54 protein-coding genes and 1 riboswitch (2 of these 55 only partly in view) are annotated in these 56,857 nt (G+C 73.2%); of the genes, 16 read left to right on the forward strand and 38 right to left on the reverse strand.

Features of this window, described 5'->3' with window-relative positions; translation table 11 throughout:
* The 5 genes from TPA0908_RS28565 to TPA0908_RS28585 form a co-directional block, all read right to left on the reverse strand.
* Positions 1–1,484, reverse strand: partial view of a tetratricopeptide repeat protein gene (locus TPA0908_RS28565; protein WP_281943239.1) — the 5' portion only. It extends 220 nt beyond the left edge of the window; only the first 1,484 of its 1,704 coding nucleotides appear in the window; the start codon lies at positions 1,482–1,484; its stop codon lies beyond the left edge, outside the window.
* Positions 1,485–1,733: 249 nt separating this feature from the next.
* Entirely contained in the window at positions 1,734–3,362 is a 1,629-nt protein-coding gene (locus tag TPA0908_RS28570) for an alpha/beta hydrolase (protein ID WP_281943241.1), read from the reverse strand.
* 76 nt (positions 3,363–3,438) lie between these two features.
* On the reverse strand, positions 3,439–4,146 hold the full coding sequence (locus TPA0908_RS28575; RefSeq protein WP_374709267.1) for a response regulator transcription factor: 708 nt from the start codon (positions 4,144–4,146) through the stop codon (positions 3,439–3,441).
* Positions 4,143–5,318 carry a sensor histidine kinase gene (locus TPA0908_RS28580; protein WP_281943242.1) on the reverse strand — a complete coding sequence of 392 codons (1,176 nt, stop codon included), beginning with the start codon at positions 5,316–5,318 and terminating at the stop codon, positions 4,143–4,145. Before TPA0908_RS28580 ends, TPA0908_RS28575 begins: the two co-directional genes overlap by 4 nt.
* 152 nt (positions 5,319–5,470) lie before the next feature.
* Positions 5,471–8,362 (reverse strand): AfsR/SARP family transcriptional regulator, encoded by a 2,892-nt coding sequence (locus tag TPA0908_RS28585; RefSeq protein WP_308447853.1) that lies wholly within the window; start codon positions 8,360–8,362, stop codon positions 5,471–5,473.
* A 212-nt stretch (positions 8,363–8,574) separates the two neighbouring features.
* Between TPA0908_RS28585 and TPA0908_RS28590 the strand changes: the two genes are divergently transcribed.
* Positions 8,575–9,807: a hypothetical protein gene (locus TPA0908_RS28590; protein ID WP_281943244.1), complete on the forward strand. Its 1,233-nt coding sequence runs from the start codon at positions 8,575–8,577 to the stop codon at positions 9,805–9,807.
* Between the two features lie 43 nt (positions 9,808–9,850).
* On the opposite strand, the gene TPA0908_RS28595 is transcribed toward TPA0908_RS28590, so the two are convergent.
* Together TPA0908_RS28595 and TPA0908_RS28600 are read right to left on the reverse strand one after the other, a co-directional pair.
* Positions 9,851–12,229, reverse strand: coding sequence for a tetratricopeptide repeat protein (locus TPA0908_RS28595; RefSeq protein ID WP_281943245.1), 2,379 nt, complete (start codon positions 12,227–12,229; stop codon positions 9,851–9,853).
* Between the two features lie 113 nt (positions 12,230–12,342).
* A complete protein-coding gene (locus TPA0908_RS28600; RefSeq protein ID WP_281943246.1) occupies positions 12,343–12,723 on the reverse strand; it encodes a hypothetical protein in 381 nt (126 codons plus the stop codon).
* Between the two features lie 254 nt (positions 12,724–12,977).
* Between TPA0908_RS28600 and TPA0908_RS28605 the strand changes: the two genes are divergently transcribed.
* Positions 12,978–13,160 carry a hypothetical protein gene (locus TPA0908_RS28605; protein ID WP_281943247.1) on the forward strand — a complete coding sequence of 61 codons (183 nt, stop codon included), beginning with the start codon at positions 12,978–12,980 and terminating at the stop codon, positions 13,158–13,160.
* A gap of 327 nt (positions 13,161–13,487) precedes the next feature.
* Here the strand turns inward: TPA0908_RS28605 and TPA0908_RS28610 are convergent, their stop codons facing one another.
* The 7 genes from TPA0908_RS28610 to TPA0908_RS28640 form a co-directional block, all read right to left on the reverse strand.
* Complete coding sequence (locus tag TPA0908_RS28610) at positions 13,488–13,649, reverse strand: hypothetical protein (protein ID WP_281943249.1); 162 nt, start codon at positions 13,647–13,649, stop codon at positions 13,488–13,490.
* Positions 13,650–13,810: 161 nt separating this feature from the next.
* Positions 13,811–14,107: a helix-turn-helix domain-containing protein gene (locus TPA0908_RS28615; RefSeq protein WP_107154856.1), complete on the reverse strand. Its 297-nt coding sequence runs from the start codon at positions 14,105–14,107 to the stop codon at positions 13,811–13,813.
* 508 nt (positions 14,108–14,615) lie between these two features.
* A complete protein-coding gene (locus tag TPA0908_RS28620; protein WP_281943253.1) occupies positions 14,616–15,857 on the reverse strand; it encodes a hypothetical protein in 1,242 nt (413 codons plus the stop codon).
* On the reverse strand, positions 15,844–16,377 hold the full coding sequence (locus TPA0908_RS28625) for a SigE family RNA polymerase sigma factor (protein WP_281943254.1): 534 nt from the start codon (positions 16,375–16,377) through the stop codon (positions 15,844–15,846). Before TPA0908_RS28625 ends, TPA0908_RS28620 begins: the two co-directional genes overlap by 14 nt.
* Positions 16,378–16,720: 343 nt before the next feature.
* Positions 16,721–18,112: a glycoside hydrolase family 6 protein gene (locus TPA0908_RS28630; protein WP_281943256.1), complete on the reverse strand. Its 1,392-nt coding sequence runs from the start codon at positions 18,110–18,112 to the stop codon at positions 16,721–16,723.
* Between the two features lie 148 nt (positions 18,113–18,260).
* The gene (locus TPA0908_RS28635) at positions 18,261–18,695 is read right to left on the reverse strand and encodes a DUF4913 domain-containing protein (RefSeq protein ID WP_281943257.1); all 435 of its coding nucleotides are present in this window, start codon (positions 18,693–18,695) and stop codon (positions 18,261–18,263) included.
* Positions 18,696–18,721: 26 nt separating this feature from the next.
* Positions 18,722–19,519: a hypothetical protein gene (locus tag TPA0908_RS28640; protein ID WP_281943259.1), complete on the reverse strand. Its 798-nt coding sequence runs from the start codon at positions 19,517–19,519 to the stop codon at positions 18,722–18,724.
* Between the two features lie 156 nt (positions 19,520–19,675).
* Between TPA0908_RS28640 and TPA0908_RS28645 the strand changes: the two genes are divergently transcribed.
* A complete protein-coding gene (locus TPA0908_RS28645; RefSeq protein ID WP_281943260.1) occupies positions 19,676–21,250 on the forward strand; it encodes a mucoidy inhibitor MuiA family protein in 1,575 nt (524 codons plus the stop codon).
* Positions 21,251–21,309: 59 nt separating this feature from the next.
* Here the strand turns inward: TPA0908_RS28645 and TPA0908_RS28650 are convergent, their stop codons facing one another.
* From TPA0908_RS28650 to TPA0908_RS28665, 4 genes are all read right to left on the reverse strand, one after another.
* Positions 21,310–21,579, reverse strand: coding sequence for a GlsB/YeaQ/YmgE family stress response membrane protein (locus TPA0908_RS28650; protein WP_281943262.1), 270 nt, complete (start codon positions 21,577–21,579; stop codon positions 21,310–21,312).
* A 114-nt stretch (positions 21,580–21,693) separates the two neighbouring features.
* A complete protein-coding gene (locus TPA0908_RS28655; protein ID WP_281943264.1) occupies positions 21,694–23,106 on the reverse strand; it encodes a DUF6297 family protein in 1,413 nt (470 codons plus the stop codon).
* A complete protein-coding gene (locus TPA0908_RS28660; protein WP_281943806.1) occupies positions 23,103–23,720 on the reverse strand; it encodes an ABC transporter ATP-binding protein in 618 nt (205 codons plus the stop codon). The genes TPA0908_RS28655 and TPA0908_RS28660 overlap by 4 nt, the downstream gene beginning before the upstream one ends.
* Before the next feature lie 76 nt (positions 23,721–23,796).
* Positions 23,797–24,717, reverse strand: coding sequence for an ion transporter (locus tag TPA0908_RS28665; protein WP_281943266.1), 921 nt, complete (start codon positions 24,715–24,717; stop codon positions 23,797–23,799).
* A 174-nt stretch (positions 24,718–24,891) separates the two neighbouring features.
* Between TPA0908_RS28665 and TPA0908_RS28670 the strand changes: the two genes are divergently transcribed.
* The gene (locus tag TPA0908_RS28670; protein WP_281943268.1) at positions 24,892–26,073 is read left to right on the forward strand and encodes an MFS transporter; all 1,182 of its coding nucleotides are present in this window, start codon (positions 24,892–24,894) and stop codon (positions 26,071–26,073) included.
* Here the strand turns inward: TPA0908_RS28670 and TPA0908_RS28675 are convergent.
* From TPA0908_RS28675 to TPA0908_RS28720, 10 genes are all read right to left on the reverse strand, one after another.
* Positions 26,051–27,169, reverse strand: coding sequence for a magnesium and cobalt transport protein CorA (locus TPA0908_RS28675; protein WP_281943269.1), 1,119 nt, complete (start codon positions 27,167–27,169; stop codon positions 26,051–26,053). The genes TPA0908_RS28670 and TPA0908_RS28675 overlap by 23 nt on opposite strands.
* A gap of 58 nt (positions 27,170–27,227) precedes the next feature.
* Positions 27,228–27,908 (reverse strand): response regulator, encoded by a 681-nt coding sequence (locus tag TPA0908_RS28680; RefSeq protein WP_281943271.1) that lies wholly within the window; start codon positions 27,906–27,908, stop codon positions 27,228–27,230.
* Entirely contained in the window at positions 27,905–30,451 is a 2,547-nt protein-coding gene (locus TPA0908_RS28685; protein WP_281943272.1) for a sensor histidine kinase, read from the reverse strand. The genes TPA0908_RS28680 and TPA0908_RS28685 overlap by 4 nt, the downstream gene beginning before the upstream one ends.
* 80 nt (positions 30,452–30,531) lie before the next feature.
* The gene (locus TPA0908_RS28690) at positions 30,532–31,413 is read right to left on the reverse strand and encodes a potassium-transporting ATPase subunit C (protein WP_281943274.1); all 882 of its coding nucleotides are present in this window, start codon (positions 31,411–31,413) and stop codon (positions 30,532–30,534) included.
* Entirely contained in the window at positions 31,413–33,602 is a 2,190-nt protein-coding gene (gene kdpB, locus TPA0908_RS28695) for a potassium-transporting ATPase subunit KdpB (protein WP_281943276.1), read from the reverse strand. The genes TPA0908_RS28690 and kdpB overlap by 1 nt, the downstream gene beginning before the upstream one ends.
* Before the next feature lie 20 nt (positions 33,603–33,622).
* A complete protein-coding gene (gene kdpA / locus TPA0908_RS28700; protein ID WP_281943278.1) occupies positions 33,623–35,278 on the reverse strand; it encodes a potassium-transporting ATPase subunit KdpA in 1,656 nt (551 codons plus the stop codon).
* Positions 35,278–35,367, reverse strand: coding sequence for a K(+)-transporting ATPase subunit F (gene kdpF, locus TPA0908_RS28705; protein WP_036343797.1), 90 nt, complete (start codon positions 35,365–35,367; stop codon positions 35,278–35,280). Before kdpF ends, kdpA begins: the two co-directional genes overlap by 1 nt.
* A 337-nt stretch (positions 35,368–35,704) precedes the next feature.
* On the reverse strand, positions 35,705–36,934 hold the full coding sequence (locus tag TPA0908_RS28710) for an FUSC family protein (RefSeq protein WP_374709268.1): 1,230 nt from the start codon (positions 36,932–36,934) through the stop codon (positions 35,705–35,707).
* Positions 36,935–37,055: 121 nt separating this feature from the next.
* Complete coding sequence (locus tag TPA0908_RS28715; RefSeq protein WP_281943282.1) at positions 37,056–37,274, reverse strand: hypothetical protein; 219 nt, start codon at positions 37,272–37,274, stop codon at positions 37,056–37,058.
* A gap of 68 nt (positions 37,275–37,342) precedes the next feature.
* Positions 37,343–38,374 (reverse strand): extracellular catalytic domain type 2 short-chain-length polyhydroxyalkanoate depolymerase, encoded by a 1,032-nt coding sequence (locus tag TPA0908_RS28720; RefSeq protein WP_281943284.1) that lies wholly within the window; start codon positions 38,372–38,374, stop codon positions 37,343–37,345.
* 172 nt (positions 38,375–38,546) lie between these two features.
* Between TPA0908_RS28720 and TPA0908_RS28725 the strand changes: the two genes are divergently transcribed.
* Both TPA0908_RS28725 and TPA0908_RS28730 read left to right on the forward strand, forming a co-directional pair.
* Entirely contained in the window at positions 38,547–39,293 is a 747-nt protein-coding gene (locus TPA0908_RS28725; RefSeq protein ID WP_281943287.1) for an SAM-dependent methyltransferase, read from the forward strand.
* Between the two features lie 66 nt (positions 39,294–39,359).
* Positions 39,360–39,785, forward strand: a complete 426-nt coding sequence (locus tag TPA0908_RS28730; RefSeq protein WP_281943289.1) for an ATP-binding protein — start codon at positions 39,360–39,362, stop codon at positions 39,783–39,785.
* 3 nt (positions 39,786–39,788) lie between these two features.
* On the opposite strand, the gene TPA0908_RS28735 is transcribed toward TPA0908_RS28730, so the two are convergent.
* The 5 genes from TPA0908_RS28735 to TPA0908_RS28755 form a co-directional block, all read right to left on the reverse strand.
* Entirely contained in the window at positions 39,789–40,766 is a 978-nt protein-coding gene (locus TPA0908_RS28735; RefSeq protein WP_281943808.1) for an aldo/keto reductase, read from the reverse strand.
* 66 nt (positions 40,767–40,832) lie between these two features.
* On the reverse strand, positions 40,833–41,324 hold the full coding sequence (locus TPA0908_RS28740; protein WP_281943291.1) for a DUF2231 domain-containing protein: 492 nt from the start codon (positions 41,322–41,324) through the stop codon (positions 40,833–40,835).
* A gap of 79 nt (positions 41,325–41,403) precedes the next feature.
* Positions 41,404–42,594 (reverse strand): sensor histidine kinase, encoded by a 1,191-nt coding sequence (locus tag TPA0908_RS28745; protein ID WP_281943293.1) that lies wholly within the window; start codon positions 42,592–42,594, stop codon positions 41,404–41,406.
* A 2-nt stretch (positions 42,595–42,596) separates the two neighbouring features.
* A complete protein-coding gene (locus TPA0908_RS28750) occupies positions 42,597–43,259 on the reverse strand; it encodes a response regulator transcription factor (RefSeq protein ID WP_281943295.1) in 663 nt (220 codons plus the stop codon).
* Between the two features lie 31 nt (positions 43,260–43,290).
* A complete protein-coding gene (locus TPA0908_RS28755) occupies positions 43,291–44,151 on the reverse strand; it encodes a DUF3152 domain-containing protein (RefSeq protein WP_281943296.1) in 861 nt (286 codons plus the stop codon).
* Between the two features lie 140 nt (positions 44,152–44,291).
* Between TPA0908_RS28755 and TPA0908_RS28760 the strand changes: the two genes are divergently transcribed.
* The 5 genes from TPA0908_RS28760 (at position 44,292) to TPA0908_RS28780 (ending at position 48,532) form a co-directional block, all read left to right on the forward strand.
* Positions 44,292–45,491, forward strand: a complete 1,200-nt coding sequence (locus TPA0908_RS28760) for a DUF2786 domain-containing protein (protein WP_281943298.1) — start codon at positions 44,292–44,294, stop codon at positions 45,489–45,491.
* 439 nt (positions 45,492–45,930) lie between these two features.
* Positions 45,931–46,155 (forward strand): GntR family transcriptional regulator, encoded by a 225-nt coding sequence (locus tag TPA0908_RS28765; RefSeq protein WP_281943300.1) that lies wholly within the window; start codon positions 45,931–45,933, stop codon positions 46,153–46,155.
* A gap of 111 nt (positions 46,156–46,266) precedes the next feature.
* Complete coding sequence (locus tag TPA0908_RS28770; RefSeq protein ID WP_281943810.1) at positions 46,267–46,626, forward strand: YciI family protein; 360 nt, start codon at positions 46,267–46,269, stop codon at positions 46,624–46,626.
* On the forward strand, positions 46,623–47,867 hold the full coding sequence (locus TPA0908_RS28775; RefSeq protein ID WP_281943302.1) for an RNA polymerase sigma factor: 1,245 nt from the start codon (positions 46,623–46,625) through the stop codon (positions 47,865–47,867). The genes TPA0908_RS28770 and TPA0908_RS28775 overlap by 4 nt, the downstream gene beginning before the upstream one ends.
* A gap of 29 nt (positions 47,868–47,896) precedes the next feature.
* Positions 47,897–48,532, forward strand: coding sequence for a dihydrofolate reductase family protein (locus tag TPA0908_RS28780; protein ID WP_281943304.1), 636 nt, complete (start codon positions 47,897–47,899; stop codon positions 48,530–48,532).
* An 88-nt stretch (positions 48,533–48,620) separates the two neighbouring features.
* Here TPA0908_RS28780 and TPA0908_RS28785 read toward each other — a convergent pair whose 3' ends face one another.
* The 4 genes from TPA0908_RS28785 to TPA0908_RS28800 all read right to left on the reverse strand — a co-directional run bounded on the left by TPA0908_RS28785 (position 48,621) and on the right by TPA0908_RS28800 (position 52,338).
* Positions 48,621–48,794 (reverse strand): CsbD family protein, encoded by a 174-nt coding sequence (locus TPA0908_RS28785; RefSeq protein WP_281943306.1) that lies wholly within the window; start codon positions 48,792–48,794, stop codon positions 48,621–48,623.
* Positions 48,795–48,874: 80 nt separating this feature from the next.
* A complete protein-coding gene (locus tag TPA0908_RS28790; protein WP_281943307.1) occupies positions 48,875–51,130 on the reverse strand; it encodes a heavy metal translocating P-type ATPase in 2,256 nt (751 codons plus the stop codon).
* Between the two features lie 16 nt (positions 51,131–51,146).
* On the reverse strand, positions 51,147–52,097 hold the full coding sequence (locus TPA0908_RS28795) for a hypothetical protein (RefSeq protein ID WP_281943309.1): 951 nt from the start codon (positions 52,095–52,097) through the stop codon (positions 51,147–51,149).
* Between the two features lie 34 nt (positions 52,098–52,131).
* Positions 52,132–52,338, reverse strand: a complete 207-nt coding sequence (locus TPA0908_RS28800) for a heavy-metal-associated domain-containing protein (protein WP_281943311.1) — start codon at positions 52,336–52,338, stop codon at positions 52,132–52,134.
* A gap of 79 nt (positions 52,339–52,417) precedes the next feature.
* Between TPA0908_RS28800 and TPA0908_RS28805 the strand changes: the two genes are divergently transcribed.
* The 3 genes from TPA0908_RS28805 to TPA0908_RS28815 all read left to right on the forward strand — a co-directional run bounded on the left by TPA0908_RS28805 (position 52,418) and on the right by TPA0908_RS28815 (position 55,566).
* On the forward strand, positions 52,418–52,717 hold the full coding sequence (locus TPA0908_RS28805) for a metal-sensitive transcriptional regulator (protein WP_281943313.1): 300 nt from the start codon (positions 52,418–52,420) through the stop codon (positions 52,715–52,717).
* A 226-nt stretch (positions 52,718–52,943) separates the two neighbouring features.
* Entirely contained in the window at positions 52,944–54,251 is a 1,308-nt protein-coding gene (locus TPA0908_RS28810) for a YibE/F family protein (RefSeq protein WP_281943315.1), read from the forward strand.
* Positions 54,252–54,405: 154 nt separating this feature from the next.
* Positions 54,406–54,536, forward strand: a riboswitch (cyclic di-AMP (ydaO/yuaA leader).
* A 4-nt stretch (positions 54,537–54,540) separates the two neighbouring features.
* On the forward strand, positions 54,541–55,566 hold the full coding sequence (locus TPA0908_RS28815) for a coiled-coil domain-containing protein (protein WP_281943317.1): 1,026 nt from the start codon (positions 54,541–54,543) through the stop codon (positions 55,564–55,566).
* Between the two features lie 56 nt (positions 55,567–55,622).
* Here the strand turns inward: TPA0908_RS28815 and TPA0908_RS28820 are convergent, their stop codons facing one another.
* Complete coding sequence (locus TPA0908_RS28820; protein ID WP_281943319.1) at positions 55,623–56,276, reverse strand: carbonic anhydrase; 654 nt, start codon at positions 56,274–56,276, stop codon at positions 55,623–55,625.
* A 170-nt stretch (positions 56,277–56,446) separates the two neighbouring features.
* On the opposite strand from TPA0908_RS28820, the gene TPA0908_RS28825 reads away from it, so the two are divergent.
* Both TPA0908_RS28825 and mycP read left to right on the forward strand, forming a co-directional pair.
* Positions 56,447–56,791 (forward strand): helix-turn-helix transcriptional regulator, encoded by a 345-nt coding sequence (locus TPA0908_RS28825; RefSeq protein WP_281943321.1) that lies wholly within the window; start codon positions 56,447–56,449, stop codon positions 56,789–56,791.
* A gap of 59 nt (positions 56,792–56,850) precedes the next feature.
* Positions 56,851–56,857, forward strand: the 5' portion of a protein-coding gene (gene mycP / locus TPA0908_RS28830) for a type VII secretion-associated serine protease mycosin (protein ID WP_281943323.1). It continues 1,232 nt past the right edge of the window; the window shows 7 of its 1,239 coding nt (coding positions 1–7); it begins with the start codon at positions 56,851–56,853; the stop codon falls past the right edge of the window.

Raw genomic sequence — 56,857 nt, forward strand, 5'->3', positions numbered from 1 at the left:
CCGCGCTCGAACCGGACGGCGGCCCGGTTCGTCCACGCCTCCACCAGTTCGGGGTCCTTGCCCAGGGCACGGGTCAGCAGTTCGTCGGCCTCGGCGGCTCCGCCACGCTCGGCGCGGACCAGTCCCAGGGTGCACAGCAGTGCGGGCTCCTGCGGAGCGCCGGCCAGCCCGGCACGCGCGCCGGCTTCGGCGGCGTCGAGCGCGCCGCGCTCCACATGCAGGTTGACCAGGGCGATCCGGGCGTCAAGGTGATCCGGGTCGATGGCGAGCACGCGTTCCAGATCGGCGCACGCTCGCCCGGGGCGGCCCCGTTCCTGCTGGAGCATGGCCCGGTTGTAGTACGCCTCAGGCAGGTGCGGTCCCAGTCGGATGGCGGCGTCGTAGTCCTTGATCGCGGCCCGGTTCCGGCCCGCCGCCCGGTACAGGGCAGCGCGGTCCACGTAGTACTCGCAGTTGTCGGGGTCGTGGGCGATCACGGTGTCCAGGTCGGCCAGCGCCCGCGCCGGGTCGCCCAGCGCGAGGTGAACCTGCGCCCGGTTGTGGCGCAGCCGGGCCAGGTCCTGCGGACGCTCGCCGGGGCCGAGCGCGGCCGTCAGCCGGGCCAGCCCGTCGTCGACGCGCAGCAGCGCCTGGTCGGGCCGGCCGGCCCGGCTGTCCAGCAGCGCCAGGCCCTGCTCGTAGAAGACGGTCGACAGCAGCCGCTGGCGGGGGTCGGCCAGCCCGGCGGCGAGGTGCAGCGCCCGTTCCAGCCAGAGTCGGGCCAGCTCCGGGTCCTGGTCGGCCGCCGGCAGGTGCCGGGCGTGCAGCATGGCGGTGGCGTACGCCGCCGACATGGTGATCTTCGGATCGTCGGTGACGGCCCGCGCCTCGTCGTAGAGGTCGAGCGCCTCGGCGGCCCGGTCCAAGGCCGCCAGTGCGGTGGCCAGGCCGGTGGTGAATGCCCACCAGTGCCGCAGGTCTCCGTCCGGGGTGACCGCCGCCCGCCCGCGCCGGGCGACCCGGGCCGCATGGTGGTAGAAGCCGCCGGCCAGGCCGTCACCCAGGGCCCGCCGTAACGCCTGCGGGGTGCGCTCGTCGGGCGCCGGGTCGGGGGCTCCGCCATCGCGTAGGTCGAGGCGCACCGGGGCCGACCCGAGTCGGCGGCCCAGCGCGTCCAGCAGTTCGGCGGTCGTCTCGTCGGCGCTGGCGACGTGATCGAACCGGATGGTCACGGGTCGCCGGAGCGTAGCGGCCCAGGCCTCCACCAGTTCCGCCGCGCCGTAGGCCAGGCAGGCGGTCCGGCGGGCGGGGTGGAACCGGATCGGTTCCTCCTCGGCGGCCGGCCGGGCCGCCGGATCGAGCTGGGGGGCGATCGCGCGCAGTTCGACCGTGTGCCGGGCCGCCAGGCGGGGTCGGTCGGCGGCGACCCGGCCGAGAAAGGCCGAGACCCCGGCGTACGGCCCGTGGTCGCGGTGGCAGTCGTAGCGCTCCGGTCCGCCGGTCACCGCCGTGCCCACCGCCGCAGAGGCGGGCGCCCGGGAGCGCCCGCCTGGCGGTCAGCTACCAGCACCACTCGATCCACAGCCGACGTGCGCCGGACACCAGGCGGAGTGCCGTGGTGCGACGGATGGTCATCTTCTTCATAGGAACCTCCGATGTGATCCATCTCAGGATTGGCCCAGAGCGTAACGCCCGTCGATGAAGATATGAAGAGTCCTCATACTCCGGTCCGAACTGTTCCGCCAGCTCGGCGCCTACCGGGCAGGCGGGCGGGTGGTGGCCGGGGGTACGGCGTCGCAGGTGGTGCCGTCGGCGGGTAGCACTCCGTCGATCAGTGCGGCGTCAATGGCGGCATCGACGCACGGGCCGCTGGTGCGGTAGGAGGTGTGGGCGACGCCCTCGCGGGTGAGGAGGACGGCGTTCTCCAGCCGATCCGCCATGGCCTCCGCCCAGTGGTACGGGGACACGTTGTCCAGCCGGCCACCGACCACCAGGATCGGCGGGGCGCCGGCGCCGGTGAGTTCCCGCGTGAAACGGTCCTCGTTCTCGACGGGCCACAGCGCACAGTTCAACGCGCTGTAGGCGGCCCGGCTGCCGAGCCGTTCCCCGCGTTCGGCGATCTTCTTCGCCGCCGCGTGATGCTCGGACAGCTTGCCCAGCTTCGGCCAGTCGACGCACCGGACGGCGTTGTGCGGCTCCTGGAGGATCGCGAACGGACCGCCGAACGGCGCGACCGTGATCTTTGAGACCAGGAAGTGCAGACCCAGGCCGTTGCCCTGCTGCGCGGCGAGCAGGCCCGCGGTGAGGGTGGGCCAGAGTGTCCGGTTGCCCGCAGCGGCCCGTACGGCTTCCAGGGCCATTGCCCCGTCGAGCGTGCCGCCCGGCGTGAGGCCCTCCACCGGGGGGACCCGCAGCGGCTTCGCCTCCAGCCTGGTGATCAGCGCGTCGAGCGCGGCCTCCGGATCACCGTCGCCGAAGGCGCACACCCGCACGCCTTCGGCACGGCAGGTCGTGAACCAGGCGTCGAGCGTCTCTTCGTTGGAGCGGGCGACGTCGTCCAGCAGCCGCAGCGGGTCGTTCTGCCAGAGGCTGGTGTCGACCGGGGCGTCGATCACCATCTGGCGTACGCGGTCGGGGAAGAGCGTGGCGTACATCGGTCCCACGACCGTGCCGTAGGAGGCGCCGTAGAAGGTGATCTTCTCCTCGCCGAGCGCGGCGCGTACCTGGTCCAGGTCCCGGGCCACGTTGTCGGTGGACAGGCTCGCCAGGAACTCGGGGCTCTGGTGGGCCAGGCAGCCCTTCGTGAAGGTGCGGGCGTCGGTGCGCAGCGTGCCGAACGGCTTCCCGCCGGGGATGGTCGGGTCGCGGTTCTCGGCTGCCTGCTCGGCGCGTTGCTCGTCGGTGAGGCAGCGCACGGCGCCGGACTTCCCGACCCCGCGCGGGTCCATGCCGACGACGTCGAACCGGGCGACGACGTCGGGCGAATAGGGGCCCTTGTCGTTGGCGGCGTCGATGGATGCGACCGTCTCGGTGGCCGGCACCCCCGGACCACCCGGGTTGATGAACAGGCTGCCGACGCGTCGGGCCGGATCGGTGGCACGGTGCCGGGTCACGGCGAGCTTGATCTGCTCGCCGTCGGGGTCCGCGTACTCCAGGGGCACCTCGACGGTGGCGCAGTCGAGTCCCTGCCCGCACTCCTCCCACCGTGCCGACTGCGGGGTCGGCGCGGGCACGGTGGGGCCGGAGGTCTCCGTGGCGCGGTCCGCCGCGGCCGTGCTGACCCCACCGGTGCAACCGGTCAGGGCCAGCACGGCGGCGGCCAGCACCGCGGCGATCCGTGGTGGTCGGGGTGACACGCTGTTATGTCGCTGGGAAAGTGGCATGTCATCGACGCTAGGCGGGCCAACCGGCTCCGTTGTCCGACCAAGGCTCCGGATCCTCGAACCAAAGGAGGAGCGGTCAGTCCGGGGGAACGAGTCCCGCCTCCTGCACGAGCAGTGCCACCTGTACGCGGTTGGTGAGGTCCAGCTTGGTGAGGATCGCCGACACGTGGGTCTTGACCGTGGTCAGGCCGAGATGGTGCCGCGCGGCGATCTCCGCGTTGGTGCGCCCGGCGCCGATCTCGGCTGCCACCGTCCGCTCCCGGTCCGCGAGCACGTCGAGGCGACGTCGGGCGGCCTGCTGCCGGCCGTCCTGCTCCGAATCCGCGACCCGCGCGATGAGCCGACGCATCACCTCGGGCGAGAGCACGGGACGGCCCTGCGCCGCGTGCCGGATCGCCACGACGAGTTCGTCGGGCGGGGTGTCCTTCAGAAGGAACCCGGCCGCGCCCGCCCGCAGGGCACGCAGCACACGGGCGTCCGCGTCGAAGGTGGTGAACACGATGACCTGCGGAGCGGATGATCCGCCGCGCAGCGTTTCCGTGGCGGTGAGCCCGTCGGTGCCGGGCATCCGGATGTCCATCAGCACCACGTCGGGCCGGTGGCGCCGGGCCAACTCCACCGCCTCCGCGCCGTCGCTCGCCTCAGCCACCACCCGCAGGTCGGGCGCCCCGCTCAGCATCATCTTCAGCCCGAACCGGACCACCGGGTCGTCGTCGGCCACCAGCACGTCGATGACCGGCCCGTCGCCGGCAGGCGTGCCGTCGGCCGGCGGGAGATGAGTCACGACGGCCAGGGTAACCGCAGCCGGACCCGCCAGCCGCCCGAGTCGGTCGGCCCGTGGTCGAGCTGCCCGCCCACGAGTCGGGCGCGCTCCCCGAGCCCGCGCAGCCCTGTCCCGGAACCATCGGGGCGCGAGGGCGGACCCGTCGGCGGTGCGTTCACCACCTCGGCGGTCACCTGGTCGTCGGGGCGTCCGGTGACCCGGACCACCACCGGCGTACCCGGCGCGTGCTTGCGTACGTTGGTCAGGCCCTCCTGCACGAGGCGGTAGAGCGTGCGACCCTGCGTCTCCGGGAGGTTCCGGTCCTCGGTCGTCACTCCCGCCTCGTCCCGTAACTCGACAGGCGTGCCAGCCTGACGGGCCTCGTCGATCAGCTCCGGGATGTTCTCGACGCCCGGCAGCGGCAGCTCACCCACCGGAGCCCGGAGCACCCCGATCACCTCGCGGAGGTCCTGCAGGGCGCGGTGCGCGTTCTCGCGGACCACCTCGGCGGCCCGCGCCCGGTCCTCGGCCGGCGCGTCGCGCGAATAGGCGAGGGCACCCGCATGGACGCTGAGCAGCGAAAGCCGATGTCCGAGGACGTCGTGCATCTCCCGCGCGAGCGCCTCCCGGGCCTCCCGGGCCGCATGCTCGGTCCGCAGCAGTGCCTCGACCTCGGCCGCCGCCGCCCGCTCTCGCAAGGCCGCGACCAGCGCCCGGCGGCTGCGTACGGACAGCCCCCACGCCACGATGGCGAGGTTCCCCAGCCCGATGATGATGAACACCGTCATCGGCGGTGCCGCCGTCTCGGGCCACTGCAACTGATAACCGGCGAGCGCGGCCAGGCTGATCGCACACACCGCGACCGTCGCCCTGGTCGAGCGATGCACCGCGACGGTGAACAACGCGACGATCGCGGCCGGCGCGACCGTCTCCGAGAACGCACTCGCCACGGCCAGGACAACGCCGAGCACGACCGGGAACCGGCGCCGCCACCACAGCGCCAGAGCGCCGAGCACCCCGGTGGCCCAGTCCGCGTACCGGATCCAGGCGTAGCCCGGCACCGCGTCGTTCACCTGGGAGATCACCGAGATCAGTCCGACCGCACCGGCCAGCCCGATCAGGGTGGCGTCGACCACCCGGTCGTCCACCGCCTCCCGGAGGGTCCGCCGCGGGGGCTCGGTTGTCCGACTCATCGCATCGAGCCTAGGGCTCGCGGAGAATCAGCACCCAGGTTGTCCGTCCGGTTCGGGCCGGCTTCCCGCAGCGTCACGCCCGTCGTCAGGCAGTTGCGTCCGTCTTTGTTGGGCGTCGAGCGCAGGCTCGCACCTCCACGATCTCCAGCCACTCACCCCTGGCAGACGTGGCGCGCGACGATCCGCTCCCGAATGGCCTGCCGCTGTGGGTCGTCGGTGTCGTCGAGCAGGTCGAGGGCTTCCCGGCCCCGGCTGAGAGCGTTGTCGTGGTCGCCGACCGCGCTGAGGACCTCCGCCAGTACGGCGAGAGCGCGCGCCTGGCGCAGCGGGTCGGCCAGCTCGTCGCCGACCACCCGGGCGAGGGTGGCGTCGGCCAGCGCGTCACGGTGCCGCCCCAGGCGGAGTTGGGCCTCGGCCGAGATGGTGAGGGCATCGCAACGGATCGTGTCGTCGGTGACCCGCTCGTGCAGATCGAGGGCGACGCGGCTGAGGTCGAGTGCGGCACCAGGCTGGTCCGTGTCGAGGCTGAGCTCGGCAAGCCGGACGTGGTTGAGGCTCCGGCCCCGCAGCGAACCGATCCGGTCCCAGACGACGAGGGCCCGCTGGTAGAGGAGACGGGCCTGGTCATACCGTCCGAGTTGACGGTAGGCGTCGCCAAGGTGGTAGAGCGTGTACGCCTCACCGGTCGCGTTCTCGGCCACGCGACAGTCGTTCAGGACTTCCTGGAAGGTCTCGATGGCGCTGCTGATCGCCCCGGTCCGCAGGTGCACGGAGGCGAGATTGTGTCGGCAGACCGACTGCAGCTCGGTGACGCCGTTCTCCTCGGCGAGTCGCAGAGCCTCGGTGAACAGGCTGCCTGCCCGGTCGTAGTCGTGGGTGGTGAAGTAGGTGGCGCCAAGGTTGACGAGGGTGCCCACCCGAGCCGGGTGGTGACCGTCGGCAGTCGCGGCGTCGAGGGCGATACGCAACATCTCCCGCATGTCCTCCTGGTTGCCGGAGCGGTCGAAGACTTCGTGGACCGTGTCGACGGTCTGCCAGGCGTGCCGATGGAAGCCTCGGGCCACCGCGCAGCGGACCAGGGCGAGTACGTTGGTCCGTTCCGTCTCGCACCAGCGCAGGGCGGCACCGTCCGAGGTGAAGGTCATCGGTGTCACCGCCCTCGGTTCGGGCAGGTCGGGGACGGGTGCGCGGGTCGGCTCCAGGACGGTGACGGCGTTGACGGCGGTGAGCAGGTACCAGTCCAACAGCCGGTGCAGTGCCGCTCGTCGCTGCTCGGCAGGTTCCTCCGCCCGGGCTCGGTCGGCCGCGTACCGGCGCAGCAGATCGTGCATCCGATACCGCCGGACGGTGTCGTGGTTGACCAGGTGGGCGCGGGCGAGTCGGTCGAGGGCCCGTTCGGCCTCGGCGACGTCAACCGCCAGCATCGCCGCGGCGGCCTCGGCCCCGATGGTGCCGCCCGGAAAGAGACCGAACCCCAGGAATAGCCGGATGGGCATCGGGGCGAGCGCGTTGACCGACCAGGCGAAGACGGTTCGCAGGGTCATCTCGTCGGTGTCGTCGCCCTCGATGTCGAGCAGTCGACCGGTGAGTTCGTCGGCCAGGTCACCGAGACGGGCCTGGGGCCGGGAGACCACGTGCTCGCCGATGACCCGTAGCGCGAGCGGCAGCCCGCCCGACAGCCAGGCCAGCGTCTCCAGTGCCGCAGGCTCCACGGCGGTGCGTTCCGGTCCGATGATCCGGCCGAGCATGTGATGCCGTTCGAGGGGCGACAGTGGCGCGACGGTCAGGCTGCGGATGCCGTGCCGGACACTCAACCCGCGCAGCCGGTTACGACTGATCACCACGGTGAGGCTGGTATCGGAGCGGGGTAGGAGCTGCTGCGCCTGTTCGGAGTCGACGACGTTGTCCAACACGACGAGCATCCTCCGTCCGTCCATGAGGCGGTGGTACAGCTCGGCGCGTCGACGGGCGTCGGCGGGCACCCGATCCGCCGGGACACCGAGTGCCACGAGGAAGCCGTGCAGCGCTTCCTGCGCGCCTACGGGCGGCATCGGGCCGTGCGCCTCCGCGTCGAGGTAGAGCTGCCCGTCGGGATACCACCCCTGCCGGCGATGTCCCCAGTGACCGGCGAGGGTGGTCTTGCCCACGCCGGGCATCCCGGTCAGCACCACCACCTTCGAGCCGCCCTCGCCGGCGGCGAGGGCGTCCAGCTCGTCCAGCAGCCCGGTCTGCCCGGTGTAGTCGGGGACGTCGTTCGGTAGCTGCCGGGGCACCGACGCCGCCGCGTCCACGGCGGCAAGGCGGCTCCTCACGGACGCGGGGGGCAGGAGATCCGCGATGTCCAGTACCGGTTCGGTACGCATCGCACGGCGGTAGCGTCGGCGGTAGGCGGCCAGGAAGTCCCGTGCGTCGTAGGTGCGGCCGGCCGCCTGGAGCGCGGTGATCCACAACCTCGCCAATCCCTCGTCGAGCGGGTTCTCGATCAGCAACGGCTCCAGCCGGGCCAGCACCCGGTCGTGTTGGCCGGTGACCAACTCACTTTCCGCCAGCATTTTCGCTGCGCCGAATTGCTTTTCTCGCATATCCCGCCGGAGGTGTTCGCACCGCGCACCGCGCAGGTCCGCGAGCGGATCGCCCCGCCACAACTCGCCGGCTCGGGTGAGCATGGCGACGCATCGGTCATGCTGATCCCGGCCGGCTGCCTGCCGGGCCTCGGCGGTCAGCCGCAGGAAGCGGTGGTAGTCGACCAGATCAGGATCGACGGTCAGCCGGTAGGCGTCGGTACCGGGCACCCGCACGAGGGCGTCCTGCAGGTCGACCGCCCGCAAGGCGGCACGTAGACGACTGGCCAACGTGTAGAGCAGCGGACGACGAGCGTCCACAGCCGAGTCCGGCCACAGAAACTCCATGATCGTTTCGACCCGTACCGGATTGTCGGCGTGATAGAGAAGGACGGCGAGCAGGCCGCGCTGCTTTGCCGCACCCAGCGGGACCGACCACCCCTCGACGGTGAGCTTCGTGGGACCCAGAATCGCGAACTCCATCAGCTCTGCCCCCGTCTATTCTTGATCGACATTCACCTATTTCATTCTTCTTCCAGCCGCGGGATGCTTCAAACCTTTCTCCACAGAATCAGAAATCAGACATTCCACTTCCCCGCTCATTGCAAGCCCACTGCAAGGCGACCGGCAAGCTGATCCGCAACTAACCCCTCGATGCTGAATCCCCCCGGACATTCAATGCAGGAGGGACACCAATGACGTCACTGGAATGGTCATCCACCCCCATCGGCATCGACGCCGACCGCTGGGCCAGCCGGTCGGGCTGCCGGACGGTCCTCGTCGTGGCGCACACCATCGCGAGCTGCCGACGGCTCCTGGACGTGATCGAGCACGTCGAGAGCGACCCGAGGGTGCAGTTGGTCTTCACCGTGGCGCCGGACGTCTTCAACCTTCAGGTGAGGCCGTTCCTCAACCAGCTCGGCGCGCTTGTCCTCCCCTGGCACCAGGCCGTCCGGGAGCGGTTCGATCTCGGTCTCGCCGCCGCCCACGGCGGACTTCACCAACTGCACGCACCCCTGTTCCTGATGGCCCACGGCGCAGGGCACGGTAAGCGGGTGCGACCCGGGCCGTACGGCGGCCCGGTGCTCGCGGATCAGCCGGTGTACGGCCTCGACGCGCCGCGCCTGACCCATGGCGGGCGGGTCCTTCCCACCGCCCTCGCCCTCGCCCACGACCATGAGCTGGAGGTGCTGCGTCGACAGTGTCCGGAAGCGGTCGAGGCCGCCGTGGTCATCGGTGACCCCTGCGCCGACCGGCTCGTCGCCAGCCTCTCCCGGCGGCAGGACTACCGGCGGGCCCTGGGGCTCGACGAGCGGCAGGAACTCGTGGTGGTCTCCTCCACCTGGGGCCCGGACGGCGTCTTCGGCCGTTGGCCCGACCTGTTTCCGCGTCTGATGACGCAGCTCCCTCCGGGGCGATACCGGATCGCCGCGCTGCTGCACCCCGCGGTCTGGGACGCACACGGACACCGCCAGGTCCGCGCCTGGCTCCGGGACTGCCTCGACGTCGGGCTGTTGCTACCCGACCCGACCGAGGACTGGCGCGGCCCGGTGGTCGCCGCTGATCACGTCATCGGTGACCACGGCTCCGTCACCGCGTACGCCGCCGCCATCGGACGCCCGACGCTGCTGCTACCCGCGCTGCGGTCGATGCCCGCCACCGGCACAGCTCAGCACCTGCTGGCCGAGAGCGCCAACCGCCTGGACCCGCGCCGACCGCTTCCACCCCAGCTCTCGCTGGCCACGGGCATCGACCGACAGGCGGTGATGGCCGCGCTGACCAGCCGCCCTGGCGACGCCGGCGTGTTGCTGCGGCGCACGATGTACCGCCTGCTTCGGCTGACCGAGCCCGGCCGGCACCGACAGACGAGCCCGGTGCCGGTGGCTCACCCCGGCCGTTGGAAGGTCCAGCATGACCTCGCCGGCTGAGCCCGTCGTCGTGGCACTCCCGGCCCGCGGACAGGCGCCCCGCTCAGCCCGGCTGGCCGACATCGTCGTGACCATCGTCGACAGCGGCGAGCCGGCCACGGTCGGCGACAGCCTGCTGATGGCGTATCCCGGACTGGCCCTCGCCGTCGTCGGGACCCGGGCGGGGGATGTCGCCGTCGGGGTGCGCGGTGGCCAGCCGCGTCGCCTCGGCCGGTTGGCCGCTCCCGGCGGACTGACGATCGGGCTGCTCACTGTGGTGGCTCGACTGCTCCACAGCCGGTGGGCCACCGGAACCTTGTACCTCCGGCGCACCAGCGGGGACGTGTTCTCGCCCGGCCACGCCGCCGTCCAACTCGTCGAGCCGGCGGAGCACGTCGGGCAACCGGGGCGCGGCGAGTGCGGCGAAGATGGCGGCAGCCTCCCGATAGTGCTGTCGTGCGGCCTCGTCGTCGCCTCGCCGCTGGGCGATTCGGCCGAGCAGGAACACGGCCTCTGCCCGTTCGCTGTCGGTGCCGAGTTCGGCCATCCGGCGTACCGCCTCGATGGCGGACTCCTCGGCAGCGGCCAGGTCGCCGGCGCCGAGGTACGCGTCGGCCAGGCCGATCAGCACCCGAGCAGCGTTGTAGGGGTCGACCTCGGACAGCTCGGCGAAGATCTGCCCGGCCTCCACCAACAGCGGTAGCGCGTCGGCCGGCCGGCCCGTCCGGGTCCGGAGCATGCCCAGGTTGAGACAGGAGAGGCCGACACTCCGGGCGTTCGGCAGGGTCCGCCGGCCGGCGAGGACCCGGGCGTACGCCTCCGCCGCCTCGTCCTCCCGGCCGGTATCGGCATAGAGGGTGGCCAACCCCTCCTCGGCATCGATGACGCCCTGGATGTCACCCACTTGTCGGTACCGGTCGACCGCCGCCCGACCGTGCCGCTCAGCCGCCTCGTGGGCGCCGACCCGGCTGCACGCCCGACCCAGCCGTTTGAGCATGACCGCCTCGGCCCATATGTTTCCCCAGGCCCGGGCGGCCCGCACACCGCGCTCGTCGATCTCCAGCCGCTCTTTGTAGCCCTTGAAATAGAGAAGGAGCGGCCAGGCTACGTCACTGAGCTGCCAGGTCAGCTCATGGAGGCCCAGGCCGAAGGCGACCCGGCCGGCCTCCAGCAGATTGCTCCGCTCCCGGTCCAACCACCCGAGGGCAGCAGCCCGGTCGGAGAACTCGGGTGGCCCGTCCAATGCCTGTTGGTAGACGTACGGCAGCCGGCGCCGGTAGGGGGTCACCACGCGGTCCGCCCGGCGGGCGGCGGCGAGGTAGAACTCCAGCATCATGCGCACAGCCGCCAGTCGGTCGTCGGGTGGGTCATCCTGCTCCGACATCTCACGCGCGTACAGCCGGAGCAGGTCGTGGTAGCGGAACCGATCCTCGGTCACCTCCTCCACCAGGTTCGCGTCCAGCAACTCCCCCACCACGGTGCCCACCCGCGCCCCGTCGGCCCCGCCCGCTCCGGCCACGACCGAGATCAGATCCATCCCGAACTCCGCCCCCGGGTGCAGAGCCAGCCTTCGGTACAACGCCGACGCCTCGGGCGTCAGGGCCTGGTACGAGAACTGAAAAGTCGTCCTGATCGACAAACCTTCCACCACCGAAAGTCGGGTCAGCCGCTGCGCCTCGTCGGCCAGTTCGTCGACCATCCGACGAACCGTCAACTTGGGACGGGAAGCCAGCCGCGCCGCCGCCACGACGAGCGCGATGGGCAGACCACCGCAGATCCCTGCCAACTCCTCAGCCGGCGCGGCCTCGCGGAGAATCCGCTCCCGGCCGACGGCCCGCCCCAACAACTCCACCGCCTCGGGAGCCGGCAACGGGCCGACCTCGACCAGGCGGGCACCGTCGGGCAGCAACCCGGTCAGTCGTCGGCGGCTGGTCACCACGACCACCGCCGATGTCGACGCCGGCAGCAGTGTCCTGACCTGGGCTGCCGAGTAGGCGTCGTCGAGCATCACCAACAGGGAACTGTTCGCGGTCACCGTGCGGTAGAGGGTCACCTGTTCGGCCAGGTGCGGGGGAATCCGGTCCGGCGCGACCCCCAGGGCCCGGAGGAAGGCGGACAGCACCACGCCCGGGTCCAGGGGCTCGGTGTCGCTGAACCCCCGCAGGTCGGCATAGAGCTGCCCGTCCACGAAACGGTCCAGCCTGCTGTGCGCCCACTGCCTCGCGAGGGCGGACTTCCCCACGCCACCCGGCCCGAACAGAACAGCGACGAGGTTTCCCCGCTCGGCGAGGTGGCCGTCCAAGGCGGAGAGTTCGTTCGTCCTGTTGATGAAGTTCGGCGACGGTGCGGGCAACTGCCGGGGAACCGGTGGACGCTCGACGGGAGCGCCACCGAAGTGCACACCGCCGTGGATGACCCCGGCCTGCACACTCGATCCGGACACGTTCCCGGACTGCTCGTTCGACGTACCGGACGGCACTGCCCGTTCGGTGTCGCAGGAATCCGTTCCCAATCGCCGCGCCCCCACCCGCCCGCCGCACCTCCGACCGGCCTGGCCTAGAAGTTGATGTCGCCCTGCACGTCGCGCGCCTGCACAACCTTTCCGGCCGTGCCGCTGAAGTGGTTCACCACCTGACCCTGAACTGCGACGACACCCGCTCGCGCCAGCCTGCGCCATTCGTCGTCGAGGGCAGCGGTGAAGCTCGGGTCCCGTGCCATCGCGTCCGCCAGAGCTGAGGCGAGCGCCGCATGCCGCCAACGCTCCTGCGGGTGTGCCATCGCGGCGTCGAGTACGGCCGACTCTCGCGTCCCCGCCCCGAATCGGCCACGGACCAGACTCAACAACGAACCGATCGCACTTCGCGCACCGACACCGAGCGCCTCCGCGCCCTTGGTCGCCAGTGCGGTCGCGACGGCCAGGACGATCTGATCCTCCATGTACGGCCTCCCCCGAGCCACCACTCACAGTCACATAGACAATTCGCACCGTCGTTACCGGCGAGCCTAACGCCAAGGGGCAACCGGCAGCGGGTTTCCGCAGTCGACACAGATCGCTAGAATCGCTGCGATGCTTACATGTCATTTATGAGCGTCTAAGTAGTGAGAGTCACCGTCGAAGGCCACATGACGGACACATCCCAGGATGCGAAAATTTCTCGCCGCCATGATCGACATCGGCTACGTTCGGCCGCATGATCCTCATCTGGGGCATCCAGGTCACCGTCGACCTGCTCCACTCACTACCCGCGCACTCCCTGGAGTCACTCGTTCAGTCGGCGCTGACGATGGTCGGCGCCCCCGCGACGGGGTGGGGTGACGCAGCCGTGTGGACTCCCCTCTGGGTCAAGTGGGTGGCCTACCTGACGAACATCTGACGCACGACTCCTTCACCCGTTGCGATGTGCGCCGCCGGCTCCTGCCGGCGGCGCACACGCCTTTCGCACAGGCCACCTCGCCCTGCCTCAGCGAGCACGACGGAAACCGCGGGACATGGACGAGCGCGGCGATCAGCCCGTAGCCACCGTCCTGCCCTGATCAGGGCGTGTGCAGCCGGTCGACCCGAATGCGGAGAAGCACGCGTTGCTCCCGGCCGCCGAACCCGGGTACGGACGGCCGAGGTACTTCCGGGACAGCTCGTCGATGTGCTCACGGGCGCCCTCGATGGTGACGGCCACGACGCTGCCGCGCGGCGCCCAGTACCGCTACGGTGCGGCCGGGTCGGCGATGCCGATCGCGACGCGGGGGTCGCGTCGGACGTTGCGGGTCTCCGGCCGGGGTCGCGCCGGCCGGTAGCTGACCGGCCGGACGGCCCGTGCGACGAGGCCGACCACCAGTGGGGTCATCCGCTCGTGCGCCCGCTGCACCAGCGCGGTGGTTTGGTTGCGGCTGCGGAGCAGTTCCCCAAGCCCTCGGCTCTGCGCCTCGATCTGATCAGCGGGGAGTCCTCACCGGCCAGATCCGGGCGACCTTCCGATCGTTGCGGGTCTCCTGACCGCGCTCACGCCCCACCCGCCGGCCGGTCCCGTCACCGCTTCCCGTTCTGCCGAAGGGCTTCCTCGAGCTGGTCCTCAAGGATGATGATGCGGCAGGCGGCCTCCAGGGCGGTGCCCTGGTCGACCATCTCGCGGGCCCGGGCGGCCAGCCGCAGCTGGTAGCGGGAGTAGCGGCGGTGTCCACCGCCGGAGCGGTGCGGGTTGATCAGTTTTGCCTCGTCCAGCCGGCGCAGGAAGTCCTGCGTGGCGCCGAGCATCTCGGCGGCCTGGCCGATGGTGTAGGCCGGGTAGTTCTCATCGCCGAACATGTCATCGGGCTGCTGCCCCATGTCACCTCCACGTCGAGGGCCCCGGCGCATGTGCGCCGGGGCCCAGGGTTACGGGTCAGAACACCTACTGCCGACAGGAACGTCGGCTTGTCATGTCCGCGCCGGCCGTCGTGGACGGCTTCGGGCGCGAGGATCGCGTATGCGTGACCGGAGACCACCTCTCGTTCGATGGAAACTGCGGTGTCCGCCCGGCCTGACGTGACGGCCGTGGGCGGGCGATCCACTGGTGTACGGCCCTCCCTTTCCTCTGCCTACTTCCGACACGTGCTCTCGTACGGCCCGCCGGTGTCGGAGCCCACGCGACTTCATGGCCCCGACACGTGCGGCGAGCATCAGGTGCAGCCCCGAAAAGAGCCCTGGCTCCACCTGCACTTCGCCGTCCGTCATGACCTCACGGCCGGACGGCCCGTCCACGTCTTGACGGATCTTCTCTCTCGACTTGAAGAAGAGTATGCCATACCTTGAAAGATGTCTAGTCTCGTCAGCCCAGGTTTTCTGGCGTCGACCGTCACGACCGCAGCGCGGTCGCGGCGGGGGTCCAGGTCGACTCGTCCCCGACGTCGGCGACCGTGATCCCCTTGGCGATCTTCTCCAACTCGGTCGAGGGCAACGTGTCGCCGAGGCCGGTGGCAGTGACCTGGAGGACGACGGTGCCGTCGGCGCTCCAGACGTTGCAGAAGTCGCCGATCGCGAGGCCCGCTTCCCGCGCCCGCCGTTTGGGCACCTGCTGACACCTCGTCGTACCGGGCTCCGGCGACTGGTTCGCGCTGGTGCTCGGCAGGACGAAGATGTGGAAGCCGTCCCTGATGCCGCCCTCGACCGCGTCGTACGGCGCGGTCAGCCCCGAGGCGGGCGCGGCCGGCCGGGTGTACGTCGCGCCGCCGTAGTCACCGGCGCGGGCGGTGGCGATGCCGCTGAGGCCGGGCATGGCGTGCGTGCCGGTCTGCAACGGCAGGTAGCCGGCCGGCACGTAGCCCACCGTGAACGGCACCAGGGCCGGCGTCGGCCGGCGGGGCTTCAGCCCGTCGACCAGACCGCCCAGATCCGCGAAGCTCGGCGTGGCCCGGTCACTGGAGATCGACGTGACAGCCGCCCACGCGTTGTCGGCGTACTCCCAGGCGAACAGCTTGTTGCCCGCGTCGATCGGATTCTTCGGGTCCAGGCCGACCGGCAGCGTCGCCTGCACCGCCCGGTGCCCGGCCACGGTGACCTTCCTGCCGTTCCTGATGCCGTCGGGGTCGAAGGCGCCCGGCCGGTAGACGGTCAGGTACGCCCACAGGGACGGTTTCCCTCCGGCGGCCTTCTTCCTGTTCCCGACGGCGTCGCCCTGCGCCTCGGCCTCCGCCGCCGTCATGGGCTTGTCGTTCGAGGTGTGGCGGTCGGAGTAGACGGAGGCGATCTGGTACGCGGTCGACGTGACGATCGGGTCCTGCACGTGCAGCATGCCGGCGTCGTACCCCTGGAACGTGAAGGTGAACGGCGCGGCGGCGGGCCGGACGGCCCCGGCCGGCCGGGACGCCGCCGCGGCGGCCGGGGCCGGCGGGCCGGCGGTGTCCCGCTCGGCGCCCAGGGTCGGCAGCGTGAACGCGCCGGCGACGGCGACCACGACGAGACCGGCCGCGCCGGCCGACGCGAACCCGGCCCGGCGCCGCCGCTCGGCCCGCCGCCCGGCCACGACGATGTCGTCGGCGGTGCGGCGCATCGGCGGCTCGTCGCCCGTCACGGCGTCCACCAGATCATGCAACTGCATTGGTCCACTCCTCCATCGGCTTCCCGGTGAGTTCGATGCGTTCGCCGCCGAGTGACTCGCGCAGCTTCGCCAGGCCACGGGAGACCTGACTCTTGGCCGTGCCCACGGTGCAGCCGAGGACGCCGGCCGTGTCCTCCAGGCTCAGGTCCAGGTAGTGCCGGAGCACGACCGCGGCCCGCTGCCGGGCCGGCACGGCGTCGAGCGCTGCGCGCAGGCGCATCCGCTCGTCGGTCGCGCCGGCCGGATCCCGCAGCGCGACGTCCGGCACGGCGTCGCCGGCCGACCGCTCGCGCCGCCAGGGGCGGCGGGTCTCGTCGACCGCGGCCCGGTAGACCATGGTCTTGACGTAGAGATCGGGCCGGTCCAGCTTCCGCCAGCGGGGGTAGAGCTTGACCAGCGCGTTGGCCACGGCGTCCTCCGCCGCGTGCCAGTCCCCGCAGGTCATGTACGCCAGCTTGCGCAGCGCCGCCATCTGCGACGTCACGAACTCGCGGAACGCTTGCTCGTCTTCGGCTCTCACGTCGACTGCCTCCTCGTGACGGAGGTAGAACGGAGCCACCCACCCGGGACGTTGCACGGTTCGGAGAAGTAGTTGTGCGGATGCCCCGGGAGCACGTGTCAGCGGTCGGCGCGGCACCTGACGAGCAGGCGGGCCACCATGTCCTGGGCGTGCGCGCGCCCGTAGCCCGGGCTGCTGCTCTCCCGCAGCGATGGTGCAATGGCTGAAACCGGTGGGCGACGGTCGTGGGGCGCGACGCGTCGGGCCCGGCAGCACCGGCGCGGTGCGGCGACAGGTGCCGTGGACCTCGCCGGGGCCCGGTGCGGAGAGTCGTCCTCCGCATCGGGCCCCGGCGTCGCGCGGGTCAGGCGGCCGCGCAGGTGGCCGTCGCACCGGGGCCGGTGCCGGTGCCCTGGAAGCCGAAGTTGGTCGACTGCCCGGCGCCGACGTGCCCGTTGTAGCTCACGTTGGTGAACCGGATGGTGCCGCTGGTGCCGCTGGCCTGGGCGCTCCAGACGCCGGTGGTCGCGGCGCCGCCGGGCAGCGTGATGGTCACGGTCCAGCCGTTGAGGTCCGCCGAGCCGGCGGTGACCGTCACGCTCGCGGTGAAGCCGCCGGCCCACTGGTTGAGCGACACCGACGCGGAGCAGCCGTTGCCGTTCGGGGGCGGCGTGGTCGGCGGCGCGGTGGTCGGGGGCGCGGTGGTCGGCGGGGCCGTGGTGGGCGGCGCGGTGGTCGGCGGCGCGGTCGTCGGCGGCGCGGTGGTGGGCGGGTTCGGGGCGCCGTTGGCCAGGCTGAAGGCCAGGTCGGGCTGGAACGAACCGGCCGTGTAGCGGCAGCCGTCCGCCTCACCCGGCGGCTTCACCCAGAGGTACGCGTCGATGTTGGCGTCGTTGGTGGCGGTGGTCGGGTACGTCCCGATGCGCCGGTCGGTGTTGTCGTCGCCGCACCAGTCCCCGCTGGCGCCGCCGTTGCGGCTGGTGTCGATGACCTGGCGCTTGCCGGAGATGCCCATGCCGTTGAGGGCGGAGATGACGCCTCGGCCGAAGTTCGCCTCGCTCGAGGTGGGGTTGAAGTTCGACACGTTGGTGAAGAAGCCGTCGGCGTACTGCACGCCGGCGTTCCGGAGCCGGTTGGCCGTCTCGTTCGCGCTGTTCCAGGTGGAGTGACCGCCGTCGAGGTACACCTTGGCGTTGGGGTTGGCCGACTTGATGGTCCGGGTGGCGGTCGAGATCGCCTGGTTGCGGGCGTTGAGCTCGCCGCTGCTCAGGCACGTCTGGAGCGCCAGCGAGTCGGTCTCCAGGATGATCAGGACGGTCTGGTTGCCCAGCCCACGGGCGAAGTTCGACACCCACGTCTGGTACTGGTTGAGGTCGGGCGCGCCGCCCGCGCTGGCCCCGCCGCAGTCCCGGTTGGTGATCTCGTAGACCGAGAGCACCGGGATCTGCTGCGCGGCGTTGGCCGCGCCGATGAACCCGGAGACCTCGGACTGGATGGTCGACGGGTTGAAGTTGGCGAACCAGCGGGCCTGCGGCTGGCTCGCGATCTTGTCGCGGATGACGGCGGCCCGCGAGTCACCGGGGTTGGCGGCGACCCAGCGGACGACCGCCGAACTCGGGTCGCGGTAGAGCGAGCCGGACACCGTGCCGGCGGACGCGTCGCCGATGGTGAGGCTGACGCCGGCGGCCGTGACGGCCGCCACGGCCGCCACGCCGAGGGCCGCGGATCTGCGGCGCAGCGGGGAGAGGGTAGCCACGACGTGTTTCCTCCTGATCACATAGATGTATCTAAGTTCATGGGAGCGTTCCCATGAAGGTAGCGGAGTGTGGCACCGCTGCCAAGACGGGAAACACGTCGATGGGCGGGCCCGCGACGTTCGCGGACCCGCCCATCGGCCGACTGCCTCACCCGGCGAAGTAGTCCTCCACCTCCGGACTCTCCTTGTCGCGGTGGACCCCGGTCTTGCACCCGGCGAACGGGCCCGCCGGATCCCGCAACGACGACATCACCGGATTGAGGTGGTCACGGTGCCAGGACGCCGGGCCGGACAGCCCGCCCCCCACCCCGGTCAGCTCCTGCCAGGCCAGCCAGAGACCGTGCAGGAGGGCGACCGCCTCGGCGTGTTCCCACCAGCGCGGGCACCACGGTGCCCGCGAGGTGACCTCCCGCCCGTAGATCGGCAGCAGCAGGTGCTCCACCCAGACGGCCAGCCCGGCCAGCGCGGCGTCGTACTCGTCGCCGTCCAGGTGCACGATGAACGGCGACCGGCGGGTCGGCGGGGGCGGAGGCGGCGGGGGCAGCTCCGGCGCGCGGTCGACGTCGACGACTGCTTCGGTCATGTGGTCCCTTTCCGATTCGACGGCGGCTACTTGGTCGGTGCCGGTCCCTTCGACTTCGCCTCGGTGTTGGTGAAGGCCGACGTCCGGGTGGAGGTGGCCGAATCGACCGGACCGATCCGGGCCACCTCGCCGCCGGTCACGCGCCGGGCGGACGCCTCGTTGTAGATCGCCCGGACCTGGTTGTTGACCGGCCCCTGGAGACCTGCGCTGTTCAGCGTGCCGATCATCTCGGCGGCCACGCTCTCGTTGTGCTGGTTCGGCGACGAGTGGACGTACTCGACCCGCCTTTCGACGTACTCCGGCCAGCCGGGATTGTTCTGGATGCTCGCGTCACGGGTGGACGCCGAGCGCACCTCGTCCCAGTTGGCGGAGATGGTGTCCGCCTGCCGGGAGTAGGAGTCGCGGAGCTCCGGCGCCTCGGCGTCGGTGCCGGGCAGGTGGAAGTTGGCCCCGTAGAGGTCGCGGTCGACCGGGTGCTGGTAGACGTTGTTCGCGTCCTCGTGGTGCAGCTCGTGGTCGAGCGTCGCCTGCGCGGTGTACCCGGGCGTGCCCGACTGCGGGTAGTAGGGGTAGGTGGGGTCGTAGGTGATCGTGCTCGGCCCGGACTGGCTCGCCCCCCACCGGGCCGACTGGCCGTCGTCCTGCTGCTGGAACTGGACCCCGCCGACGTTCTGCGCGGCGGTGTCGCGGATGCGTGACGTCTCCGAGTCGGAACTGGACGGGTCCGACGGTGCCCGGCCCCCGCTCACCTCCCGCCGCCGCTGCTCGTACTTCAGCCGGCTCATCTTGATGCTCTCGCTGTGCTGCTTGTCCTTCTTCCCCATCGCACCGTTCCTCTCATCCGCTCGGGTCCGGCCCGCCTTGCCCGGTGCCGGACGATCGACGCACCCCATGACGCGGCGATCCCGGCTCCGGTTCACCGACGCCGCCGGAAAACCGGGCCCGAGCGGCGCGGGCGCCGCTGAACTACCCTCGCCGCCGTGGACACCGCAGAGATCGAGGCACCCGTCGTCGGCGTCACCGTCTATCCGGACCGGGCCCGGGTCACCCGCCGCGGCAGCATCCGGCTGCCCGCCGGCGACCATCGGGTACGCGTCGCGCCACTCCCGCTCGGCCTGCGACGCGACTCGGTTCGGGTCGGCGGCTTGGGCGCGGCCACCGTGCTCGGCGTCGACGTGACCACGTGGCGGCAGGCCCGCAGCACCGACGCGCAGGTGGCCGGTCTGGAGCAGCGACGCCGCGACCTGGCCGAGGAGCTGGCCGGGACCGAGGACGCGGACGGCATCGAGGAGCAGCGCGAGCAGTTCCTCACCCGGCTGGCCGAGCGCGCCGGCGGCACGTACGCCCGGGCGCTGGCCGCCGGCGACGCCGTGCCGGCCGACGTGGCGGCCTTCACCGACTCGCTCGCCGGTCAGCTCGCCGAGTCCCGGGCCCGACGTCGCGGACTGAACCGGCGTCGGACCGAGCTGGCCGAGGAGCTGGCCGCGGTCGAGCGCGACCTGACCGCCGCGCAGGACAAGCGGGCACCGGACCGGCTGGCCGCCGAGGTGACCGTCGCGGTGACGGCCGACGACGCCGAGGTCGAGCTGGAACTGAGCTACCTGGTGGACGGCGCGCGCTGGACGCCCTCCTACGATCTGCGGCTGCTCGACGACACCATGACCGTCACCTGGTTCGGGCTGGTCAGCCAGAGCACCGGGGAGGACTGGCCGGAGTGCGAGGTGCGGCTCTCCACCGCCCGGCCGGCGGCGTCTGCCGGCGTACCCGAGCTTTCGCCCTGGTATCTCGACCGGTTCCGGCCGGCGACACCGCGCGCGATGTCGGCGGACATGCCGGCGCCGCCGGCTCCCGGCGCGGCGCCGGTCGGCGGCGGTCCGGCCCGGTCCGCGGCGCCCAAGCCGCGCCTGCGGGAGAGCGTCGCGGAGGTCGAGCAGGGGGTCAGCGCGGCCACCTACCGGCCGGCCCGGCCGCTGGCGGTGCCGGCCGACGGCAGCGCGCACCGGGCCACCATCGCGGTGCTGGAGCTGCCGGCCCGGCTGGACCACGTGACCGTGCCGGTCCGCGCCGCCGAGGCCCACCTGCGGGCGACGGTACGCAACACGTCGGCGCACACGCTGCTCCCCGGCCCGGCGGCGGTGTTCCACGGCGCCGACTTCGTCGCGGCGACCCGGCTGCCGACGTGGGCACCGGGCGAGGAGACCGAACTGGCGCTCGGGGTGGACGACCGGCTGCGGGTGGAGCGGAAGCTGCACCGGCGCACCGAGACGAAGGCGACGCTCGGGTCGACCCGGCGGCGGGAGGTGGAGTACCGGATCACCGTCGCCAACCACACGCCGCGACCGGCGACGGTCGAGGTACGCGACCAACTGCCGGTCTCCCGCGACGAGACGGTGGTGGTACGCGAGACGTCGGTGGCGCCGCAGCCGGCGGAGCGTACCGAGCTGGGGGAGCTGACCTGGCGGTTGTCGCTGGCACCGGGCGACCGCGGGGAGATCACGCTGGGCTTCCGGGTGGAGCTCGCCAAGGTTGTCGAGTTGACCGGCTGGCGGGAGTAGCCGTTAGGCGGGGCCCCTTGTTATGCAGAATGCGTTAACAAGGGGCCCCGCCTTTCACGTCAGTGGCGGCGGCGTCCGTACGCCCCGGCGGCGATGTACACGCCGGCCGCGGCGAAGAGCACCTGGAGCAGCAGTTCGATCCAGTCGATGCCGGGCGTGTCGGCCACGCCGAACAGGCCGGCCACGAGGGTGCCCAGGATCGCGGCGACCACACCGATGAGCAGGGTGAGCCAGATCGGGATGTTCTGCTTGCCCGGCACCACCAGGCGGCCCAGCGCGCCGATGATGAGGCCAATGATGATCGCGGTGAGGAAACCGGTGACTTCCACGGGAGCCGTCCTGTTCTTCCGATGGGCTGACGTCTCGTTCGGTGCCCCGCCCGACCCGCCGCCGAAACGCGAGTCGCGTTTTTTCACACAACTGTCATGGCGGGCCGGCCCAGGTCAGGGCCAGAGAAGCTGCGCCACGACCAACGCGCCGACCACGTCCGGTCCCCGGACCACCTGCCGAATGAGATCGACCGGGATCATGCCAACGGGGGTGTCCACGGCGACGCCGCCGTACTTCATCGGCGGCCGGGTGGCGGCCCGGTAGGCAGCGGCCACGGTGCCGAGCACCAGCACCCCGTCGAGCACGCCGACGCTGGCGCGCACCATCGGCAGAGAGACCGCGTACCAGATCAGCACGGACACCGCCGGCACCACCAGGTGCGCCAGGTTGAGCACGGTGTCCCCGCCGCCCAGCGAGCGGCGCAGGCCGGCGGAACGCCCGACGGCACGCAGGCCACCGGTCAACCGGCCGACCGCCAGGAACCCGAGGACCACCTGCGCCGGGCCGGCCAGCGTCGGCAGCGCCACCGCGACCGCGTACAGGGTGAGCAGCAGGGCCACCCAGACCACGAGCGCGCTGGGGTGGCGGACCGGACGCCACAGCTCGGCCTGCACCAGCACGCCGAACCGGCCGAGCGGGCGGAACCGGCGACTCGACACCACGCCGATCGACCGCCAGCGGCGGCTCTCCACCAGACCGGTGAGGAACGACGGGTCGAGCAGCAGCGCGGCGCCGGCCGCCGCGTCCGCCACCTGGGCGCCGCTGACCAGGGACGCCCGGTCCACCGACGGCAGCGCCCGGTACGCCCGGAGGACGGCCACCACGACCGGGGGCGCCGCCGCGAACCCGAGTGCCCAGCCGAGGGACGTCGACGGCGGCGGCACGAAGAACCCGGTCAGGTGACCCACGACCAGCGCCGCCGCCACCACGGCGGCGGCGCCGAACAGCCCTCGGTCGAGGATCCGGGTCCACCCGGCCCGGCGCGGACTGCCCTGGGCGACGACCGCCGACGCCGCGGCCAGCGTGCCGCAGGCGGCCCCGGCCACGGCCGAGCCGGCGAGGTCGGTCGCGCCGCCGGCGCCGGTCGCCACCGCCGCGGCCAGACCGACCAGGCCACCACCGGCGACCGCCGCGCCCAGCAGCATGACGAAGCGGGGCAACAGCCAGCCCCGCCGGTCCACCGGCGAGCTGACCACCCAGGACTGCGCGGCCGGCGACACCACCAGCGGGCCCACCGCCCGCAGGCCCCGCCAGGCGAGCCCGGCGACGGCCAGGGCGGCGGCGACCCCGAGCCAGTACCGGTCCCCCGGATCACCCTGCCGGCCCGACGGTGACCCGAGGTAGTCGCGTACCTCGCTCACCAGCGCCCAGCCGTACATGCCGGCGAAGAGCACGAGGACGTAGGCGTCGGTGAGCACGTCACCGAGCGACACCGCCCGGTGGCGTCGCCGGGTCCGCCGCAGCCGGCCCCGGAGCTGACGCGCGTCGGGCGGGCTGCCCGGCCGGACGCCGAGTTCCGTGCTCACGCACCGCCGCCGATCTCGAGCCGGTCGTCCGCCGTCGACGCCGCCAGCTCGGCGTCGTGCGTCGCCATCAACACGGCCGTGCCCGCCCGCTTCTCGCGCAGCAGCCGGTCGGCCAGCCACGCCCGGCCGCGGGCGTCGAGGCGCTGCTCCGGCTCGTCCAGCACGAGCAGGCGGCGGGGGCGGACGAAACACGAGGCCAACGCCAGCCGCCGCCGCTGCCCGCTGGACAGCGTCGAGGGCAACTGGTCGCGGGCGCGCTCCAGCCCCAGCTCGGCGATCACCTCGGCCACCGTCGCACCGGAGCCCCCATGGGCGTACGCGACGAGTTCGAGGTGCTCCACGACGGACAGGTCCGGAAAGAAGTCGATGTCGTCCAGCGCGGCGGCCAGCAGGGCGCGCGTGCGGGCATCGGTCTCGTAGCAGCGCCGGCCGTCCAGCAGCACCTCGCCCGCGTCGGGGCGGTCCGCGCCCACCACGCACCGCAGCAGCGTGGTCTTCCCGCTGCCGTTCGGCCCGACCACCACGGCGAGCCGGCCGGCGGCCAGGCCGAAGGACACGTCCTCCAGCACGGTCAACTGTCCGAACCGCCGGGTCAGGCCGCGTACCGTGAGCATGTCCACGACTCCACACTGTGGCACAGCGGCGCAGCCGTCCCCCCGTGGCGCAGCGGCGCAGCCGGTCCGGCGCGCCTCAGCGCCGGTGCGCGTCCTCCCGGTCGATCCGCAGTTCCCGCTCCAGTTCGGCGACGACCGTACGCAGGTCGTCCAGGCGCTGGCTGATGGCGATCCGGTCCACCTCGTCCGGCACCCCGTCGCCGTCGGAGTCGTAGTCCGGCGCCAGCCCTTCGGTCATCTCCAGCCGGCGGGCCTCCTCCATCGAGTTGACGATGACGGCGATGAGGATGTTCAGCAGCAGGTTGACCGCGATCATCACGAAGCTGACGTAGTAGAGCAGCGTCCACGGCGACACCTCCAGGCCCTGTTCGAGCAGGTCGGGCAGCGTCTCCAGGGAGAGCAGCACGAAGAGCGTCACAAGCGAGCGGCCGATGTCGCCGTACTGCTCGGGATAGCGGTCACCGAAGATCAGCCAGCCGGCCATGCCGTAGACGTAGAGCGTGACGCCGGCCAGCGCCAGGAACGCCGCCACGCCGGGCAGGCTGCGCCACAGCGCCGTGACGATGGTGCGCAGGCCGGGCGAGAAACGGACCAGCCGCAGCACCCGGGCCACCCGCACGAAGCGCAGCACGGCCGGGTCGCCGTGCAGCCACGGGATGAAGATCGCGACGGTCACCAGCAGGTCGAACACGTTCCAGCCGTGCCGGAGGAAGTCCTGCGGCCGGCGCCCGTACGCGAGCACCCGGACGGCGATCTCCACGACGAAGACCACCCGGAACACCCACTCGATGCCGCGCAGCACCGCCGCCGTGGCATCCGGATGCGGGTACGTCTCGATGCCCAGCACCATGCCGTTGGCCATGATGAGCACGACGATCGCGACCTCGAACGGCCGGGACGCGACGATCCGGGCGCACCCGGCCGCCAGTCCCCGTTCCGCGCCGCCCGGACGGCGCGCCCCCCGCTGGGCCGGCACGTCGGTCCGCCGGTCAACCATTCCGACACCCTATGGGTTAACGTCGGCGGATGATCCCGGCGACCGCCTTCGCGCAGTGGATCACACCGGCCCTCCCGCTCTACGGCGACGATCCCGACCGGGCCGACTTCGCTCCCTGAGGCGCGCGACGCCGCCGACGCCTCCACCCGATCCGCACTCCGGGAGCGATGCCCCATGTCCGTCGACGTCTCCATCCGGGCGGTGCTGCGTGCCCCGCAGGTCGCCCGCGTCCTCCTGGGCAGCCAGCTCGGCCGGCTGCCCACCGCCAGCGGCCCGCTGGCGCTGCTGCTCTTCGCCCGCCAGTCGCTGAGCCTGGCAGTCGCCGGCCTGCTGGTCGCGGCGTACACGGCCGGCATGGCGGTGGGTACCCCGCTGCTGGCCCGGGCGGTGGACCGCTGGCGGCAGCCGCCGGTGCTCTGGGCGGCGGCGGTCGTCTCCGGGCTCGGCTTCGGCGCGGTGGCGCTCACCGGTGGGCACCTGGCCGGCGCGGTCACCGGCGCGGCGGTCGCCGGCCTCGGCACCCCGCCGCTGGAGGCGTGCCTGCGTACGCTCTGGCCGGCGCTGCTGCCACCGGGCACGGTGCCCACCGCGTACACGCTCGACATCGCCGTCCAGGAAGTGATCTTCGTGGTGGGTCCGCTGGTCACGCTGCTCGCGGTGACCGTCGGTGGGCCGTCCGCCGGGCTGTTCGCCGCCGCCGTGGTGCAGCTCGCCGGCACCGCGGTGTACGCGCTGAGTCCCGCCGCCCGGTCCTGGCGCGGGGTGGCCGCGGTGCGGCACTGGGCCGGGCCGCTGCGCGTACCCCGGTTCGCGGTGATGATGCTCGGCGTGGTCGGCGTCGGCGCGGCGGTCGGCAGCATCGCGGTGGCGGTGACCGGCTACGCCGAGGCGGCCGGCGACCGGCGGCTCAGCGGTTGGCTGCTGGCCGCGCAGGCGACCGGCGCGCTGGTCGGCGGCCTGTGCTGGACCCGGGTCCGGCCGGGCGGGCCCGGCCGGCTGCCGCTGCTGGCCGCCGCGCTCACCGTCGGTTTCCTGCCGCTGCTGCTGGCGCCCGGCCCGGTGCCGATGGCCGGCCTGCTCGCGGTCAGCGGGCTGGCGCTGCCGCCGGTGCTGACCGCCGTCTTCCTCACCGCCGAGCGGCTCGCCGAGCCGGGCACGGTGGCCGAGGCGTTCGCCTGGGTGAGCACCGCCTTCGTGGTGGGCAGCGCGGCCGGCTCGGCGCTCGCCGGCGTATCGGCAGGCGTCCGGTACGGGCTGGTGGTCGCGCCCGCCGCCGCGCTGCTCGGCGCCGCGGTGCTGTGGACGGTCGCGCGCCCCGCCCGGTCGGCCGGGCTCACAGCCAGCCGCGGCGCTTGAACAGCAGGTAGAGCGCCGCACAGACGGCGAACATCAGGGCGACCGCGAACAGGTAGCCGTACCGCCAGCCCAGCTCCGGCATGTGGGTGAAGTTCATGCCGTAGACGGTGCCGATCAGGGTGGGCGCGAACAGGATCGCCGCCCAGGCGGAGACGCGCTTGACCTCCTCGTTCTGCTCGAAGCTGGCCGCGGTGAGGCTGCGCATCTCCTCGTTCTGCGCCTGCGAGACCAGCGTCGCGTTGACGGTGAGGATGTTCTGGAGCAGGTGCCGGAACCCGTCCACCCGCTCCACCACCTGGGTCAGGTGGTCGGCCACGTCGCGCAGCAGCCGGCGTAGCTCCTCGTCCGTGCCGTAGCGGTCGAAGCCGCCGGAGAGCGCCTCGACGACCTTGAGCAGCGGTCGCGCCGCCCGCTGGAACTGGATCACCTCGCGGCTGAGCTGGTAGATGCGACGGCTGGCGTTCGGGTCGCCGCCGAACACCTCGGTCTCGATCTCGTCGATGTCGTTCTCTAGGCCGGCGACCACCGGGGCGTAGCCGTCGACCACGCGGTCGAGCACGGCGTAGAGGACCGCCTCGGGACCGAGCGCGAGGACGGTCGGGTCCGCCTCCAGCCGCCGCCGGACGGCCGCCAGGTCGGGCGTGCCGCCGTGCCGGACGGTGATCACGAAGCCGGGGCCGAGGAAGAGGTGCAGCTCGGCGAACTCGACCGCCTCCCGCGCGTCCAGGTACCGGGCGGCGCGCAGCACCACGAACAGGGTGTCGCCGTACCGCTCCAGCTTCGGTCGCTGGTGCGCGTTGATCGCGTCCTCCACGGCCAACTCGGGGAGCTGGAACTCGGCGGCCAGCGAGGCGATCTGCTCCCGGCTCGGCCGGCGCAGCCCGATCCAGGCCATGCCGCCGGCGAGCTGTTGCAGGCAGCGGAACGTGTCGGCGAGACCGACCGGCGACGCACGCCGGACACCGTCGACGTAGACGCCGCTGTCGACCAGCCCTTCGGGCCGTTCCGGCTCGGCCGCGCCGGCGTCGACGGCGTGCTCGTCCAGGCGGCGGCCGAACCCCTCCGGCGGCGGCGTCACGAACCGGTTGTCCGCCATGCCCCTCCCCCGCTGCCCGACCGGCTCGCCGAGTCCCCCGTGCGGGCCGGCGCAAACGTCAGGGCCGGTAGCGGTAGCCCATGCCGGGCTCGGTGATCAGGTGCCGTGGCCGGGCCGGGTCGTCCTCCAGCTTGCGGCGGAGCTGGGCCAGGTACTGCCGGAGGTAGGTGGTCTCCTGCTGGTACTCCGGCCCCCACACGTCGTGCAGGAGCTGCCGCTGGCTGACCAGCTTGCCGGGGTTGCGCAGCAGCTTCTCCAGCACCGCCCACTGGGTGGGGGTCAGTTTGATCTCGGTGCCGTCGTCCCGGGTGACGGTGCGGTCGGCCAGGTCGACGGTGGTCCGGCCGATGCGCAGCGCGGGAACGCCGGGGGTGGCGGGTGCCAGCCGTCGGGTCACCGCGCGGATCCGGGCGAGCAGCTCGTCCACCCCGAACGGCTTGGTGACGTAGTCGTCGGCGCCGGCGTCCAGCGCGGCGACCTTGTCCTCGCTGCCGGCCCGGCCGGACAGCACGATGATCGGCACGGCGGTCCAGCCGCGCAGCCCCCGGATGACCTCGGTGCCGTCCAGGTCGGGCAGGCCGAGGTCGAGCACCACCAGGTCCGGCGGGTGGCCGGCGGCGGCCTTCAACGCGGCGGCGCCGCTGCCGGCCACGTCGACGTCGTAGCCGCGGGCCCGCAGGTTGATCCGCAGCGCGCGGACGATCTGCGGTTCGTCGTCGACGACCAGGATGCGCGTCATTCCCGCGGCCCTTCCGACTCGGTGGCGGCGGGCAGCCGCAGCACCATGGTGAGACCGCCGCCGGGCGTGGTCTCCGGGGTGATGCTGCCACCCATCGCCTCGGCGAGCCCCCGGGACAGTGCCAGGCCCAGCCCTACCCCGGTCCGGTTGTCCCGGTCACCGAGGCGCTGGAACGGCAGGAACACGTGCTCCCACCGGTCCTCCGGGATGCCCGGGCCGGTGTCGATCACCCGCACCTCGACCTGGCCGGCGTGCGCGCTGCCGGTGATCGTCGGCGGCCGGCCGGGCGGGCTGTGCCGCAGGGCGTTGGCGACGATGTTGACCAGCACCCGTTCCAGCAGGCCGGGATCGGCCAGCGCCGCCGGCAGGTCCGGCGGGATGTCCGTGGTCACCTCGGCCGCCGCCGGGCCCAGCTCGTCCAACGCCCGGGGCACGGCGTCCTCCAGCCCGATCGCGGTCGCGGCGACGCCGAGCGCGCCGGCCTGCAAGCGGCTCATGTCGAGCAGGTTCGCCACCAGCCGGCCCAACCGGTCCAGCGACTCGTCGGCGGTGGCCAGCAGCTCCTCGGAGTCGTCGGCGTCGAACTCGACGTCGTGGCTGCGCAGGCTGCTCACCGCGGCCTTGGCCGACGCCAACGGCGTCCGCAGGTCGTGGCTGACGGCGGCGAGCAGCGCGGTGCGCATCCGGTCGGCGGCGGCCAGCGGGCGGGCGGTGGCCGCCTCCTCGGCGAGCCGCTCCTGGCGCAGCGCGACGGCGGCCTGGGCGGCGAACGCCTCGACCACCCGGCGGTCGGCCGCCGCCAGCCGCCGGCCGGCGAGCACCACGCTGAGTCGGTCGTCCACCGGCACCACCGTCTCGCCCGCGTCCGGACTGCCCGGCGGCGCCTCGCCGACGCTGGCCACCACCCGCCAGGCGGCCTCGTCGCGGGACCGGGCCGGCCGCCCCTCCGCCTCGGCGGCGAGTTCGAGCACGCTGACCGCGCGCAACCCGAACGTCTCCCGGAGCCGGTCCAGCAGCGCCGGCAGCGGGCGCGCGCCACGCAGCACGCTGCCGGCGACGGTGGCCAGCGTCTGCGCGTCGGCGGACGCCCGCGCCGCCTCCCGGGTACGCCGGGCCGCCACGTCGACCACCCCGCTCACCGCCACCGCCACGCCGACGAACACGCCGAGCGCGAGCAGATTGTCCGCCTCGGCGATGGTCAGCGTGTGGAACGGCGGGGTGAAGAACCAGTTGAGCAGCAGCGAGCCGCCGAGCGCGGCGACCAGCGCCGGCCACAGCCCGCCGACCAGCGCCACGCCGACCACGCCGGCGAGGAAGAGCAGGATGTCGTTGGTCAGGGTGAGGTCCGGGAGGGCTTCCAGTAGCAGCGTGAGCAGCGGCATGCCGAGCACGGCCAGCGCGTACCCGAGCAGCCGCCGGCGGCGGGACAACGCGGCCGGCACCGCCGCGCCGCGGCGTCCGCGCCCGGCCTGGGGATGGGTGACCAGGTGCACGTCGATCGGGCCGGAGAGCGCGGTGGTGGTCACGCCGACGCCCCGGGCGAAGATCTGCGCGAACCGCCCCCGCCGGCTGGCCCCGAGCACGAGCTGGGTGGCGTTGACGCCCCGGGCGAAGTCGAGCAGCGCGGCCGGGATGTCGGTGCCGAGGACCTGGTGGTACGTGCCGCCGAGGCTCTCCGCCAGCACCCGCTGCCGGGCCAGTTGGGCCGGGTCCGCGCCGGCCAGGCCGTCGCTGCGGGCCACGTGCACGGCGAGCAGGTCGGCCCCCTTGCCGCGGGCGGCGATCCGGGCCGCCCGGCGGATCAGCGTCTCGCCCTCCGGGCCGCCGGTGAGCGCGACCACCACCCGTTCCCGCGCCTCCCAGGTGTCCGAGATGCCCTGCTGGGCCCGGTACGCGTCGAGCTGCTCGTCGACCTTGTCGGCCAGCCAGAGCAGCGCCAGCTCGCGCAGCGCGGTCAGGTTGCCGAGCCGGAAGTAGTTGCCGAGCGCGGCGTCGATCCGGTCCGGCCGGTAGATGTTGCCGTGCGCCATCCGGCGACGCAGCGCCTCCGGTGTCATGTCCACCAGCTCGACCTGTTCGGCGGCGCGTACCACCTGGTCCGGCACGGTCTCCCGCTGGGTGATGCCGGTGATCCGGGCGACCACGTCGTTGAGCGACTCCAGGTGCTGGACGTTGACCGTGGAGAGCACGCTGACCCCGGCGTCGAGCAGCTCCTGCACGTCCTGCCAGCGCTTGTCGTGCCGGGAGCCGGGGACGTTGGTGTGGGCCAGTTCGTCGACCACCACCACCTCGGGCCGGCGGGCCAGCACCGCGTCGAGGTCCATCTCGGTGAGGTCGACGCCCCGGTGGCTCACCGACCGGCGCGGCACCACCTCCAGGTCGCCGAGCATGGCGGCGGTGTGCGGGCGGCCGTGCGTCTCGACCAGCCCGACCACCACGTCGGTGCCGCGCTCGGCCCGGCGCCGGGCCTCTTCGAGCATGGCGTACGTCTTGCCGACCCCCGGCGCCGCGCCCAGGTAGATCCGCAGCTCGCCTCTGCCCACCGCCCCATCCTCCCAGGATTAGGGAGGGGCCCCCGCTCAACGCCTCCGGTAGAGACGGGGCCCCCTCTCACGTCGCCGGCTCAGCGCGCCGGGAACGTCTCGTCCAACGCGAGGTTGAGGGTCAGCACGTTCACCGCGGGCTCACCCATGAAGCCGAGCACCCGGCCGGTGGTGTGCGCCTCGACCAGCCGGCGGACCGCCGCCGGGTCCGCGCCGCGCTCCCGCGCCACGCGGGCCACCTGGATCTCCGCGTACGCCGGGGAGATGTGCGGGTCGAGGCCGCTGCCGCTGGCGGTGACCGCGTCGGCGGGTACGGCCGGCTGCGCCGGCGCGTCGCCCCGGACCGGGGTGATCACGCCGCCCTCGGCCACGTAGTCAAGCCCGGGTCGGGCCGCCTCGACCGGCACACCCGCCCAGGTGGTGACGAACGGTGTCGCCGGCACGGCCTGGTTGACGCTGACCACACGGGTGACCGGACCGGTGAGGCCGTCGGCGCGGAACACGGCCAGCACCGCGCCCACCCCGTCCGGCGTGCAGTACGGACGCCGCCCGTCCACGCCGTCCAGCTCACCGACCGCCCTGCTACGCGCGCAGACCTGGGTGAGCAGGCTCGGGGTGGACTCGGCGGGGTCGACGGCGAGCGTGTCCACCACGCTCTCCGGGCCGAGGTTGCCGGCCGCGGTGGCGGTCGGGTCGTAGCCGTCGCCGGCGGCGGACGGCCGGGACTGGAAGTAGCGCGGGACCGGGTTGCCGTCCGCGTCGGTGAAGGACTGGCCGATCAGCGAGCTACCGACGGTCTTCCCGCCGACGGTGACGAGCGAACCGTCCGCCCGGCCGTCCATGCCGGGGATCCGGCCCACCGCGACCAGGGCGAGCGGGTACGCCAGCCCGAGCAGCACGGTGAGGACGAGCACGGCACGCAGGGCGGCCAGATGTTGGGAGAGCCAAATGGGAAGGCGCATCACGAGATCCCCGGAATGAACTGGACGAGCAGGTCGATGAGCTTGATGCCGACGAACGGCACCACGATGCCGCCGAGGCCGTAGAGCCACAGGTTGCGGCTGAGCAGCTTCGAGGCGCTGGCCGGGCGGTAGCGCACGCCGCGCAGGGCCAGCGGGATGAGCGCGACGATGACGATCGCGTTGAAGACGACCGCGGAGAGGATCGCCGACTCGGGACTGGCCAGCCGCATGATGTTGAGCCGGTCCAGCGAGGGGTAGATGCCGGCGAACATGGCCGGGATGATCGCGAAGTACTTCGCGATGTCGTTGGCGATGCTGAACGTCGTCAACGCGCCCCGAGTGATCAGCAACTGCTTGCCGATCTCCACGATCTCGATCAGCTTGGTCGGGTCGGAGTCGAGGTCGACCATGTTGCCGGCCTCCTTCGCGGCCGACGTGCCGGTGTTCATGGCCACGCCTACGTCCGCCTGGGCCAGCGCGGGCGCGTCGTTGGTGCCGTCGCCGGTCATCGCGACCAGTCGGCCGCCCTCCTGCTCCTTGCGGATCAGGGCGAGCTTGTCCTCCGGCGTGGCCTCGGCGAGGAAGTCGTCCACGCCGGCCTCGTCGGCGATTGCCTTCGCGGTACGCGGGTTGTCCCCCGTGATCATCACGGTCCGGATGCCCATCCGGCGCATCTCGTCGAAGCGCTCCCGCATGCCGGCCTTCACCACGTCCTTGAGGTGGATGACGCCCAGCGCCCGGGCCGGCTCGCCCGCCACGCGCTCGGCGACCACGAGCGGGGTGCCGCCGGTGCCGCTGATCGCGTCCACCAGCTCGCCGACCTGGTCGGTCGGGTGGCCGCCGTGTTCGCGTACCCACTTCATCACCGCGGCGGCGGCGCCCTTGCGGATCTGCCGGACCCCGCCCTCGGCGTCCAGGTCGACGCCGCTCATCCGGGTCTGCGCGGTGAACGGCACGAACGTGGCGTGCGGGATGAGGCCGGGCTCGCGCTCGCGCAGCCCGAACTCGTTCTTGGCCAGCACCACCACCGAACGCCCCTCGGGCGTCTCGTCGGCCAGGCTGGAGAGCTGGGCCGCGTCCGCGACGGTGGCCGCGTCCACGCCGGCCACCGGCAGGAACTCGGCCGCCTGCCGGTTGCCCAGGGTGATCGTGCCGGTCTTGTCCAGCAGCAGCGTGTTGACGTCGCCGGCCGCCTCGACCGCCCGGCCGCTCATGGCCAGCACGTTGCGCTGGACCAGGCGGTCCATGCCGGCGATGCCGATCGCGGAGAGCAGCGCGCCGATGGTGGTCGGGATGAGGCAGACCAGCAGCGAGACCAGCACGATGCCGGTGACGCCGGAGTCGGTGATCGCCTGCGTGTCCGGCGCGGCGGCCTGCCAACCCTTGGCGAAGATCGCCAGCGGCTGGAGCGTGACCACCGCGAGCAGGAAGATGATCGTCAGCGCGGCCAGCAGGATGTTCAGCGCGATCTCGTTCGGCGTCTTCTGCCGGTTGGCGCCCTCGACCAGCGCGATCATCCGGTCGATGAAGCTCTCGCCCGGCTTCTGCGTGACCTTCACGACGATCCGGTCGGAGAGCACCCGGGTGCCGCCGGTGACCGCACTGCGGTCGCCACCGGACTCCCGGATCACCGGCGCGGACTCGCCGGTGATGGCCGACTCGTCGACGCTGGCGATGCCCTCGACCACGTCGCCGTCGGCGGGGATGATCTGGCCGGCCTCGACCAGCACGACGTCACCCTGCCGCAGTTGCGGCGCGGGCACCGCCTCGTCGCGGTAGGCGTTGGCCGCCGCGCCCGGCGCCCAGCCGAGCAGGCGGGTGGCGACGGTGTCCTGCTTGGCCCGCCGCAGCGTCGCGGCCTGGGCCTTGCCGCGTCCCTCGGCGACCGCCTCGGCCAGATTGGCGAAGATCACGGTCAGCCACAGCCAGACGGTGATCGCCCAGGCGAAGACCGACGGGTCGGCCACCGCGAGCGCGGTGGTGAAGAGCGCGCCGATCTCGACGATCAGCATCACCGGGTTGCGCCACAGCGTGCGCGGGTCGAGCTTGCGCAGCGCGTCCGGCAGCGACGCGAGCAGCTGGCGCGGATCGAGCAGTCCGCCCCCGACCCGGCCGCCCGAGGTGGCCGGGTCGGCGTGGGCCGGGGCGCCGGTGGCTGGCGCGTCGGCGGTGTCGAGAGGTGCTGTCATGTCCTTGTCTCTCATGGTGGTCACAGCCCTTCGGCCAGTGGGCCGAGCGCGAGCGCGGGCAGGAAGGTGAGCGCGACGAGCACCACCGTGACGCCGACGACCATGCCGACGAAGAGCGGCTTGTGGGTCGGCAGGGTGCCCTCGGACGCGGGGGTGGGCTGCTGGCGGGCCAGCGAGCCGGCCAGCGCGAGCACGAAGATGATCGGCAGGAACCGGCCGAGCAGCATGCACAGCCCGAGCGCGGTGTTCCACCAGGGCGTGTTCACGGTGATGCCGGCGAACGCCGAGCCGTTGTTGTTGCTCGCCGAGGTGAACGCGTAGAGCACCTCGGAGAGCCCGTGCGGCCCGGTGTTGAGCGCGGTCGAGGCGTTGCCGGTGGCGAACGCGGCGGCGGTGCCGGTGAGCACCAGCGCCGGCGTGATCAGGAAGTACATCGAGGCGAACTTGATCTCGCGGGCCCCGATCTTCTTGCCCAGGTACTCCGGCGTGCGGCCGACCATCAGGCCGGCGACGAAGACCGTGAGCACCGCGAGGACCAGCAGCCCGTACAGGCCGGCGCCGACGCCGCCCGGTGCGACCTCGCCGAGCATCATGTTGCCGAGCGTCATCATCCCGCCCAGCGCGGTGTACGAGTCGTGGAACGAGTTGACCGCGCCGGTCGAGGTGAGCGTGGTGGCCGCGGCGAAGGTGGCCGAGTTCGACACGTCGAACCGCACCTCCTTGCCCTCCATCGCCGCGCCGACCGCCTGCGGCACCGTGCCGTGGCCGGCAAGCTCGAAGACGTTGGTCAGGGTGATGCTGGCCAGCGCGAGGATCGCCATCACCGCGGCGATCGCGTGGCCCTGCCGGTTCTGCCCGACCATCCGGCCGAAGACCCGGGGCAGGCTGAACGGGATCACCAGGATCAGGAAGATCTCCAGCCAGTTCGTCCACGCGGTCGGGTTCTCGAACGGGTGGGCGCTGTTGGCGTTGTAGAAGCCGCCGCCGTTGGTGCCGAGTTCCTTGATCACCTCCTGCCCGGCCACCGGTCCACCGGTGATCGTCTGGCCGCCGCCGGTCAACGTGGTCACGTCGGTGCCGCCGGACAGGTTCTGCACCACCCCGCCGAGCATCAGCGCGAGGGCGCCGAGCACCGCGATCGGCAGCAGGATCCGCAGCGTGACGCGGACCAGGTCGACCCAGAAGTTGCCCAGCTCGCCGGTGCGGCTACGGGCGAAGCCCCGGACCAGCGCCACCGCGACGGCGATGCCGACCGCGGCGGAGACGAAGTTCTGCACCGCCAGGCCGGCCATCTGCACCAGGTGGCCCATGGTCGACTCACCCGAGTACCACTGCCAGTTCGTGTTGGTCACGAACGACACGGCGGTGTTCCACGCGCCGTGCGGCACCACCGGGTCGAAGCCCAGCGAGAGCCACAGGTGGTTCTGCAGACGCTGGAACGCGTAGAGGAACAGCAGGGAGACGGCCGAGAACGCGAGCACGCTGCGGATGTAGACGCCCCAGGTCTGCTCGGCGGCCGGGTTCACCCCGACCAGGCGGTAGACGCCCCGCTCGACGCGGGACGACCGGGTGCCGGAGACCGCCCGGAACATGTAGTCACCGAACGGCCGGTGCACGGTGACCAGCGCCACCACCAGCGACAGCACGAACAGCACTCCGGCTGTGGTCATGCTCATCAGAAACGCTCCGGGAACAGCAGGGCGACGACCAGGAACACACCCAACCCGATCGCCAGCACCAGGCCGACGGCGTTGACGGCGCTCACAGCTTCTCCACACCCCTCACCACGAGGGCGAGAGCCGCGAACAGCCCCACCGTCAGCAACACGAACAGCACGTCAGACACGGCTGACCTCTCCTAGCGGAAAATGTCCTCGCGACCGCCTCCCGGTCGCGCCGGGCAATCAAAACGCCAGTTCACGCGGGCGGACAGGGGCCATAACGCGACCATCACGCCGGGCGGTGGTTTCTTGACGCGCCTTTCACGCCGCCCCGGCGTGGGACCAGCCGTCGCCGGAGCCGGTCAGCTCCCCCGGCGCGAAGACCGCCGCCGCCACCAGGGCCGAGCCCACCACCAGCAGCACGCCACCGGCCACCCTCGCGTCAGCCCTCGGGACGGGCCGACCCCGAGCCGGCGCGCTCGCCGGACCGGGGTGGGTCGAGCGGACCGAAGGCCGAGCGCACCAGCCGGTTCGCCTCGTCCTGGTCGACGTCGGTGGCGACCAGCAGGTCACTGGCCGCGGTGCGCACCTGGGCCACCACGACCGCGCCGGAGAAGTCCACCCCGGCCCGGTACGCGCGCCCGGCCTCGGCCACCGCCCGCAACGCGGACTCCCGGCAGCGGGTCGGCTCCGCCACGCCCCGGGCGAACTCCCTGCGCAGCCGGCGGACCGCCTCGGCCAGCCCCGACACGGCAGCCGGCATGGCGGCCGGGATCCGCTCGCCGTCGGCGAGCAGCGTGACCGCCCGCCGGATCAGTGTGCCGCTGTTGCGCATCGCCCGGTCCACCGGCTCGACCGAGTTCGCGTACCGGCCGAGCGGCCCCTGCCGGGCGGTCCAGTAGACCGGCGAGAGCGTGGCGGCCTCCCGGGCGCCCTGCGCGGCCTCGCCGAAGGCGTCCATCTCCTCCTTGTTGTCGCGCAGCCGGTCCCGGGCGGCGATCGCCGCCTCGACCTCCCGCTCGCGCAGGGCAGCGGCGGTGCGGTCCAACTGGTCGGCGAGCAGCATCAGCGCGGGGCCGGCCGCCCGGTTGATGATCCGCAGCGGGTTCAGGGGCAGCAGCACGGCGGTCACCAGCAGCGTCGCGGCGCCGCCGATCAACGCGTCGACCACCCGGGGCGCTTCGAGGTCCGGCATGGTCGGCGTCAGCGTGCCGATCAGCACCGCGGTCGCCCCGGCCTGGACCGCCAGCGCCGGGCTGCGACCGACGAACGCGGCCACCAGGACGGCCAGCGCCACGATGGCGCCGAGCTGCCAGGCACCGACCCCGACCAGGCTGATCAACAGGTTGCCGATCAGGATGCCGACCGCCACGCCGAGCACCAGTTCGACGGTACGGCGCAGGCGTTGCCCCACCGAGGCGGCGAGCGCCACCACCGCCGAGATCGGGGCGAAGACCGGTTGGGCCACGTGCAGCAGCGAGTCCGCGGCCCACCAGGAGAGGCCGGCGGCCAACCCGGCCTGGGCGGCCAGCCCGGCGCCCCCGCGTACCCGGCGGAACCGGTCCGTCAGCAGCGCCGGCACGGCCCGCAGCCGGCGGGCGAGGCGCTGGGCACCGGCGGCCCTGTCCCCGGCGGCCTGGTCACCGCCGCCCGCTCCCGCAGCACCGGCCACGGCCGGGCGTACCCGCTTCCGGTCGGCTCAATCCTGCTCAACCGCCGAGGGCATGGGCGACCACGGCATCACTCGTCGACCGGGCGGTGCACGGCGGCCGGAACTGACCGCCGCGCCCGGATCAGCGGGGCATCTCCCGCCAACCGGTGCCGCCCGACCGCCATGCCCCGGCGAGGATGCTCGCCGAGACGCGGCTCGGGCACTGCTGGATCTTCGACCGGCCGGCGGCGCCGCCGATCTGAGCCTGGACCTGCCACTGCTGTCCGTCGGTGCAGATGTAGACGTCGCGGCGCCCGCGGGGGATGTTGACGCCGTTCCACCAATGTTCCTCGACGACCATGAACTGACCGTACCGCAGGTGACCCGGTCCGGCCCAGACCCGGGGTACGGGCCGGGCCGCACACGGGGTCAGCCGTCCAGCCGGCGGACCATGTTCAGCACGGTCTCGACCTGGGCACCGCCCTTGATCGGGTAGTTCGTGCCGAGGTAGCCCCACCAGTCCCAGCAGCCGTTCGGGTTGACTCCGGAGGCGATCGCCTGCGGATAGAGGACGATCAGTCGGTTGGTGTCGGCGTACTGGTTGAGGTTGGCCCGGTCGACGAACGCGGTGCCGACCCTGGCGTACCCCTGGGCGCAGCCGTGCAGCGCGACCAGCAGCCGGCAGGTGGTGCCGGCGGCGCAGGCGGCCGGCACGTACGCGAAGCCGTTGCCGTCCATGCTCAGCCCGTTGGCCCAGCCGTTGACCGCGAAGCTGTCCTGGCTGAATCGGATCAGCGTGCCGCTGAGCGGGCCGGTGTTCGGCGCGGCGACCGGACCGAGCAGGTGGGCCAGGAACGCGCCCTGCGGGTCGGTGCCGCAGTCGGCGAGGAACGGCGAGGCGGTGGCCGTGCAGCCGACCGTGCCGTAGGGCGTGACCCAGGAGTGCCCGGCCGCACCGCCGGAGTCGTAGCGGACGCCGGCGCCGAAGTCCTGGTAGTAGCGGACCAGGTCGTCGGTGACCGATTTCTTCACGGTGGCGTCGTTGGCGCCGTGGTAGACGTACACCGGCTGGCCGGCCAGGTTGCCGGTGCCGTCGATCCAGCCGGACGAGGCCCAGGTGCGGGTGTACGCCTCCAGGTTGCCCAGGTACGTCGGGTAGATGGTGTCGCCGCAGCCGTAGAGCGCCTGCGGGACGCTGTTCTGCGCGCAGTAGTACGGCCCGGCCGCGAAGATCGCCGCGCCCCGGATCCGGGCCGAGTAGGCGACCTGGAGCTGGGTCGCCAGGTAACCGCCGGAGGAGACCCCGGCGACGTAGACGGCGGAGACCGGGTACGCGCGCAGCGTGCCGGCGACCGGAGCCTTCGTGTACGGAGTGCTCGCGGCCCGGGCGGCGACGCCACCGGGCAGGACCAGCAGGAGCGCGGCGGCGAGGGTGGTGACGGCTTTCCACGGTGTCTTCATGGCGTTCTCCCGTCCGACCGCCGGTGGGACGACCGGCGTGCCGGAACGCTAGCGTGACATCGACCACAGCCGATATCCGTGTGGTCGACACCTCGCCCGCCGGGGCGGTGTGGGCCGGCCACCCCGAAAATCCCCTGGACCCTCGCCGGGGCCCGAACTACCGTCCCGACGGATGGACCTGCCACGTAGCTTCACCATCCGCGAGGGCGACCTGCGGATCATCAACCCGTTCGACGCCGGCAAGCTGGCCACCCTGGGCCGGGCGATCAAGCTCGAACCGGGCACGTCGATCCTCGACCTGTGCAGCGGCAAGGGCGAAATGCTCTGCACCTGGGCCCGGGACCACGGCGTGACCGGCACCGGGGTGGACATCAGCACCGTCAACACCGCCGCCGCCAGGGAGCGCGCCACCGAGCTGGGGGTGTCCGAACGGTTACGTTTCGTGCACGGCGACGCCGCGACGTACGTCGCGACGGAGCCCGTCGACCTGGCCGCCTGCGTCGGTGCGACCTGGATCGGCGGCGGGGTGCCCGGCACGCTGGAGATCCTCCGTCGCAGCCTTCGCCCCGGCGGGACGGTGCTGGTCGGTGAGCCGTACTGGCGCCTCGACCCGCCCGACGAGGAGACGGTGACCGGTTCCCACGCACGGTCCCGGGACGAGTTCCACGACCTGCCCGGCCTGGTCCGGCTCTTCGGCGCGTGCGGCTGGGACCTGGTCGAGATGGTCCTCGCCGACCAGGACAGCTGGGACCGCTACGCCGCCGCGCACTGGTTGAACCTGCGCCGCTGGCTGGACGCCAACCCGGACGACGAGCTGGCCCCGGAGCTGCGGCAGGAGTTGACCGAGGACCCGCTGCGGTACGTCCGCTTCCAGCGCGAGTATCTGGGTTGGGGGGCGTTCGCGCTGATGCGCCGCTGATGCCCCGGACCCGCCGACGACGGGCGGCCGGGCTTAGCAGATCGCTACGCAGGGTAAAGAGAGATCATGGGACAGTTGCGCACGTCGCCGCCGCCACCGCAGGCCACCGAGCTGGAGCGGTGGGTGCTCGACACCCCGGAAGAGCTGCGCGACGTGCGGGCCTCGCTGCGCGACGCGTTGAACCGGCACGGGCTGGTGCAGGGCGAGGATCTGGACGAGGTGCCGCACATGGTGCTGCTCGTCGTCACCGAGCTGGCCAGCAACGCGCTCCGGCACGGGCGACCCCCCACCATCGTCACGCTGCTGGCCACCGACGACTGCTTCCTGTTGGAGGTGGCCGACCACGACGTCAGCTCGGTGCCGGAGCTGTCCGACATCCACCCGCTCGACTCGGGCGGACGCGGACTCTTCCTGGCCCAGTCGATCTCGCTCGACGTCGGCTGGTACGCCACCACCACCACCAAGCACATCTGGGCGGCGTTCTCGCGATAGCGCTCAGAAACCGGACACCGGGTGCGGGACGTACGGCGCCTCCAGCTCCGCCACCTCGGCGTCGGTCAACTCCATCTCCAGTGCGGCGACCGCGTCGGTCAGGTGGTGCGGCTTCGTGGCCCCGACGATCGGCGCGGTCACCGCCGGATGACGCGCCACCCAGGCCAACGCCACCTGGGCGCGCGGCACGCCACGCTGCGCGGCGACCCGGCCCACCGCGTCGACCACCGCCCGGTCGTGCTCCTCGGTACGCGCGTACAGCTTGCGGCCGAACTCGTCGGTGTCCGCCCGCGCCGTCCGCTCCCCCGGGTCGCGGGTCAACAGGCCGCGGGCCAGCGGACTCCACGGGATCACCGCGACGCCCTCGTCGAGGCAGAGCGGCAGCATCTCCCGCTCCTCCTCGCGGTAGATCAGGTTGTAGTGGTTCTGCATGGAGACGAACCGGGTCCAGCCGTGCCGCTCGGCGAGCCCGAGCGCCTTGGCGAACTGCCACGCGTACATCGACGAGGCGCCGAGGTAGCGGACCTTGCCGACCCGGACCAGGTCGTGCAGCGCCTCCAGCGTCTCCTCGATCGGCGTGGCCGGGTCGAGACGGTGGATCTGGTAGAGGTCGACGTAGTCGGTGCCGAGCCGGCGCAGGCTCGCGTCGATCTCGCTCATGATGTGCTTGCGGGACAGGCCGCCCCGGTTCGGTCCCGACCCCCTCCGGCCGTGGACCTTCGTCGCGATCACCACCTCGTCGCGGTCGGCGAAGTCCTTCAACGCCCGGCCGACGATCTCCTCGCTGGTGCCGTCGGAGTAGACGTTGGCGGTGTCGAAGAAGTTCACCCCCAGCTCCAGCGCCTGCTTGATGAAGGGCCGGGCGTCGTCCTCCGGCAGCGACCACGGGTGCGTGCCCCGTCCCGGCTCGCCGTAGCTCATGCAACCCAGGCAGAGCCGGGACACCTGAAGGCCGGTGGAGCCGAACGTCACGTAATCCATGCGGTCCATCTCACCACCGCCGTACCGGCTCCGCAGCCCGGCGGCCCGGCCGCCGGGACGGGCGGCTCAGTCGCCGTGTTCCGCGGTGGCCGCCGGGACGTCACCCCAGACCGCCTTCGCCCCGGACTCGCCCACCCGGTAGACCTGGACCAGGTTCGCCGCGGCCACCACCACCGCCAGCACGGCCACCACCACGCCCGGCACGCCGGGTCCGGTCGTCGCCCCGGCACCGGCCGGCCGCTCCGCCCGGCGCCGCAACCAGACCAGGGCGACGGCGACGACCAGCAACGGCAACGCGAACCAGAGCAGTTGGTCGCCCAGCTCGGCGTGCCGGCCCGGGTCGCCGACCCGCCGCTCCAGGCTCTCCCCGCTCTCGGTGGCGAGCGGGATCGCTGCGGTGGCCAGCGCGGCGACCAGCACCACGAGCCACCCGAAGCGGCCCCGCCAGGCGGGGCGTACGGCCAACGCGACCACGCCCAGCGCGGCCAGCGGCAGCAGGACCACCACGGCGTGCACCACCAGCGGATGCAGGGGCAGTCCGTTCACGGAGTCCGGCACGATGATCTCCTCGGCGGTGGGGTCCGGTTCGGGCCCACAGTGCCCGGCAGTTCTTGCGAAGTTCTTACGCCGGGCCCGCTCAGGCGGGCGGCAGCAGCAGCGTGAAGGTGGCGCCGCGACCCGGCGCACCGGCCACCTCGACCGTGCCCCGGTGCGCCTGTGCCACATGCTGGACCAGGGCGAGACCGAGGCCGAACCGCCGGCCGGCCCCGGCCGTGCCGTACGCGAACCGCGCGAACAGGCGGTCCGCCTCCGCCGGGTCCAGGCCGACCCCGTCGTCGGCGACCTCGGCGGCGATCCGCCCGTCCCGACGGGACACGGTCACCGTGACGTGCCCGCCCGCCGGCACGTGCCCGACGGCGTTGTCCACCAGCGCGGTCACTGCCCGGCGCAGGGCCGGTCCGGCGCCCCGGACCAGCGCCGGACCGGCCGCCACCAGCCGTAGCTCCACCCGCCGCTCGCCGGCGTACGCGGACATGCTGCCCACCACCTCGCGGGCCACCTCGGTCAGGTCCACCGCGGCGTCCGGCAACGGCTGGTGCTCGGCGGCGGCCGACACCAGCAGGTCCTCCACCACCTCGCCGAGCGCCCGGGTGTCCGCCACGAGCTGGTCGAGCTGCCCGGCCAGCCCCTGGGCCGGCTGTTCCCGGGCCCGCCGGGCCAGCAGTTGCGCCCGGGTGTGCAGCACGGTCAGCGGGGCACGCAGCTCGTGCGAGGCGTCCGCCACGAACCGGCGTTGCATGCCCAACGCGGCGGCCAGCGGGGCGACCGCCCGGCGGGCCAGCAGTGTCGCGGTCACCAGCGCACCGGCCAGCCCGGCCAGCTCGGCCACCAGCAGCGCGAGGCCGAGCTGCCCCTGCCGGCGTCGGAGCGGGGCCAGCTCGGCGGCGACCGCCCAGCGGGTGCCGTCGGACCGGCGCGCCACCGCCACCCGGACCGGCCGGTCGTCGCCGGCCGTCGCGTCGTGACGGCCGGGCGGACGGCGTACCGCCTCGTCGAGCACGCGGGTCAGCTCCGGGGACGCGCCCGGCGTCACCTCGACGACCGGGTCGCCGGGGCGCTGCCGCGCCAGGAACTGCCCCGGCGGCGGATCGTCGACGTCCTCGGCGGCGGCCAGCACCCGGGTCAGCTCACCGTCCAACGCCCGGGACTCCTGCCGGCTGGTCAGCGCGAACATCAGCGCGCCGACGAGCAACAGGACCAGCCCGATCGCGCCGGCGGTCTGCGCCACGCTGCGCCGGCGGGCACGAGCGAGCCGGGCCTCGTCCACGCTCAGCCGGCCCCGAGCCGGTAACCCAGCCCGTGCACCGTCCGGACGGCGTCCCGCCCCAGCTTCCGGCGCAGGTGGTGGACGCAGGCGTCGACGGTGCCGGGCGCGTCGGCGCGGTCGAACGCGGTGCTGAGCAGCTCCGCCCGGGTGAAGACCTTGCGGGGCCGCCCGGCGAGGGCGTGCAGCACGGCGAACTCGCGGGCGGAGAGCGGGATCTCCTCGGCGCCGTCGACCACCCGACGATTGCCCACGTCGAGCCGGCCGCGGCCCAGCGGCAACCAGCTCGCGCCGTCCGGGTGGCGGCGGCGCAACGCCCGCAGCCGGGCCGACAGCTCCGCCACCTCGAACGGCTTGACCAGGTAGTCCTCCGCCCCGGCGTCCAGGCCGGCGACCCGGTCGTGCACCGCGCCACGGGCGGTGAGCAGCAGCACCGGGCAGGCGACGCCGTGCGCCCGCAGCCGGGTGACCAGTTCCAGCCCGTCCAGCACCGGCAGCCCCCGGTCGACCACCATGACCTGGTAGTCCCGGGTCAGCGCCCGGTGCAGCCCGAGGTGGCCGTCGCCGGCCACGTCGACGTCGTACCCCTCCTCGGTGAGCAGGTCGACGAGGAGACCGGACAGGGCGCGGTCGTCCTCGACCAGCAGCAGGCGGGGACGGCTCTCCACCCGGCCAGTATTCACCCGGCGGGTCGGCGGGTCAGTGGTCCCCGGCCGGGATCGGGTCGTCGTACTGGCCGGACGGGCCGGCCAGCGGCTCGCCAGCCACCAGTGGCCACGCGTTCGGCGTGCAGCCGTGCAGGCCGAGCGTCTGCTGCACCATCACCGGCGCCGGGCCGCCGGCCCGGGGGCAGCGCTCGTGGCCGTGGCCGAGCCGGTGGCCCACCTCGTGGTTGAGCAGGTAGTGCCGGTAGAGGCCGAGGTCGGGCACGTGCGGCACGCCGTACACCCAGCGGGCCACGTTGATCACCACCCGGTCGCCGTTGCGGCAGGACGTGTAGCGGTCGGTCGGGTCGCCGCACAGCTCGCCCCGGGTGACCGGCGTGGTCAGCAGCACGGTGAAGTCGGCCGGCGCGTCCCGGCCCACCCGTTGCAGCCGCCACCGGCCGTCACCGGTCCAGCCGCGCGGGTCGGCGAGCGTCGCCGCGACCTCCCGGGCGAAGCGCTCCACGTCCACGTTGCGGATGCCGTCCTCGACCGCGACCCGGTAACGCAGCAGCTCACCGCCGCGCCCGGCGACCGCGCCGGTGGTGTCGGCGGTGCGGAACCCGCCCCCGCCCCGGAGCGGGTAGCCGATGGCGGGTGGCACCCGACCGGCTGCCGGGACCGGCGACGGAGCGACCTTCACCGGCGGGGCGGTCGCCGCCGGCGGGCGCGCGGACGGCATCGCCGCCGGCACGGTCCGGTCCACCCCGACCGAGGCCAGCAGCTCCGGATGGCGTCGCACGGCGTACCCACCGACCGCCGTGAGGCCGGTCACGACGAGCACCGCCGCGAACGCGCGGAGGCCGGCACCCGACCGTCGTCGGCGGCGGTGCACGCCCCGGTCCTGCCCGCCCACGTCGCTCTCCGTCCGTCGCCCCGCCCGCGTTCCGGCCAGGAGTACGGATACCAGGTCCGGACGGTTGAACGAAAGGGCCGGGTACCGTCTGTGCCGGGGTGGACGACCTGCCGCCTGTCGGATTCCAGGGGGAGCCACCCGTGTCACCAGCCGAGACGCTGCTCGACGACGCCCTCGCGGCGGCGCGCGGCACCGACGTACGCGCCGCCGAGCGCGCCCTCGACCGGCTGGTGGTGGGCGACGGCGCGGCGGTGGACGCGGCGCTGCTCGCCCGGCTCTCCCGTGCCGTGGGGCGGCTCTGGCCGCGCGGCTGGCAGCCGGTCGACGTGGACCGGCTCGCCACCCGCCGGCTGACCCCGCGCGGCGCCCGGCTGCTGCGCGACACGCTGGCCGCCCAGCGGCGCGCGCTGCCCGCACCGGTGCCGGCCTGGTTCGACGAGCAGCTCACCGACCTGGACGCCCGCTGGGACGCCGACGCGGGCTGGCTGGACCGCCGCGCCGACGGCGACCGGATCACCGCGTTGCGGGACGCGGTCGACGCGCTGGTGCTGGTCGGGTCACTGCCGCCGATCGCGGTGCTCCGGCCACCGCCCGGCGCCGCCGCCGTCCCGCTCGCCGCCGTGCCGGCCACCGGTTCCCGGATGCTCGACCGGGTACGCGCGTTGCTGGCCAAGGCCGAGTCGAGCGGCTACCCGGCCGAGGCGGAGGCGTTCACCGCGAAGGCGCAGGAGCTGATGGCCCGGCACAGCATCGACGCGGCGCTGCTCGACGCCACCGCCGAGCGGCCCGACCAGCCGGGCGGGATGCGCCTCGGCACCGATGCCCCGTACGCGGCGGCGAAGGCGCTGCTGATCCAGGAGGTGGCGGCGGCGAACCGGTGCGAGTCGGTCTGGTCCGACGACCTGGGCTTCGCCACCGTGCTCGGGTTCCCGGCCGACCTGGCCGCGGTCGAACTGCTGCACACGTCGCTACTGGTGCAGGCCACCGCCGCGATGCTGCGCGGACGCGGCGATCGCAGTGGGCGCGGCAAGGGCGGCGGCCGGCGTACGAAGGGTTACGACGAGTCGTTCCTCAACGCGTTCGCGCTGCGGATCGGGGAGCGGTTGCGGGCGGCCAGCACGGCGGCGGCCGAGGAACACGCCGACGACCGGCTGCTGCCGGTGCTGGCGGCCCGGACGGATGCCGTCCGGGAACGCGCCGACCAGCTCTTTCCCGGCACCACCCGGCACCGGCTCCAGGTGCGTGACACGGAGGGGTGGAGTTCCGGCACCACCGCCGCCGACCGCGCCTCGCTGGACGCCGGCCGCCCCGCGCCCCGCCCCCTGCGCGGCCCTCGCTGACCGACTCTGCGGGCGGGGGCGCTTGTGGAAGTTCACCGTCGAGCGTCCGCCTGACGAGCCGCCCGCCGCAGTCCTTCCACATGGCGGATAATTCTTCTCGCATGTCGGGCGCAGAGAGATCTTGGAAACTACGTGCCCCTCCAGGGGCCACTTCGCTCCAAGATCTCGGACGGTTCGGGCCGAGCCCGCCCTTTCGAAGGGCAGGGCGGTGATCATCGCTTCTGGAACGTGATCGATGCGTAGTGCGCGAACCGCTCCACGGCCCAGTCGAACTGGGCACAGGTATGCCGATCCTGGCACTGCAGGCAGCCTCGCCACGGCCGACCGGTGGAGGAAGCCCAGTGAAGTTCCCACTGTCTCCACCTTGCCGGGTTGTTCACTTCTCCGACCAGGTTTCGGCTGGCAGCATGATCTCCGCTGAAGTCCAGGAGAGCCGACCATGCCGACCCGACCACCCCATTACCGGCGCGTCGCCGATGACATCGAGGCCAAGATCCGGTCGGGCGAGTATGCGCCGGGCCGACAACTGCCCTCGGTCTCCGAGATCGGTGAGTTGTACAACGTCGCCCGCTCGACGGCCTACCGGGCGGTGAAGGAGCTGCACGCCCGAAACCTGATCTACGGCCAGCAGGGTCAGGGCGTCTTCGTCGCCGAGTCCGAATAACTTCCCACCCCTCCCCATGACGCGACGTGTCGGATCGGGCCGGCCGGCTCCGACCCGTCTGCGAGGCGCCACCGACGGTGGCCCGTACCCGAGGAGTGGACCGTGAAGTACATGCTGCTGATCTGGAACCGGCCCGGCTTCGCCGACGAGCTGACCGAGGCGGAGCGCACCGCGATCTTCGGCGAGGTCGACGAGATCATGAAGACGCTGACCGAGTCCGGTGAGCTGGTCGGCGGGGAGGCGCTGGCCGACCCGTCGCAGACCCGGACCGTACGCCCCGCGGGCGGCGGCACGGAGATCACCGACGGCCCGTTCGTGGAGAGCAAGGAGCAGTTCGCCGGCTATCTGACGGTCGACTGCGAGACCCCGGAGCGGGCCGTCGAGATCGCCGCGAGCTGGCCGGACGTGCGGCTCGGCTTCGGCGTGCTGGAGGTGCGCGCGGTGATGGAGCAGGCCGGGACGGAGATGTGACCTCCCGGGCGGTCGAGGACCTGCTGCGGACACTCGCGCCGCAGGTCCTCGGCGTGCTCGTCCGCCGGCACGGCCAGTTCTACGCCTGCGAGGACGCGGTCCAGGAGGCGCTGCTCGCCGCCGCCACCGGGTGGCCGGCGCAGGGCGTGCCGGAGCATCCCCGTGCCTGGCTGGTCACCGTGGCCACCCGCCGACTCACCGACGAGTGGCGCAGCGAACACGCCCGCCGGGCGCGCGAGGTCGCGGTGGCGGTCCGGCAGCCGGCGTACGCGGCGGTCGCCCCGCCCGCCGACGAGGAGCCGCCGAGCCGGGACGACACGTTGCGGCTGCTGTTCCTCTGCTGCCACCCGGCGCTGCCGGTCAACGCCCAGGTGGCGCTCACGCTGCGCGCGGTGGGCGGGTTGAGCACCGCCGAGATCGCGCGGGCGTACCTGGTGCCGGAAGCGACCATGAGCCAGCGGATCCGCCGCGCCAAGCAGCGGATCGAGGCGGCCGGGGCACGCTTCACGCTCCCGTCGGGAGCCGACCGGGACGAACGGCTGGGCGCGGTGCTGCGCGTGCTCTACCTGGTCTTCAACGAGGGCTACACCGCGTCCAGCGGGGACACGCTGCACCGGGTCGAGCTGACCGGGGAGGCGATCCGGCTGGCCCGGGAGCTGCACCGGCTGCTGCCGGACCAGGGCGAGGTGGCCGGGCTGCTGGCGCTGATGCTGCTCACCGACGCGCACCGGGCCGCCCGGGTGGGACCGGACGGGGAACTGGTGCCGCTGGCCGAGCAGGACCGCACCCGCTGGGACACCGCTGCCGTGGCGGAGGGGATCGCGCTGGTGACCGACGCGTTGACCTGGTCGGCGCCCGGCCCGTACCAGGTGCAGGCCGCCATCGCCGCGGTGCACGCGGAGGCGCCCACCGCCGCGACCACGGACTGGCCGCAGATCGTGGCGCTCTACCGGGTGCTGGCCCGGCTCGCGCCCAACCCGATGGTCACGCTCAACCAGGCGGTCGCGGTGGCCATGGTGGACGGCCCCCGGGCCGGCCTGGCGATGCTCGCGCCGCTGCACGTCGACGACCGGACCGCCGGCCACCACCGCCTCGCCGCCGTCCGCGCCCACCTGCTCGAACTGGCCGGCGACCGGGCGGACGCCCGGACCGCCTACCTGGCCGCCGCCCGGGCCACCACCAGCCTGCCCGAGCGGCGTTACCTGGAGGTACGCGCGGCGCGGCTGGCCGCCGAGCGATGAGTTCCGCCGACCCGGCGGGTCCACCCCTCATGGGAGAGGTCACCAGTCAACTGTCGATGTCGTTGGACGGGTACGTGGCCGCGCCGGGTCAGAGCGTGCAGGATCCGCTCGGGCAGGGCGGCCTGCGGCTGCACGAGTGGGCGTTCGCCACCGAGAGCTGGCGCGCGCAGCACGCCCTCACCGGCGGGGAACGCAACGTCGACGCCGACGTGGTCGAGGAGATGACCGCCGGCGTCGGGGCGTACGTGATGGGCCGGCGCATGTTCGGCGGCGGCGAGGGGCCGTGGGACCGGGCCTGGACCGGGTGGTGGGGTGCCGATCCGCCGTTCCGTACCCCGGTGTTCGTGCTGACCCATCACCCGCGGGCGTCGCTGCTGATGGCCGGCGGCACGGAGTTCCACTTCGTCACCGACGGCGCCGAGGCGGCGCTGGAGCAGGCCCGGGAGGCGGCCGGTGACCGCGACGTCTGCGTGGCCGGTGGCGGCAGCACGGTACGCGGCTACCTGGCGGCGGGCCTGCTCGACTCGCTCTGGCTGCACGTGGTGCCGATCGTGCTGGGCGGCGGCACGCCACTCTTCGACGGACCGCTGGACGCGACCCTGACGCCGGAACGGGTGGTCGCGGGTCCCACCGTCACCCACATCCGCTACCGCGTGCCGCGCTGACCCGGCGTCGCGTCAGCGCGAGCGCCCCTCGCCACGTAGCACGCCGGGCCGGCCCGAAGGCCGGCCCGGTGGGGTGTGCGAGCGTACGTCAGCTCTTGAAGGCGTCCTTGATCTTCTCGCCGGCCTGCTTGAGCTTGGCGCCGGCCTGGTCGTTGCGGCCCTCGGCCTCGAGGCGCTCGTTGTCGGTCGCCCGGCCGATGCCCTCCTTGACCTTGCCCGCGGTGTCCTGGGAAGCGTTGTCGATCTTGTCGTCGAGACCCATGGGAACCTCCAGCTCAACAGTTGCGTGACGACAACGAGTTACCCAACCGGTCGCCCGCCCAACCATGCCGGTGCCCGGCGTCACCCGATCGGGCGAAAGCGCCGCAGCCGCAGGCTGTTCGCCACCACGAACGCCGACGAGAAGGCCATCGCCGCGCCGGCGAGCATCGGGTTGAGCAGCCCGGCGGCGGCCAGCGGCAGCGCGGCCACGTTGTAGGCGAACGCCCAGAACAGGTTGCCCTTGATGATCGTCAACGTGCGGCGGGAGAGCCGGATGGCGTCCGCCGCAGCCAGCAGGTCGCCCCGCACCAGCGTCAGGTCGGCGGCCTCGATGGCCACGTCGGTGCCGGTGCCCATGGCCAGCCCGAGGTCGGCGCGGGCCAGCGCGGCGGCGTCGTTGACCCCGTCCCCGACCATGGCCACCACCCGGCCCTCGCCCTGGAGCCGCTCGACCACGGCCACCTTGTCGGCGGGCAGCACCTCCGCGATCACCTCGTCGATGCCCACCTCGGCGGCCACCGCCCCGGCCACGGTGGCGTTGTCGCCGGTGAGGAGCACCGGGGTGAGCCCCAGGCCGCGCAGCCGTTCGACCGCCGCCCGGCTGGTCGGCTTCACCGCGTCGGCCACCGCGAGCACGCCCCGGGCCCGCCCGTCCCAGCCGGCCAGGACCGCCGTGCGGCCGGCGGCCTCCGCGCCGGTCGCGGCGCGCACGACCTCCTCGGGTACGTCGAGACCGCGCTCCCGGAGCAGTCGGAGCCGCCCGACCACCACGCTCCGGCCGTCGACCGTGCCGGTCACGCCGAGCCCCTCGGCGTTCGCGAAGTCGCCGACGGCGGGCGTCGGCCCGGCCTCGGCCGCGCCCTCGGCGACCGCCCGCGCGATCGGGTGCTCGGAGGCCGCCTCCAGCGCGCCGGCCAGCCGGAGCAGTTCGCCGGCGTCCTCGCCGGCGGCGGGCAGCACCTCGGCCAGCGTCATCCGGCCGGTGGTGACGGTGCCGGTCTTGTCCAGCACCACGGTGTCCACCCGGCGGGTGGACTCCAGCACCTCCGGTCCCTTGATCAGCACGCCGAGCTGCGCGCCGCGCCCGGTGCCGACCAGCAGCGCGGTCGGGGTGGCCAGGCCGAGCGCGCACGGGCACGCGATGATCAGCACGGCCACGGCGGCGGTGAACGCGGCGGTCGGCCCGGCGCCGGTGCCGAGCCACCAGCCCAGCGTGCCGGCGGCCAGGGCGATCACGATCGGCACGAACACGCCGGAGATCCGGTCGGCGAGGCGCTGCACCGCCGCCTTGCCGGTCTGCGCCTGTTCCACCAGTCGGGCCATCTGGGCGAGCTGGGTGTCGCCGCCGATCCGGGTGGCCCGGACCACCAGCCGGCCACCGGCGTTGACGGTGGCGCCCACCACGGCGTCACCCGGCCCGACCTCGACCGGCACCGACTCGCCGGTGAGCATGCTGGCGTCGACCGCCGAGGTGCCCTCCTCGACCACGCCGTCGGTGGCGATCTTCTCGCCGGGCCGGACCACGAACCGGTCGGCGACCGCGAGCTGGTCGACCGGGATCCGGACCTCCGACCCGCCGCGCAGCACCGCCACGTCCTTCGCGCCCAACTCCAGCAGGGCCCGCAGCGCGGAGCCGGCGGTGCGCTTGGCCCGCGTCTCGAAGTAACGCCCGGCCAGGATGAAGGCGGTCACCCCGGCGGCGGCCTCCAGGTAGATGTTGCCGGCGCCGTCGCCGCGGGTGATGTCGAACCGGAACGGGTGCGTCATCCCGGGCATCCCGGCGTCGCCGAGGAAGAGCGCCCAGAGCGACCAGCCGAACGCGGCCAGCGTGCCGAGCGAGACCAGCGTGTCCATGGTCGCCGCGCCGTGCCGCAGGTTGACCAGCGCGGCCCGGTGGAACGGCAGCCCGCCCCAGACCACCACCGGCGCGGCGAGCGTGAGCGAGGCCCACTGCCAGTAGTCGAACTGCCAGGCCGGCACCATGGCCAGCACGATCACCGGCAGCGTCAGCACCGCGGAGACCCACAGCCGGGTGCGCGCCACCCGCAGCTCGTCCACCGGCTCGGCGGCCGCGACCTCCCCGGCGCGGGCGGGCGGCGGCGGCACCTCTGCCGTGTAGCCGGTCTTCTCCACGGTGGCGATCAGGTCGGCCGGCGCGATGTCGTCGGCGTACCGGACGGTGGCCTTCTCGGTGGCGTAGTTCACCGTGGCCTCGACGCCGTCCATCCGGTTGAGCTTCTTCTCGATCCGGGCGGCGCAGGACGCGCAGGTCATGCCGCCGATCGCGAGTTCGATCAGGTTCGGCGCGGTCGGCAGCGTCTTTCCCGTGGTGGTCATCGCGACACCTCCCCGGTCAACTGTGCCCGTGCCCCGGCGTGCCGTGTCCGGCGTCCGGGGTCGGTGCGGTGGTGGGTGCCGGCGCGGGCTGGGCGCCGGCCAGGACGGTGAACTCGGCGGTGTGCACCGCGTCGCCGTGGCGGAAGTCCAGGTAGAGACGGTACGCCCCGGCGGACGGCACCTCGGCCGCGAACGTGACCGCCGGCCCGGCGGGCGTGCGCCCGTCGTCGGGCGTGCCCTCCGGGTGCACGTGCAGGTAGGCCAGGTCGCCCTGGCGCAGCGCCACCAGGTGCCCGTACGCGCCGAGGTAGGGCTGGAGGTCGGTGACCGGGCGACCGGCCCGGCTGACGGTGAGCGTGAGCCGGCTGGTGCGACCGGGCTCCGGCGTGCCGGTGAGCGTGACCGTGTAGCCGTCGACCGTGGCGGTGGTGGCCGGTGCCGGCAGCGGCCGGGCGGTCAGCGGGCCGGGGACGGTGACGTCGACGCCGAGCGTCAGTGGCTCGCCGCCGGTCGGCGTGAAGTCGGCGAACGCCCGCCAGACGCCGGGCCCGGCGAGCGGCGAGGCGACCCGCCAGGTGCCGTCGGCGGCCAGCTCCGGGTGCACGTGCCGGAAGCCGGACAGGTCGCGGCGGGCGACGATCAGGTGCATGCGCCTGTCGTGCGCCACGTCGTAGCGGGTGACCGGTGCGCCGTCCGGGCCGGTGATCCGGAACGCGAACTCGCCGGCCGGGGCGGTCACCGGCTGGAGCGTGTAGCCCTGCTCGGAGACCAGCAGCCCGCCGGGCAGGTGCGCGCCGCCGGCGCTCTCGTCGCCGTGGCCGGCGGCTCCGTGGTCGGTGTCGGTGGTGTCGTGCCGGGTCTCGGCGGCCGGGGCGGCGGGACCGGCCACGTGACCGATCCCGTACGCCCCGGCGAACACCGCCGCGAGGCCGAGCGCGAAGCCACTCAGCTTCGTCGCCGTGTTCATGGTGCCTCCTCGGTTCTGCGGGTCCGCGGACCCGTCACGCCCCGGCGAGGTCGTAGCCGGCCTCGTCGACGGCGGCGCGGACGGCGTCCGCGGCCAGTGGTTCCCGGCTGGTGACGGTGACCCGGCCGGTGGCCAGGTTGACCTGGACGTCGGTGACGCCCGGCAGCGCGCTCAGCTCGGTGCTGACCGCGTCGACGCAGTGCCCGCAGGTCATGCCCCGCACCTGGTACGTGGTGTTCATCTCGCCCTCCGATCTGATACCCCCTGGGGGTACGAGTCGAACGGTACCATACCCCCGAGGGGTACGGTATCCTCGACGCATGACCACGCCGTCCACCCCGGTCCGGGGCTACACCGCCAGCAAGGACCAACTGCTCGCGCGGCTCCGCCGCATCGAGGGGCAGGTCCGGGGCATCGAGAAGATGGTCGAGGACGACCGTTACTGCATCGACGTGCTGACCCAGATCTCCGCCATCCAGGCCGCGCTGGACAAGGTCGCGCTGGGCCTGCTCGACGGCCACGCCCGGCACTGCATGCACGAGGGCGCCGCCGAGGGCCGCGCCGACGAGATGGCGACCGAGATGATGGCCGCCGTGGGCCGCCTCATGAAGCGCGGCTGACCCTCCCCACCCCACCCCCACCCCGCCCCGCCCCGCCGATCTTGCAGTTGCGGCCCACGAAACGCCCCGTTCGCGCCGTTTGCCAGGGCCGCAAGTGCAAGATCGCGCAGGTGGGGTGGCTACCATGACCCGGCGGCGACCCCGGGCGTGGACAGGACGCGTCCGCGCCGGCCGGTGGACGACCGGCCGGTGAACCGGTGCGCCGCGACCCGCAGGGAGAGCCACCGTGGGCGCCGACCACACCCGTCCCGCCCCCGCCGCGCCGCCGGGCGTACGCCGGCTCCTGCTCGCGACCGTGGTGCCGCTCTTCGTGCTCACCGTGCTCGCGGCGCTGGTGCTCTGGCCCCGGGGCGGCGGCCCCGAGCCGGCCGAAGCCGAGAACGTGCCGCGCCACCACGGCACGGTGACCCGGGTGGTGACCGAGCCCTGCCCGCCCACGCCGGAGGCCCCCGAGGGCGGCGGCGGCCGGTGCGGCACCGTGACGGTCGCCGCGGAGCAGGGCCCGGACGCCGGCCGGCAGGTCGAGACGCCGATCCCGGACGGGCCCGGGGCACCACGCGTCGAGGTCGGCGACGAGGTGATCCTGGTCGAGCTGACCGACCCGGCCGACCCGTCGGTGAAGGCGTACAACATCGCCGAGCACCAGCGGGCCACGCCGTTGATCTGGCTGGTGGCGCTCTTCGCCGCCGCGATCGTGGCGTTCGGGCGCTGGCGCGGGCTGGCCGCGTTGGGTGGCCTGGTGGCGAGCTTCGCCATCCTGCTCGGCTTCGTGCTGCCCGGGATCGGCGCCGGCCGGTCCCCGCTGCCGGTGGCGATCGTCGGCGCCGCGCTGATCATGTTCGTGGTGCTCTACCTGACCCACGGCATCAGCGCGCAGACGTCGGTGGCGGTGCTCGGCACGCTCGGCAGCCTGGTGGTCACCGGCGTGCTGGGCACGCTCGCCACCGCCGCCACCCACCTGACCGGCTTCGGCAGCGAGGACGCCACCACGCTCTCCATGTTCCAGGGCGGCGTGGACCTGCACGGGCTGCTGCTGGCCGGCATCATCATCGGCTCGCTGGGCGTGCTGGACGACGTCACGGTCACCCAGGCGGCCACCGTCACCGAGCTGGCGCACGCCAACCCCGACCTCTCCCGACGGCAGCTCTACCGGGCGGCCACCCGGGTGGGCCGGGCGCACATCGCGTCCACTGTCAACACCATCGTGCTGGCGTACGCGGGCGCCTCGCTGCCGCTGCTGCTCCTGCTGGTGGCCGACTCCCGCCCGGTGAGCGAGATCCTGACCAGCGAGTTCCTCGCCCAGGAGATCGTCCGCAGCGCGGTGGCGACCCTCGGTCTGATCGCCGCCGTACCGCTCACCACCGCGCTGGCCGCGGTCGTGGCCACCGCCGGGCGGCGCGGGCCGGCGGCCGGGGCGTCGCCGCCACCGCCGGGCCGGCCCCCGGCGGCCCGCGGCGAGGCGCTGGAGGCGCTCGGCGGGACGCCGACCGAACGGTGGCCCGACCGCCGGGGAAGTACGGATGTCGCATGGTGACACTCCGCAGCGTGACGGCGCGCGTGAAACGCGATGCTGGTCACGCTGGGCAATGTCGAATTCTCGCGATTGGTCGGCTTCCGGGCGTAGATCCCCGGTCGACATCTCGGGTAACCTCGCTGCCGGTCACCGCCGAAGGCGCGCACCCGCGCCTGCGGTGCCGCCGCCCAATCGCCTCCGGGCGAGCCGGGGAACCAGGTACATGGGGTGAATCCGCGTCAGCGGTAGGGGCCGCTTCCGTCCCGAACCCGTCAGCTAACCCGGTCGGCGGCCGACGGAAGGGAACACTGTGACGGCACCCCTGCGCCGCTGCTTGACACCCGTGGTGGCCGTGCTCGCCGCGCTCGCCGTGCTGGTCGGGCCGACCCCGGCGTCGGCGGCTCCGCACACCGCCGCCCCCAACCCCTCGGGGCACTCGGAGGACGACGACCCACCGCTGATCAGCGAGGCCGTCACCGCCGCCAACCGGGCCTACCTCCAGGCCAAGTCCAAGCTGGACACGTCGCGCAAGCGGCAGCTCAAGCTCGCGCTCGAGGTGAAGGCGGCGCAGAACGAGCTCGACGCGCTCAGCCCGCAGGTCACCGAGATCGCCGCGCAGTCCTACCGCACCGGTCGGGTCGGTGCGATGGCGATGCTGCTGGAGAGCGACTCGCCCGACTCGTTCGTCCGTCGGGCCAGCGCCCTGGACGAACTCAACCTGTTCAACGGGCAGCGGCTCGCCGCCATCAACGCGGTGAAGACGCGCGCCGAGCAGGCCAAGATCGCGCTCGACGCCGAGGTGCGCGAGCAGGAGAAGCAGACGAACGCGATGGCCCGCGAGAAGGTCGAGGCGCAGAAGGCGCTGAAGCTGGTCGGCGGGCTGGACTTCACCGGTGGCCTGGTCTCGGCCACCTCCCCGGTTGCCAAGATCGGCCCCGGCCGCACCGCCGACGGCGGGTGGAAGTCCGAGTCGTGCAGCGAGAACGACCCGACCACCTCCGGCTGCGTCACGCCGCGCACGCTGCACGCGTACAAGGAGGTCAAGCGCGCCGGCTTCAACCGCTTCGTGGGCTGTTACCGCCCCGGCGGGCCGTGGGAGCACCCCAAGGGCAAGGCGTGCGACTGGTCGTTGCAGAACAGCGGCTTCTCGCCGTGGCACAACAACGACACCCGCCGGTACGGCAACGAGGTGGCCGCCTTCCTCATCCGTAACGCCGACCGACTGGGCATCTACTACGTGATCTGGAACCGGCAGATCTGGTTCCCGGCGACCGGCTGGAGTTCCTACAGCGGGCCCTCGAACCACACCGACCACGTGCACATGTCACTGCTCTGACGCGTACGCGAGAAGGGGCCGCCTCCGGGCGGCCCCTTTCGTGTGTCCGGGGGTGGTCAGCCGGCGAGCGCCGGGTCCGCCGGTGCGGCCGGCGCGGGCACCGGGGCCGGGGACTGCGCCACCGTCCGCACCTCACCGCCGCTCAGCCGGTACGACATGCCGGCCACCGAGCACGCTCCCGCGGCCACCCGCTCGGCGAGCACCGTCGAGCGGGCCAGCAGGGTCTCCACGGTCTGCGCGATGTGGACGTCGATGATGCCGTCGAGGTCCTCGACCTCCTGCCGGGCGGCCCGGAGCAGGCTGGGCGAGACGGCGTCCACCACCGCGCCCAGGTGCCCGGCCGGCGCGGAGCCGGTGCGGACCGCCTCGCGGGCCGCCTGGACCGCGCCGCACGAGTCGTGGCCGAGCACCACCACGAGCGGCGTGCCGAGCACGGTCACCGCGTACTCGACGCTGCCGAGCACCTCGGGGCCGGCGGTGTGCCCGGCGGTACGCACCACGAAGAGGTCGCCGAGACCGCGGTCGAAGATGATCTCGGCGGCGAGCCGGGAGTCGGAGCAGCCGACGATCACCGCGAACGGGTGCTGGCCCTCGGCGACCGCGGCCCGGCGCCCGGCGTCCTGGTTCGGATGCTGCGGCACACCGGTGACGAACCGGTGGTTACCGGCCCGTAGTTCGGCGAGTGCCTCGTCGGGAGTGCTCGGGATCATCGCTGCTCACCTCGTCCTCGGGCGGAACGACCGGGCCGGCGGTCGGCGGTGTCGGCCTCGCGACCCACCGTCACACGAGACCGATGGCACGTCAAGATTTCGTGATACGCATTTCATGCGTTATGCCTCGACCCGCTCCGGGTCCGGGTAACCGCCCGCCACGCCATACGATGACCACCATGGCGACCACACCAGGCGAGGACGGGAGCCGCCGGCACTGGACCTTCCTCACCAACCACGGGCACGTGCTGCTGGCCATCGCGCGCAACCCCACCGCGCGGCTGCGGGACGTGGCGGACGAGGTGGGCGTCACCGAGCGGGCGGCCCAGGCGATCGTCGCCGACCTGGAGGCCGGCGGCTACCTCCACCGCACCCGGGTGGGTCGGCGCAACGAGTACACGATCAACCCGAACGGCCGCTTCCGGCATCCCGCCGAGGCCGACCAGCAGGTCGGGGCGTTGCTCGACCTCTTCGCCGCCGAACCGGCGGCCACCGACGCCACCCCCGAGCGTTGACCACCGCCGGGCGGCCGTCCGTGCCCGCACACGTCCGGCCACGACGGTAATCTCACCGCGTGCGCG

It is taken from the genome of Micromonospora sp. AKA38, assembly GCF_027925725.1.
Taxonomy (GTDB): domain Bacteria; phylum Actinomycetota; class Actinomycetes; order Mycobacteriales; family Micromonosporaceae; genus Micromonospora.

Coding starts and splice junctions, on each gene's coding strand:
- TPA0908_RS28660 (WP_281943806.1), bottom strand. CDS start 23,720: ATGCTCACGGTACGCGGCCTGACCCGGCGGTTCGGACAGTTGACCGTG.
- TPA0908_RS28725 (WP_281943287.1), top strand. CDS start 38,547: ATGGACCTGCCACGTAGCTTCACCATCCGCGAGGGCGACCTGCGGATC.
- TPA0908_RS28690 (WP_281943274.1), bottom strand. CDS start 31,413: ATGCGCCTTCCCATTTGGCTCTCCCAACATCTGGCCGCCCTGCGTGCC.
- TPA0908_RS28735 (WP_281943808.1), bottom strand. CDS start 40,766: ATGGATTACGTGACGTTCGGCTCCACCGGCCTTCAGGTGTCCCGGCTC.
- TPA0908_RS28730 (WP_281943289.1), top strand. CDS start 39,360: ATGGGACAGTTGCGCACGTCGCCGCCGCCACCGCAGGCCACCGAGCTG.
- TPA0908_RS28665 (WP_281943266.1), bottom strand. CDS start 24,717: ATGGTTGACCGGCGGACCGACGTGCCGGCCCAGCGGGGGGCGCGCCGT.
- TPA0908_RS28805 (WP_281943313.1), top strand. CDS start 52,418: ATGACCACGCCGTCCACCCCGGTCCGGGGCTACACCGCCAGCAAGGAC.
- TPA0908_RS28780 (WP_281943304.1), top strand. CDS start 47,897: ATGGGAGAGGTCACCAGTCAACTGTCGATGTCGTTGGACGGGTACGTG.
- TPA0908_RS28600 (WP_281943246.1), bottom strand. CDS start 12,723: ATGGAGGATCAGATCGTCCTGGCCGTCGCGACCGCACTGGCGACCAAG.
- TPA0908_RS28720 (WP_281943284.1), bottom strand. CDS start 38,374: ATGAAGACACCGTGGAAAGCCGTCACCACCCTCGCCGCCGCGCTCCTG.
- kdpB (WP_281943276.1), bottom strand. CDS start 33,602: ATGACAGCACCTCTCGACACCGCCGACGCGCCAGCCACCGGCGCCCCG.
- kdpA (WP_281943278.1), bottom strand. CDS start 35,278: ATGAGCATGACCACAGCCGGAGTGCTGTTCGTGCTGTCGCTGGTGGTG.
- TPA0908_RS28795 (WP_281943309.1), bottom strand. CDS start 52,097: ATGAACACGGCGACGAAGCTGAGTGGCTTCGCGCTCGGCCTCGCGGCG.
- TPA0908_RS28620 (WP_281943253.1), bottom strand. CDS start 15,857: ATGCAGTTGCATGATCTGGTGGACGCCGTGACGGGCGACGAGCCGCCG.
- TPA0908_RS28820 (WP_281943319.1), bottom strand. CDS start 56,276: ATGATCCCGAGCACTCCCGACGAGGCACTCGCCGAACTACGGGCCGGT.
- TPA0908_RS28570 (WP_281943241.1), bottom strand. CDS start 3,362: ATGCCACTTTCCCAGCGACATAACAGCGTGTCACCCCGACCACCACGG.
- TPA0908_RS28670 (WP_281943268.1), top strand. CDS start 24,892: ATGTCCGTCGACGTCTCCATCCGGGCGGTGCTGCGTGCCCCGCAGGTC.
- TPA0908_RS28790 (WP_281943307.1), bottom strand. CDS start 51,130: ATGACCACCACGGGAAAGACGCTGCCGACCGCGCCGAACCTGATCGAA.
- TPA0908_RS28635 (WP_281943257.1), bottom strand. CDS start 18,695: ATGACCGAAGCAGTCGTCGACGTCGACCGCGCGCCGGAGCTGCCCCCG.
- TPA0908_RS28675 (WP_281943269.1), bottom strand. CDS start 27,169: ATGGCGGACAACCGGTTCGTGACGCCGCCGCCGGAGGGGTTCGGCCGC.
- TPA0908_RS28715 (WP_281943282.1), bottom strand. CDS start 37,274: ATGGTCGTCGAGGAACATTGGTGGAACGGCGTCAACATCCCCCGCGGG.
- TPA0908_RS28590 (WP_281943244.1), top strand. CDS start 8,575: ATGACGTCACTGGAATGGTCATCCACCCCCATCGGCATCGACGCCGAC.
- TPA0908_RS28680 (WP_281943271.1), bottom strand. CDS start 27,908: ATGACGCGCATCCTGGTCGTCGACGACGAACCGCAGATCGTCCGCGCG.
- TPA0908_RS28825 (WP_281943321.1), top strand. CDS start 56,447: ATGACCACCATGGCGACCACACCAGGCGAGGACGGGAGCCGCCGGCAC.
- TPA0908_RS28615 (WP_107154856.1), bottom strand. CDS start 14,107: ATGGGGCAGCAGCCCGATGACATGTTCGGCGATGAGAACTACCCGGCC.
- TPA0908_RS28605 (WP_281943247.1), top strand. CDS start 12,978: ATGATCCTCATCTGGGGCATCCAGGTCACCGTCGACCTGCTCCACTCA.
- TPA0908_RS28580 (WP_281943242.1), bottom strand. CDS start 5,318: ATGAGTCGGACAACCGAGCCCCCGCGGCGGACCCTCCGGGAGGCGGTG.
- TPA0908_RS28785 (WP_281943306.1), bottom strand. CDS start 48,794: ATGGGTCTCGACGACAAGATCGACAACGCTTCCCAGGACACCGCGGGC.
- TPA0908_RS28585 (WP_308447853.1), bottom strand. CDS start 8,362: ATGGAGTTCGCGATTCTGGGTCCCACGAAGCTCACCGTCGAGGGGTGG.
- TPA0908_RS28800 (WP_281943311.1), bottom strand. CDS start 52,338: ATGAACACCACGTACCAGGTGCGGGGCATGACCTGCGGGCACTGCGTC.
- TPA0908_RS28765 (WP_281943300.1), top strand. CDS start 45,931: ATGCCGACCCGACCACCCCATTACCGGCGCGTCGCCGATGACATCGAG.
- TPA0908_RS28770 (WP_281943810.1), top strand. CDS start 46,267: ATGCTGCTGATCTGGAACCGGCCCGGCTTCGCCGACGAGCTGACCGAG.
- TPA0908_RS28640 (WP_281943259.1), bottom strand. CDS start 19,519: ATGGGGAAGAAGGACAAGCAGCACAGCGAGAGCATCAAGATGAGCCGG.